Source organism: Streptomyces sp. NPDC001985 (genome assembly GCF_040296845.1).
GTDB lineage: Bacteria > Actinomycetota > Actinomycetes > Streptomycetales > Streptomycetaceae > Streptomyces.
This window is the reverse complement of the sequence record NZ_JBEOYB010000002.1, coordinates 1-57,671: the sequence shown is the minus strand read 5'-3', so window position 1 is coordinate 57,671 and position 57,671 is coordinate 1. Positions and strand designations below refer to the sequence as shown.

The window sequence follows — 57,671 nt, the reverse complement described above, 5'->3', positions numbered from 1 at the left end:
CCGCCCGCTCCATCAGCGACTGGAGCCGGTCGATCGAGACCCGTTCGTCGTCGGTCGCCAGACACAGCCGTGCCCCGGTCAGCAGCGCGGAGAAGGTCTCGAACACCGAGACGTCGAAGGTCACCGACGCGAACCCGAGCACCCGGTCCGCCGGGGTCAGATCGAACAGCTCCCGCGTGGAGTCGATGAAGTTGACCACGCCCCGGTGTTCGAGCAGCACCCCCTTCGGCCTGCCGGTGCTGCCGGAGGTGTAGATGATGTACGCGACATCGCCGGGTGCCGCCGCGAGCGGGGGATCGCGGTCCGGCATCGCCGCCAGCTCCGCGCCGGCCTCGTCCAGCATCACGACGGGCGCGGCGACCGCGCTCACGGCCCCGGCGGCCCCGGTGTGCGCGAGCACCATGAGCAGACCCGCGTCGGCGGCGATCTCCGCGACCCGCGCGGAGGGGTGCGCCGGATCGAGCGGCACATAGGCGGCGCCGGTCTTGAGCACCGCCATCATCGCCGTCGTCAGCTCCGCGCTCCTGCGCAGACAGAGACCGATCCGCGTGCCCGGCCCGGCGCCGCGCCCGCGCAGCAGGGCGGCGAGCCGGTTGGCCCGGGCGTTGAGTTCGGCGTAGCTCGTCGCGGTGCCCGCGACGACGACCGCCACCCGGTCCGGAGCCTCCGCGACGCGGGCCTCGAACTCCGCCACCACGGTGGTCTCGCGCACCGGCCGCGCCGGTCCGCCGGCGGCCTCCGCGAGGAACTCCCGGTCCGCCGCGCTCAGTACGTCCGCTGCCGACAGCGGGGCGTCCGGGCCGGCGGTGAGGGTGTGCAGCAGCGCGTCGTAGTGGCGGGCGAACCTGGCGACGCTCGCGTCGTCGAAGAGACCGGTGTCGAACTCGACGGTCAGCCGTGCGCCGGAGCCGTCGCCCGGCCGCTCCACCAGGTCCCAGCTCATGTCGAACCGGGAGGTGGCGGACGGTACGGGCTCCTCCGTCGCCACGAGTCCCGGCAGGCCGGCCGTGGTCCCCGCGTCCCGCCGCGCGGCGAAGACGACCGGGAAGACGGGGGGCCGCGCCGGGTCGCGGGGCGGGTCCACCGCGTCGAGCAGCTTGTCGAAGGGCAGGCTGCCGTGGGCGTGCGCCTCCCGGGTGGCGCGCGAGACCCGCCGGACCAGCTCCCGGAAGGTCGGGTCGCCGGAGACGTCCCCGCGCACCACCGTCATCTGGGCGAAGCACCCGATCACCGAGGACACGGAGTCGTGCCGGCGGCCCGCGTCCGGCGTGCCGATCACCAGGTCGTCCAGGCCGGAGTAGCGGTGCAGCAGGGTGAGGAAGGCGGCGAGGAGGACGTCGGACGGGTCCGCGCCCTCCTCGCGGGCCAGCTCCCCGGCCCGCTCCAGGCCCTCCCGCCCGACCGGGAACACGCCCGAGCCGCCGGCGAAGGCCGGGGTGTCGCCGCGCGGCCGGTCGGCCGGGAACTCCAGCACCTCGGCGCCCGCGAGCCTCTCCCGCCAGTACGCGGCCGGCCCGTCGAGCCCGCCGCCGTCGAGCCGGCCGCGCTGCCACAGGGCGTAATCCGGGTAGTGCGCGGTGAGTTCGGACAGCCGGGGCTCGTCGCCGTCGCGCAGGGACCGGTGGACCTCGGCCAGTTCGCGGGTCAGCACACCGAGCGACGGCCCGTCGAGGACGAGGTGGTGCCCCTCGAAGAGGAACAGGTGGTCGTCCGGCGCCACCCTGATCAGCGCCGCGCGCCACAGCGGCCTTCTGCTCACGTCGAACGGTGCTCCGAGCCATTCCGCCGCGTGTGCCCGCGCGGCGGCGAGCCGCTGCCCGTGGTCGCCCTCCGCCGTTTCGATCAGCGGCAGCTCGACCGGGACCTCCGGGACGACCTCCTGCACCGGGCCGCCCTCGCGCTCCACGATCGCGGTCCGCAGCGCCTCGTGCCGGGCGACCACCACCGCCAGCGCCGAGCGCAGCGCGCCCACCTCCAGATCACCCCGGAGCCGGACACACAGCGGCACATTCCACACGGGGCTCTCCGGTCCCGGCCGGCCGAGGGTCCACAGGGCCTCCTGGGTGGGCGACAGGGGAGTCGGACCCGTGTCGCCGCGCGGCGTCGGGCCCCGCCCGGCCGCGCCCTCCAGCTGCGCCCGCAGCCGCGCCAGGAACCGCGCGCGGCGCTCCGCCGGCAGCGCGGCGAGACGCTGGGTCATATCGGTCATCGGGGGCTCCTTCCGGCCGGCGGTGCCCCGGTCACCCGGTCGTCCGGACGGACGGGCAGCCGCGCCAGCTCCGCGAGGGCGATGGACAGCACATCGATGCCGCGCAGATAGTCCGACAGCACGATGTGCTCCGTGTCGGCGTGATCGAGTCTGCTGTCGCCCGGGCCGTAGGTCGCCATCGGGATGTCCCAGACCTCGGCGAGGGTGTTCATGTCCGAGGTGGCCGTCTTCACCACGAGACGGGGCTGGGCGTGCAGCCGCCGGATACCGGAGACCAGCGCGCGGACCACCGGCGTGGCGCGGCCCGCCCGGCAGGCCGCCACCGAGTTCAGCACGTCGAGGTCACCGGCCGGCAGACGGTCGCGCAGCTCCCGCACCAGCGCCTCGCTGTCGAACCCCGGGGGGGTGCGGACGCTGAACTCGGCTGTCGCCGTGGTCAGATCGGCGTTCAGCCCGCAGAGCGTCGCGCCCGGCCGGGCGAACACATCGTGGCCCGCGTCGGGTCCGAGCAGATCGACCAGGGCGGCCCAGCAGGCGACCGCCAACTCGGACGCCTTCGGCGCCGGGTTGCTCGGATGGGTGGCGGGACACCTGACGGTGTAGCGGAGGTCGAGCTTGCCCTTGTAGCCGAGGACCACACTCGACCAGCCGCTCGGCTCACCCACGATCAGGGCGTCCGGCCGGTCGTGGGTGGCCCGGACCGCCATCGCCCCGCGCGAGCCCGGGGTCTCCTCCTCGACGACACCGATCACCACGATCCGGCCGGGGACGTCCACCGCGCCGGCCGCGGCGCAGATCATCGCCGCCAGCGGCCCCTTCGCGTCCACCGCGCCCCGGCCGTGCAGCCTGCCCCCCTCGGAGCGGACCGGCAGCCGGCCCGGGACGGTGTCCAGATGCCCCAGCAGCATCAGGGTCGGGCCGTCGCCGCGTTCGATCACGCCGATGACATTGCCCACTCCGTCGATATGCGCCGCGAAACCCAGGTCCGCCATCGCCTCGGCCAGGAAGTCGGCGAGCGCGCGCTCCTGGTAGGACGTGGAGGGGATCTCCAGCATTCCGCGCAGCAGTCCCACGGCGTAGGTCTCGGTGACGCCGCCCGACCGGGTGAAGGCCGAGTTCATCGCGGGGCTCGTTCCCGCAGATGTCCGACGATGCGGTCCGCGACATCGACCCGGCCGCCGAGCGCGGAGTGGAAACCGCTGAACTCGACCCGGTGGTTGACCTCCAGCACCAGCAGCCGGCCGTCCCGGTCCTCGATCAGATCGACACCGGCGATATCCGCGCCGACGGCGGCGGCGGCGGCGACCGCCAGCCGGGTGATCCCGGGAGTCGCCTCGCACGGGCGGGCCTGCGCGCCGAGCGCCACATTGGCACGCCATGTCCCCCCGGTCCGGTGGACGGCGCCCAGCAGCTCACCGCCGACCACGATCGCTCTGATGTCCCTGCCGGGCCTGTCGATCAACTCCTGCACATATCCGAGGTGCGACTGCGGGCCGGGCAGCGCGGCGACGTACTCCAGCACCCCCTCGGCACCGGCGCGGTCGGGCAGCCTGACCACCAGCCGCCCCCACGAGCCGACCAGCGGTTTGATCAGCGCCGGATAGCCGATGGAGTCCAGCGCGGCCAGCGCGGCCTTCGGGGTGAGGCCGAGCGCGGTGCGCGGTGTCGGCACCCCGGCCGCCCACAGCGCCATCGTGGTGCGCCACTTGTCACCGCACACCTCGGTGGCGTCGGCGCTGTTGACCACCAGGGCCCCGGCGGACGCGAGGGCACGGGCCGCGTACGCCGCGCGCACCTGCCCGATCTCCCGGTTCAGCACGAGATTCCAGGGCGGCTCACGCCGTCCGGCCGGGAACCACTGCTCCCGTGTGTCGACGTGGTCGAAGGGCACACCGTGCCGGTCGAACGCCTCGAAGAGGCGCTTCTCGTCCGCGCCGACCCTGCTGGCGAGTACGGCGATCCTGCCGTCACCCGGGTGCTCTGGTGTCGCTGACACGTGACCTCCGTAGTAGGACCACTGGTGGACCGGACCGGACGGCACAACCGGTCTGCCGCGCCGAAGGGACGTTATCGGCGGCCGGGGCGGAGCGCGTCCGCTCCAGGTTCAACCGGGGGCAAGCGACGCGCTGACTTTTCTTCCGCGCGGGTGCTCCTATCGCTTACCCGGCCCGGGCATCGGCCGTGCCACTCTGGCAGTGGAATCCGAATAGCCGTCGGAATGGTTCACCGCGGGATTTCTCTCCGATGGCCCGTCAGCAGCGCCAGTGGGAAGGGGAAACCGTGGAGCACATTCCGGAGCGGATACCGGTGCTCGCCCTGTGGAGTGCGCCGCGCTGTCGCTCCACCGCGTTCGCGCGGATGATGGCGGAACGCGGCGACCGCACCGTTGTGCACGAGCCGTTCTCCCATGTGGCCGACTTCGGCGAGACGAAGGTCGGCGAACGCGTCGCGCACACCGAGCAGGATGTCATCGCGGCGCTGCGTGCCGCCGCCGCGCGGAAGCCGGTCTTCTTCAAGGACACCACGGACTTCCACTACCCGGCACTCCTCGCGGACGAGGCATTCCTCGCGGCCGCGACCCACACCTTCATCATCCGCCACCCCGCCGAGGCCATCGCCTCGCACCACGCGCTCAATCCGGACCTCGGCCGCGACGAGATCGGCTTCGCCTGGCTGTACGAGATCTTCACGGCCGTGCGGGACGCCACCGGCACCACCCCGGTCGTGGTCGACTCGGACGATCTGCTCGACCGGCCGGCCGACACCGTGCGGGCGTACTGCTCGGCCGTGGGCATCCCCTTCCTGCCCGAGGCGCTGAGCTGGCAGCCGGGCATGAGATCGGAGTGGCGGGCGACCAGCCGGTGGCACGAGTCGACGAGCAGGACCGCCGGCTTCACCCGGGGGCCGGGCGAGGGGGCCGGGACGGTCGCCGCGAACCCGGTGCTCCGGGCCCACCGCGACCACCACCTGCCGTACTACGAACGGCTGCGCGCCGTCGCGCTCCGGCCATGACCGCCGCCCGGGCCGGAACAGCCGGCCGGACGGCCCTGTGAGTACACCGGAACATCGATGCGGATATTCGAGGTGATCACGGTGAGTACGGAGATCGCGGCGAGTGCGGAGCATACGAATCAACAGTCCGGACGGGGAATTCCCCCGTGCGTTCCGGTGAGGGGGACGGCATGACGGACATCGCTCTGTCCTCCGTTGTGAGCCGGCTGTGCGATCCGGTCGACCTGTCCGGCCATCGCAACAATACGGCCGTCTCCGCGGCGACGGCGACGAAAGCCGGGAAGTTCAATGTGTGGGGGAACTCCTATGCCGCCGAGTATCTGCCCGAAGGCGGCAGCCTCGTCCGGGTGGGCGGTGTTCCCTTCCTCTTTCCCCCGGTCTGCGACGGTCCGGACAACATCCGCTGCGCCGGTCAGTTCCTCGGGGTGCCCGAGGGCCGCTACGACTGGGTCCATGTGCTGGCGGCGGCGGAACGGCGCTGCGAGTCCGCCGTCGAGCTGAACTTCGCTGACGGCTCGGTCGACGCCGAGGCGCTGCGGGTCTCCGACTTCTGGTCGGCGCCCGCGTGGTTCGGCGAGATCAAGGCGTTCGAGAGCCTCGTCATGCACTACCCCCACCATGTGCAGCGAGGCGTGTCCGCGGTCATCTGGGCACAGCGCGTGCCGGTCACCCGGCGGGCCGCGCTGGCCGGCGTCCGGCTGCCCCGCAATGTCGCGGTCCATGTCTTCGCGGTCACCCTCCAGCGGGCGGAGACCGGTCATGACCGGTGAGGCGACAGCACGGACGTACATGATCACCGGGCCGGAGCCCGAGCTGTGGTACCGCGACCTGATCAGCTGTCTCCAGGCCACGTTCGGATCGCTGGTGGCACGGGAGGGCGCCGACCCGCTGGCCGTGCTCGGCGCGGGCTGGCGGTTTCTGCACCTGCCGGGCGATGTCAGATCCGAGGAGTTCTACTACCCCTGCCCGCCCGGCGAAGCCGCCGGCTCCGATTCCGGCTCCGGCTCCGGCTCCGGCTCCGGCTCCGATTCCGGCTCCGGATCGGGATCGGGCTCCGGCTCCGGCGGCGATCTCGGAGCCGCGCTGGCCCCCCACCACGGACTGCGCTCGCGCTGGTGGCACCCCGCCGACGAGGACGACCTCTGGCGGGAGGTGCGCGAGACACTCGCCGACGACCGGCTGGTCATCGCCGCCGTGGACAACTTCCATCTGCCGTTCCGGCCCGCGTACGGGGATGTGCACGCCGCGCACCTCGTGATCGTCCACGGCCTGGACGAGGTCCGCGGACTGGTGTACGTCTCCGACGCGATGCCGCCCGCGTTCCGCGGCACCGTCCCGATCGAGGCGTTTCTGCGCAGTTGGGGCTCGGCCAACCCGACCGACGTCCAGGACGCCTTCTTCAGCGACTCGCGGATCGGCAGACGCTGTCTCGACGTCCGCCTCGACACCCCGCCCCCGCCCCTCACCCCCGCACTGCTCGGCGGATTCCTGCGCACCGACAACGAGATCTTCACCACCGCGGGCCCGGACCGCACCGGACTGGCCGGATTCGACGCGTTCACCGGGGAACTCCTCGACCGGTGCCGGGCCGGTGACGCCACCGCGCTGCGCGAGCTGTACCCGTTCGGGTGGGGCATGCAGGCGCAGGCCTCGCTCCACGGTGAGCTGCTGCGCCGCTGCGGCCGGGAGTGGGGCGATCCGGCGCTCGCCGGGGCCGGCCGGGCGGTCGAGTCCGTCGCGCACGCGTGGACCGGACTCCGGATCACCGCCGCGCACGGTCTCGGCGACCCCCGCGCCGTCTCGGCCGACATCGCGCACCACGCCACCGTGCTGCGCGGCATGTACGCGAGCGCGGTCGACGCCGTCGGCGCGGCGGCGGCGGAGCTGTGACGCCGCGCGGCTCGACCCCCCGTGACCAGAGAGGACAGTGATGAGCAAGCTGGCAGCGTTCGGCGGTTCCGCGGTCGTGCCGAGGGACCGGCGCCGGGTGGACTGGCCGCTGGTCGAGGACGAGGACCGCAAGGCCGTCATCGACGCGCTCGGCGGCTCCAGAATGGTCTCCGACACGGACGGCGCGAATCCGGTCTCCGCGCTTGAGGAGCACTGGGCGCGGCGGTTCGGCTTCGGCCACTGCGTCGCCGTCTCCACCGGCACCTCCGCGCTCTCCCTCGCCCTGGCCGCACTCGGTGTCGGGCCGGGCGACGAGGTGATCGTGCCCGCGCTCAGCTTCGTCGCCACCGGGCTCGCGCCGGTGCACCAGATGGCCGTCCCCGTCTTCGCCGACATCGACCCGGTCACCTTCAACATCGACCCGGACGATGTGGAGCGCCGGATCACCGACCGGACCGCCGCGATCATCCCGGTGCATCTCCACGGCGCGCCCGCCGACATGGACCGGATCACCGCCATCGCGCGCAGACACGGCCTCGCCGTGGTGGAGGACGCGGCCCAGGCCCCCGGGGCGACCCACCGGGGGCGGCCCGTCGGCGGGATCGGCGAGGCGGGCGCGTTCAGCCTCCAGGTCACCAAGAACATCCCCACCTGCGGCGAGGGCGGTCTGCTCGTGACCGGCAGCGCCGACATCGCCGAGGCGGTCCGCAAGGGCCGGCAGTTCGGCGAGGTGATCGAGGCCGGGCAGGAGCGCGACTACATCTCGTACACCCTCGGCTGGAACCACAAGATGAACGCCATCCAGGCCGCGTTCACCGATGCCCAGCTCACCCGGTTCGACGACTACGAACGCGCGCGCCAGCGCAATGTCGCGGCCTTCCTCGCGCGGCTCGCCGAACTGCCCGGCCTGCGGGTGCCGACCGCGCTCCCGGAGACCACCCACGCCTGGCACATCCTGAGGTTCCGGTTCGACCGGGCCGCGTTCGGTCTGGAGGGGGTCCCGCCCGAGGCCCTGCGCTCCGCCCTGCGGCGGCTGCTGCGCGCCGAGGGCGTGCCCATGTCGCGATACCAGCTCATGCCGCTCCCCGACCAGAAGGTGTTCGTCGACCGGGTCGGCTTCGGCGGGGGCTACCCCTGGTCCGTGACCGGCGCACCCGCGCCGGTGGCGGGGGAGGGCTACCCGGTGGCCCGCGAGGTCGTCGCCGGCACGCTGACGCTTCAGAAGCGCCACCTCCATCCGGGGTCCGGGGATCTGCTCGGTCTCTACGCGGAGGCCTTCGAGAAGGTGTGGGCCCACCCCGACATGGTGGCCACGCTCGCGGCGGCGGCGTCATGACCACCACCCGGACGGCCACCCGGGACACCCTGGAATCCACCGCCGCGCGCATCCGCTCCCATATCGTCGACATGTGCGCGGGCCCGGAGGGCGGCCACCTCGGCGGCGCGTTCTCCTGCACCGAGGTGCTCACCGCGCTGTACTTCTCGGTGCTGAACGTCGACCCCCGGCGGCCGGACGACCCCGACCGCGACCGCTTCCTGCTCAGCAAGGGCCACGCCGCCGTCGCCCTCTACGCGACCCTGGCCGAACGGGGCTTTCTCCCCGTCGAGGAGCTCGCCGGATACGGACGCCCCGGCAGCAGGCTGATGGGCCATCCCGTGCGCGCGGTCCCCGGAGTGGAGCTGCCGACCGGGTCACTCGGCCACGGTCTCGCGCTGGCCTGCGGATTCGCGCTGGCGGGCCGGTACGCCCGCCGTGACGCGCGCAGCTTCGTCCTGCTCGGCGACGGCGAACTCCAGGAGGGCTCGGTGTGGGAGGCGGCCATCGCCGCCGCGTCGCTGGGGCTGGACCGGCTGGTCGCCGTGGTGGACCGCAACGGGCTCCAGCTCACCGGTCACACCGAGCGGATCGCGCCGATGGAACCACTGGCCGACCGCTGGCGCAGTTTCGGCTGGGCGGTGCGCGACGTGGACGGCCATGACGCGACCGGGCTGGCGGACCATCTCGCCGCCGCCCCGTGGGAGCCGGGCCGGCCGAGCGTACTGATCGCCCGCACGGTCAAGGGCCAGGGGTTCCCCGTCCTCGCCGGCCGGGCGGCCAGCCACTATGTGACGCTGTCGAAGCGCAACCATGCACGGGCGAGGGCCGCGCTGCGGACCGGGGACACCGCCGGATGAGCCGCGCGACCCGAGAGGCCTACCGGGACCGTCTGCTCCCGCTGCTGAGCGCGCACCCCGAGGTGATCTGTCTGGACAGCGACACCGGCCTGTTCAGCGCGGAGCACGCCGAGACCGCCGGTGAGCAGTACCTCAACCTCGGTATCGCCGAGCACAATCTGATGGGCGTGGCCGCCGGTCTCGCCGCGTGCGGCCGGATGCCGTTCGTCAACACGATGGCCGCCTTCGCCGCCTCCCGCGCACTGGAGGCGATCAAGATCGATATCGCCTACAACCGGTTGCCGGTCCGCATCATGGCCACGCACGGCGGGCTCGCCGCCGGCCATCTCGGCCCGACCCACCAGGCCCTGGAGGACCTCGCCGTCCTGCGGGTGCTGCCGGAGATGACCGTGGTGGTGCCGGCCGACGCCGCCGCCACGGAGGCGTTCGTCGAACAGAGCCTGAGCCTGCCAGGACCGCTCTACGTCCGGCTCGGCCGCAAACCGTCGCCGGCGCTGCCCGTGTCGCCGCCACCGGTCATCGGACGGGCGCAGACGCTGCGGCGGGGCGGCGACGTGGTGCTCGCGTGCTGCGGCCCCTACCCGGTGCTCGCCTGCCTCGCCGCGGCGGACGTCCTCGCCGGGCAGGGCGTCGAGGCCACCGTCCTCAACCTGCACACCCTGCGGCCGTTCGACACGGCGGCCCTGGTCGCCGCGGCGCGGCAGGCCGCGCTCGTCGTCACGGTCGAGGAGCACTGGCGCAGCGGCGGCCTCGGCGGCGCGGTCGCCGAAGCGCTGGCGGAGGCGGCGCCCACCAGGGTGCTGAGGCTGGGGGTGCCGGACCGGTTCGTCGACGCCGTCGGCAGTCAGGAACACCTCGTCACGCACTACGACCTCACCGCGGAGCGGGTCGTGAGGACGGTCCGTACCGCCCTCGGCACGGCTGCCCCCTCCGGGACCACCGATCGGAAGGACACCCTCACATGACCACAGCGGCGCAGACCTGTCCCGAGTGCGAGGACGAGGTGAACATCAGCGATTCGGCGCGGCTCAACGAGATCGTCGAGTGCGCGGGCTGCCGGAGCGAACTGGAGATCGTGGCGCTGGGCCCACCGGTGCTCGCCCTCGCGCCCGAGGTCGAAGAGGACTGGGGGGAGTAGACCGTGCGCGGACCCATGACACGCGGTGGACCCGTGCCGCGCGGTGGACCCGTGCCGCGCGGCGGGCGGACGGCACACGGCGGACGGACGGCACCCACCGGGGCGCGGCCGTGATCCGCGCCGCGGTGGTCGGCGCGGCCGGCTACATCGGCGGGGAACTGCTGCGCCTGCTCATCGGCCACCCCGAGGTCGAGGTGGTGGGCGCGGTGTCCTCCCGGTTCCCCGGCCGGCGGGTCGACGGTGTGCACCCCAATCTGCGCTCCGCCACCGACCTGTTGTTCTGCTCGGCCGATGAGGTGGACGAGTGCGACACCGTCTTCCTCGCCACACCGCACCGCGCCGCCATGACACAGATCGACCGCTGGATCGGACAGGCCAAGCAGGTCATCGACCTCACCGGGGACTTCCGGCTGGACGACACCGAGGTCTACCGGCGCCACTACGGCACCGAGCACGCGGCGCCGCGGCTGCTCGGCGACTTCGTCCCCGGGATACCCGAGCTGCACCGGGAGCGGCTGGGCACCGCCGACCTGGTCAGTGTGCCCGGCTGCATGGCGGTGGCGGGGGTGCTCGCCCTCCACCCGCTGGTGACCCGGGGCCTGATCGAGCCGACAGCGGTCCGCTTCGACGCGCGCACCGGGTCCAGTGGTTCCGGCGCGACCGCGGGCACGGCGAATCTGCACGCCGAGCGCAGCGGGGCGATGCGGGTGTTCGCCCCGACCGGGCACCGGCACGAGGCCGAGATCTCCCGGCACCTCGGCATCCCGGTCACCATGACCGCGACCGGAGTCGAGGCGGTGCGCGGTGTGCAGACGATCGGCCACGCCACCCTGCGCCCCGGTGTGGACAAGGCGGCGGTGCGCCGGGCCTTCCGCGAGCAGTACCGGAACGAGCCGTTCGTCCGTCTGGTGGCCCACCAGCGCGGCACCTTCCGCTACCCGGAGCCGAAGATCCTGCTGGGCTCGAACTTCTGCGACGTCGGCTACGCCGTCGACGAGGAGGCCGGGCGGCTGGTGACCATCGCGGCTCTGGACAACCTCATGAAAGGGGGCGCGGGCAACGCGGTGCAGTGTCTGAACATCCGCATGGGCCGGCCGGAGACGCTCGGCCTGTCCTTCCCCGGCCTGCACCCCCTCTGATCCCCCGGTGACTGGAGACACTGTGATCACCAGACCGCTGACCGTCGTCAAGTGCGGCGGCAACCCCGCCGTCGACGCCGCGGGCATCTGCGCCGACGTCGCCGGACTCGTCCGCGCCGGGGAGTCCGTACTCCTGGTGCACGGAGGGTCCGGGGAGATCGCCCGGCTGGCCGGGAGACTCGGCGTACCGCAGCGCACCCTGGTCGCCCCGGACAGGGTGTCCACCCGGTACACCGACCCCGCGACCCTGGAGGTGGTCGTCCTCGCGCTGGCCGGCGGGGTCAAACCGAGGATCGTCGCGGAGCTGTCCCGGCACGGGGTGCCCTCGGTCGGCCTGACCGGCCTGGACGGCGGCATGCTGCGCGCGCGCCGCAAGTCCGCCGTACGGTCCGTGGTGGACGGCCGGACGACCCTGGTCCGGGACAACCTCAGCGGCCGGCTCAGCGAGGTGCGGCCCGAACTGCCGGAGACACTGCTCCGCTCCGGCTTCGTGCCCGTGGTCTCACCGCCCGCGCTCGACGAGCACGGCCATCCGGTGAATGTCGACGCCGACCGGGTCGCGGCGGCCCTCGCCGTGGCGCTCGGGGCCGGCCGGCTGGTGCTGCTGACCGGCGCACCGGGCGTACTGGCCGATCCCGGCGACGACACCAGCACACTGAGCCGCTGCGAGGTGCCGGCGACCGGCGCGCCCGGCCGGTACGCCGGTGGCGGCATGGCACTCAAACTCGTCGCGGCACGGGAGGCCCTGACCGGGGGAGTGGAGTCGGTGCGCATAGCGGACGGGCGGGTCGCCGACCCGGTCAGCCGGGCGCTGGCCGGCTCCGGGACCGAGGTCACCGTGCGGGGACCGGAACCGGCGGCCACCCGCCCGCGCGAAAGGGAGATCCGGACATGAGCGAACCGAACGGCGGACCGGCCGCGCGGCGGGGCGGCACGCCCCGGCCGCCCGGACCGCCGCGCACGGACAGGACCACCACCATCGAGCGGGGGCTGTCGTGACCGCCGTCGCCCGGGCGGCGGTCGGCGCCGCATCCGGGCACACCGACCCGCGGCCCCCGCCGGGGGTGATCCCGCTGACCCATCTGGAGATGCTGGAGTCCGAGGCCGCGCACATCTTCCGCGAGGTGGCGGGCGAGTTCGACCGGTCGACGCTGCTCTTCTCGGGCGGCAAGGACTCGATCGTGATGCTGCATGTGGCCCTCAAGGCCTTCGCGCCCGCGCCGCTGCCGTTCCCGCTGCTCCATGTCGACACCGGCCACAACTTCTCCGAGGTGATCGCCTACCGGGACCGGACGGTCGAGCGGCACGGCCTGCGGCTCGATGTGGCCTCCGTGCAGTCCTACATCGACAGCGGAACCCTCCGCGAGCGCCCGGACGGCACCCGCAATCCGCTGCAGACCGTGCCGCTGCTGGACGCGATCCGCGACCACCGCTTCGGCGCGGTGTTCGGCGGCGGCAGGCGCGACGAGGAGAAGGCCCGCGCCAAGGAGCGCGTGTTCAGCCTGCGGGACGAGTTCGGGGCCTGGGACCCCCGCCGGCAGCGGCCCGAGCTGTGGCAGCTGTACAACGGCCGCCACGAGCCCGGTGAGCACGTCCGGGTGTTCCCCCTGTCCAACTGGACCGAACTCGACGTCTGGCAGTACATCGAGCACGAGGGCATCGAACTGCCCGGGATCTACTTCGCGCACCGGCGGAAGGTGTTCCGGCGCGGTGGCATGTGGCTGGCACCCGGCGACTGGGGCGGCCCCCGGGACGGTGAACCCGTCTCCGAGCGGCTGGTCCGGTACCGCACGGTCGGTGACATGTCCTGCACCGGGGCGATCGACTCCCCGGCCTCGACGGTGGGGGAGGTGATCGGGGAGATCGCGGCGAGCCGGGTGACCGAGCGCGGCGCGAGCAGGGCCGACGACCGGATGTCCGAGGCCGCCATGGAGGACCGCAAGCGAGAGGGGTACTTCTAGCCATGCCGGCGGAGGTCGCGGAAACACCAGCGCACACCGGAACACCGGCGGACACGCGGACCGGAACACCGGCGGACACGCGGACCGGAACACCGGCGGACACGCAACCCCGGACAGCGGCGCGCACCGGAGCGGAAGCGGAAGCGGATGCGGAGGGCCGGGCGGGCGCGGAAGGCGAGGGCCGGGCCGGGCCGCCCCGGCGGCTCCCGGGCGGCCTGCTCCGCCTGGCCACCTGCGGCTCGGTCGACGACGGCAAGTCCACCCTGGTCGGACGGCTGCTGTACGACACCAAGTCGGTCCTCGCCGACCAGGCGGCGGCCATCGAGGAAGTCTCCCGCCGCCGGGGCCGGGACGGCCCCGACCTGGCGCTCCTCACCGACGGCCTCCGGGCCGAGCGGGAGCAGGGCATCACCATCGATGTGGCGTACCGCTACTTCGCGACACCCCGGCGCCGGTTCATCCTCGCGGACACACCGGGGCATGAGCAGTACACACGGAACATGGTGACCGGCGCCTCCACCGCGGATCTGGCGGTGATCCTGGTCGACGCCCGCCAGGGAGTGGTGGCCCAGACCCTGAGGCACTGCGCGATCACCGCCCTGCTGCGGACCCCCCATGTCGTACTGGCGGTCAACAAGATGGACACCGTCGGACACCGGGAGTCCGTCTTCACCGCGATCGCCGCCGAATTCGCCGAGCGGGCCCATGAGCTGGGACTCGCCGACGCGGTCGCCATCCCCATGTCGGCCCTGGCCGGCGACAACGTGGTCGAACCGTCCACCAGGATGGACTGGTACGGCGGGGACACGCTCCTGGCCCATCTGGAGAAGGTGCCGCTCGGCGCGGACACCGCCGGTGGACCGCTGCGCCTGCCGGTGCAGTACGTGATCCGGCGCCCGGACGGCGGCGCGCGGCCGGCGGAACGCTGGCCGGCCGGGCAGCTCGCCTCCGGCCGGCTCTCGGTCGGCGATCCCGTCGTCGTGCAACCGGGGGGCGCGACCAGTACGGTCGTGGGCCTCACGGTGCTCGGCAGGGAGACCGGCACCGCGTGGGCGCCGCAGTCGGTCGCCGTCCGTCTCGCCGACGAACTGGACGTCTCCCGGGGCGATGTCCTCACCGCGCACCCCGCCCCCCGGCCGCTGCGGCGCCTCACCGCCACCGTGTGCCATCTCGACGACCGCCCCCTGCGCGCCCGGCAGCGCGTGCTGCTCAAGCACACCACCCGGACGGTCCCCGCCGTGGTGGAGCACATCGACTACCGGATGGATGTCACCATCGCCCGCCGTCTGCCCTCCCGGGACGGCCTCGGCGCCAACGACATCGGCGGTGTGCGCATCCGCACCGCCGAGCCGCTCGCCGTGGACGACTACGCGGAGATCAGACGTACCGGATCGTTCCTGCTCATCGACCCGCGGGACGGAGCGACGCTCAGCGCCGGAATGGTCGGGGCCGCGGCCCCGCCGCCCCCGCGCCCGGCGCGCGGACGACCCGCCGCGAAACCTCGGCGGAAGCAACGTACGACTGACGAAATCGCCTCGGACGGGACCTAGCCTGACGCCATGAGTGACTCACCCTCCCCCCAGGACCACATCGCCCTCGCCGAGCAGTGGAGCGCGCGCAACTACCATCCGTTACCCGTGGTGCTCAGCCATGGGGAAGGCGCCTGGATGACCGGTCAGGACGGCCGGCGGTATCTCGACTTCCTCGCCGGGTACTCCGCACTCAACTTCGGCCACCGGCACCCCGATATCGTCGCCGCCGCCACCGCGCAGCTCAACCGGCTCACCCTGACCGGCCGTTCCTTCCACCACGACCAGTTCGGACCGTTCTGCCGTGAGCTGGCCGAGCTGACCGGCACCGAGATGGTGCTGCCCGCCAACACCGGCGCCGAGGCCGTCGAGGCGGCCGTGAAGATCGCCAGGAAGTGGGCCTACCAGGTCAAGGGCGTACCGGACGGCGCCGCCGAGATCGTGGTCGCCGGAGCCAACTTCCACGGCCGCACCACGACCATCATCTCCTTCTCCACCGACGAGGCCGCCCGCAAGGAGTTCGGCCCGTTCACGCCGGGCTTCACGGTGGTGCCCTTCGGCGACGCCGACGCGCTGCGCGCCGCGATCACCGGGAACACGGCGGCGGTGCTGCTGGAGCCGATCCAGGGCGAGGCGGGTGTGATCGTCCCGCCGAAGGGATACCTCGCCGAGGTCCGCCAGGTGTGCGACGACAGCGACACGCTGTTCATCGCCGACGAGGTCCAGTGCGGCCTGGCCCGCACCGGAGCGACGCTGGCGCTGGACGACGAGGACGTCCGCGCGGATCTGTACACCCTGGGCAAGGCCCTGGGCGGCGGGATCATGCCGGTGTCCGCGGTGATCGGCCGGGCCGATGTCCTCGGTGTGCTCAAGCCCGGCGAGCACGGCTCGACCTTCGGCGGCAACCCCATGGCGTGTGCCATCGGCCGCGCGGTGGTGCGGCTGCTGGCGACCGGGGAGTTCCAGCAGCGCTCCCGCGAACTCGGCGCGTATCTGCACACCCGGCTCGGGGAAGTGGAGGGTGTCGCCGAGGTCCAGGGCCGCGGTCTGTGGGCCGGTGTGCGCATCGCCGGCGGCCGCCGGACCGGACGCCAGGTGTCCGAGGCGCTCGCCGGGCGCGGGGTGCTCTGCAAGGAGTCCGGGGCGACCCTCCGGGTGGCGCCGCCGCTGGTGATCACCCGTGAGGAGATCGACTTCGGGGTCGAGGCGATCGCCGGAGCACTGGCGTGACCGGCCCGTCCGGCGCCGTCCGGAGGGCGGGGGGGACCGGCCCCTGAGCCCTTGTGTGCCGCGCCCCGCGGGGAACCCCAACTGATAGTCTCCGCAGCCGTGTTGCCGTTTCCGACCCCCGGCGTGCCGCCGCCGGGGGGTGAGAGAAGGAGCCACATTGTCCATCGATGCCGTACCCACCGGCCAACAGCCCTCCGCGGCCGCCACCGGACGGCCTCGCATCCTGATCATCGGCGGCAAGCTCAAGCTTGTCCGCAAGGCCCGGGAACTGGGGCTGGACGTGGTGCACGTCCAGTACCCGGACGCGTACGACCGCGGCCACTGGCCCTACGTCGACCAGGCGCTGCTGCTCGACTACGGCGACATCGACCGGCTGCTGCCGCTGGCCCGGGCGCTGCACGAGACCAGTCCCTTCCGGGCGGCCGTGTCGGTGTTCGAGCTGGGGCTGCTGCCCGCGGCGCGGATCAACGAGGCGCTCGGGCTCGGCGGCGAGTCCGTCGAGACCGTGGAACTGCTCCTGGACAAGTGGCGGATGCGGCGGCGGCTGGCCGCCAAGGGCATCAGCCCGATGGCCTCCGCCGTCGGCCGCTCCACCCGGGACGTGCGGGAGTTCGTCGAGCGCCACGGCCTCCCGGTCATCGTCAAGCCGATCCGTGAGTCGGGCAGCGTCGGGGTGTTCTGCATCCGCGAGCCGGCCGATGTGGACGCCGTCGCCGACCGGTTCCGCGCCCTCGACGACGGGCACTGGGTCGCAGGGGACCTGTTCGGCGCCGACGCCTTCGAGGAGTTCCTCCTGGAGGAGTATCTGGACGGCCCGGAGATCAGCGTGGAGACCCTGAGCTTCGACGGCCGGCACGTGGTCGTCGCGGTGACCGACAAGGAGGAGTTCGGCGGCCCCGGGTTCGTCGAGATCGGACTCTCGCAGCCCAGCCGCTGCCCGGCGGACACCCTGGACGAGGTCACCCGGCTGGTGACGGACTTCCTCGACGCGATGGGGCTGCGCGACGGCCCCGGGCACACCGAGATCCGGCTGACCGCGAACGGCCCGAGGATCATCGAGTCCCACAACCGCATCGGCGGCTACGGGGTCAACGAACTGGTCGAGACCGCCTACGGCGTCGACATGGAGCGCTACACCCTGGGCGCCCCGTTCGGCCTGGTGGAGCCGCTGACCGCGTCGCCGAGGGCCCGGGGCGGAGCGGCCCTCCAGGCCCTCACACCGGAGCCCGGACGGGTCGTGGCGGTGAACGGCGTGGACGCCGTGCGCGCGGACCCCGCCTTCGTCGACCTCCATCTGAAGGTGAAGCCGGGCGATGTGGTGTCACCGCTGACCTGGAACGAGGACATCGGCGGCTATGTCGTCGCCCGGGGGGACACCGCCACCGAGGCCATCGCCCACAGCAGGCGGCTGGCCGAGGCGATCGACGTGCGCACCGAGCCCGTCGAGTGAGCAGCGCGCCGCCGGACGGGCCGGGCGTCGAGGAGCCGAGGTTCCGCGACGCGCTGCGCGGCCTGCCCGCCCGGGTCTGGATCATCAGCCTCGGCATCCTGGTCAACCAGATCGGCAACTTCCTTCCCGTCTTCATCGTGCTCTATCTGACCGGGCGCGGTTACTCCGCCGGGGCGGCGGGGCTGGTGCTGGGTGTGTCGGGTGTGGGCAAGGTGCTCGGCAACGCCATCGGCGGCCATCTCGCCGACCGGATCGGCCGGCGGTGGACCATCGTGCTGTCCGCGGTGACCACCTCCGGACTGACGGCGGCCGTCCCGTTCCTGGGACCGCTGGCGCTCATCGTGACAGTGGTCGGGCTCATCGGCGTCACCTCGCAGATCTACCGGCCGGCCGCCGCCGCCGTGCTGGTCGACTCCGTGGAGCCGACCAACCAGAAACGGCTCGCCGCCTTCGGGGTGTTCCGGTTCGCGGTGAACGTGGGCTCGGCCGTGGGCGGCGTCATCGGCGGTGTGCTGGCGAGCAGCTCCTACACGGGGCTCTTCCTGGTCAACGCCGCCGCCTGTCTGCTGTTCGGGGTGGTCGTGGCGGTGCTGCTGCGGGACGCGCGCCCGCCGCACCCCGCCCCGGACGGCGCGGACCCGCGACAGGACGGGGGGGTGGGGTACCGGCAGGTGCTCGCGGACCGCACCCTGACCCGCTTCCTGGTGATGACCGTGTTCGCCGAGTTCGTCTACATCCAGTCCACCGTCGGCCTGCCCCTGCACGTCGACGACGCGGGGCTGAGCGAGCGCGACTTCGGCCTCCTCATCGGGCTCAACGGTCTGCTGGTGCTGCTCTTCGAACTGCCCATCACCGGCGCGGTGGTCCGCTACCGGCCCGAGCACGTCCTGGCCGTCGGCAATCTGATCGTCGGTGTCGGTCTCGCACTGACCTGGTTCATGACCGACATGACCATGCTGGCGGTCACCGTGCTGGTGTGGACGTTCGGCGAGATGATCTCCAGCTCCATCTCCCAGGCGTATGTGGGCAGTCTGGCCCCGCCGCACATGGTCGGGCGGTACCAGGGGCTCCACGGTGTCGCGTACACGATCGGCACCGGCCTCGGACCGCTCATCGGCGGCGCCGTGTACGCGGTCGGCCCCTGGGCGCTGTGGGCGCTGGTCGCCGTGATCGGGGTGTGGTCCGCCCAGCTCAGCCTGCCGGCCCGCCGCACGAGATCCGCCGTGGCGGAACCGGGGTCCTGACCCGGCGGCGGAGCGGTGCGACCACACCGCGCCGCGCCGGCGCCTTCCCTGAACATCCGGAGTGGACAGGAGAGAGTTCGTGAGTGATTTCGCAGGACTGGTCGCGATCGTCACCGGCGGCGCCTCGGGAATCGGCCTGGCCACGGCGAGACTGCTGAGGAGCAGGGGAGCGAGCGTCGCCGCGTTCGACCTCCGGCCGGAGGGGCTTCCGGACGGCATCGTGGGCATCGAGGCCGATGTCACCGACGACGCGCGTGTCGAGGCCGCCGTGGCCGCCGTGGTCGAGCGGTTCGGCCGGCTGGACGTGGTGGTGAACAACGCCGGGATCAGCGCGGTCGGGGATGTCGCGGGGAACAGCGACGACGAGTGGTCGCGCGTGCTCGACGTCAATGTGGTCGGCATGGTCCGGGTCGCCCGGCACGCCCTGCCCCATCTGCGCCGCTCACCGGCGGCGGCGATCGTCAACACCTGCTCGATCGTGGCGTGGGCCGGTCTTGAGCAGCGGGTGCTGTACTCGGCCAGCAAGGGCGCGGTGTACGCGATGACCCTGGCCATGGCGGCGGACCATGTCCGCGAGGGCATCCGGGTCAACTGTGTCGCCCCCGGCACGGCGGACACGCCCTGGGTGGACCGGCAGATGGACCGGGCGCCCGATCCGGCCGCCGCGCGGGCCGCGCTCAACGCGTTCCAGCCGACGGGCCGTCTGGTGTCGGCCGACGAGGTGGCCGGGGCGATCGCCTATCTGGCGAGCCCGCTGTCGGGCACAACGGTGGGCACGGTGCTCTCCGTGGACGGCGGCATGCACGGCCTGCGCCTGCGCCCGCCGGCCCCGCGGTAGACCGGCGCTCGGTGGGCCGGCCCGCGGAGGGCAGGGACGGCGGGGGGCCGCGCTCGCCGCGCCGCGCGGGCCGGCCCCGCCGCGCCCGCCGGGGCCGGACATCGGGCCGTGCGGGGCAGCTCCCCGGGAGGGAGCGGGGGGGCGATTTTCGGCCATCAGTGAGAGGGAGGGCAACGGGAGTCCGATCTTCCTTCTCTTCCCGGCCGGGAGCGGAGGAGCGGGGCCGTTCCCGGTCTCTCACCCCCCGACCCCGTGCGGCAGGGAGTCAACTTGTTCTCCAGCAGACAGCCAGGGCGCGGTGCGACCACCGTCACCACAGCCCTGGTGGCGGCGGCACTCGTCGCCGGAATGACCAGTACGAACGCCTTCGCGGACACCGGCACCGCGACCGGTGGCGGCACAGCCGCCGGCGGTGCCGGGACCAGCCTCCGGTGGGTCACCCTGATCACCGGCGACCGGATCGGTGTGGACACCCGGGACCGGGTCGTCTCCATCGAACAGGGCGAGGGGCGCACGAGGATACCCGTGCGGAGCTGGACCGAGCGGGGGCGCACCTATGCCGTTCCGGCCGACGCCGAGCGGCTGATCGCGGCCGGAAAGCTCGACCGGCGGCTCTTCGACGTCACCGGGCTGGCCGGCCCCGAGAGCCGGCGGGCCTACCGCGACGGTCTGAAGGTCGTCGTCGAGTACGAGGGCGCGTCGGCGGCCGGGGCCCGGCGGGAGGTCCGGGGCGACGCGAAGGTGGCGCGCACGCTGCCGTCGATCAACGCGGACGCCGTGACCGTGCCGAAGCGGGACGCGAGCGGACTGTGGGCCACCCTCACCGGAACCGGAACCGGAACCGGAACCGGTGGCGGGGGTGCCCGGACGGCCGCCACCGCCCCGGGGATCGAGCGGGTCTGGCTGGACGCGGTCTACACCCCGAACCTGGACACGAGCGTGGGCCGGATCGGCGCCCCGAAGGTGTGGCAGTCCGGATACGACGGCACGGGCGTCACCATCGCGGTCCTGGACAGCGGTGTCGACGACACCCACCCGGATCTGGCGACCCAGGTGGTCGGGGCGGCCAACTTCACCTCGTCCCCGGACACCAAGGACCGGCACGGGCACGGCACGCACATCGCCTCCATCGCGGCCGGGACCGGTGCCAGGTCCGGCGGCCTGCACAAGGGCGTCGCTCCCGGAGCCAAGATCCTCAACGCGAAGATCATGGACGACAACGGGACCATGGAGTCCGGCGCCATCGCCGCCGTCGACTGGGCCGTCGGCCGGGGCGCCGACATCGTCAGCATGAGCTTCGGCACCGGTGACACCCCGGACATCAATCCGCTCGAAGCCCATATCAACCGGGTGACGAAGGAGAAGGGCGTCCTCTTCACCGTCTCCGCCGGCAACGAGGGACCGAAGGCCGGCACCGTCGGCTCCCCCGGCAGCGCGGAAGCCGCCCTCACCGTCGGCGCCGTGGACGACGCCGACCGGATCGCCCCCTTCTCCAGCGTCGGCCCCCTGCACGCCGGGGTGATCAAGCCGGATGTCACCGCTCCCGGCGTGGGCATCACCGCCGCGTCGGCCCCCGGCAGCGTCATCGCCGGAGAGGTCGGCGAGAACCCGGCCGGCTACTTCTCCATCGGCGGTACGTCCATGTCCACCCCGCACGTCGCGGGCGCCGCCGCCCTGCTCAAGCAGCGCCACCCCGGCTGGACGGGGGAGCGGCTCAAGGCCGCGCTGACCGCGTCCGCCCAGGACGGCGGGTACTCCGCCCTCCAGCAGGGCACCGGCCGGATCGCCGTCGACCGCGCCGTCGAGCAGACCGTGGTCGCCGACGAGACCACCGTCCCCTTCGGCCGCCAGCAGTGGCCGCACACCGACGACCGGCCCGTGGCCAAGCAGATCACCTACCGCAACCTCGGCACCCACGAGATCACCCTGGATCTGGCGGTCAAGGGGCTCGACGCCCGGGGCGTGGCCGCCCCCGCCGGTTTCTTCGCGCTCGGCGCGGACCGGGTCACCGTCCCCGCGGGCGCCACCGCCACCGTGCCCTTCACCGTGGACACCCGGATCGGCGGCGACAACAACGGCGTCTACACCGCCGTCGTCACCGCGACCGGCGGCGGCCAGACCGTGCGCTCCACGGCCTCCGTGGACCGCGAGGTGGAGTCGTACGACCTGAGCCTCGACTTCCTCGGCCGGGACGGCCTGCCCGGCAAGGAGTTCTACACCCATCTGCGGCAGATCTCCGGCGCGGACGACGTCTCCGTCACCCTCAACGGCAGCGCCACCGGCACCGAGAAGCTCCGGCTGCCGAAGGGCGACTACGCGATCTTCTCCAGCCTGTGGAACGAGTCCGGCGGCTCGGACCGGCTGGTCCACCCCAGGCTGGCGCTGACGGGGAACACCTCCCTCACCGTCGACGCCCGCACCACCAAGCCCGTCGAGATGACCGTCACGGACCCCCGGGCCCGGATGACCGGCGCCGCGGCGGCCGTCACCGTCGGCATCGGTGAACGGTCCATGGAGTTCAAGGACCACGCCTCCGCCGGCTTCGAGGGCTTCCGCACCGCGCAACTGGGCCCGGAGCAGCCCACCGGTGTCGAGCTGCGGGACACCCTGTACGGCCAGTGGGAGCGCGACGCCACGACCCAGTACAGCCTCGCCGCCGGAGGCGAGGTGAAGCGGCTCTTCACCGGCTACACCCGGAAGTTCGGGCCCGCCGACTTCGCCCGCGCCACCGCGACGCTCGGCGCCTCCGTCCCGGGCAGGACGGGACGCACGACAGCGCTGGGCGGGAAGGAGCGCTTCGACCTCGGCTCCGAACACCCCTTCGCCCTGCCGGGCTCCCGGACCCACTACCTGGCCACCGACGGGAAGGCCAACCTCTGGTCCCTGACCGGGGCGCAGCTCGACACCCAGGGGTGGTCCGGGGAGATCGAGTACACCGCTCCGGAGCAGGACTACCGCCCGGGTACGAGTCACCGGGTGACGCTCGGCACCGCCGTGCACTCCCCGTCGATGCGGGGCCGCAACGGCGTCTTCCGCAAGGGGAACAAGCTGGAGTTCGTCGTGCCGCTCTTCTCCGACGGCCGCGGCAACACCGGCCGGTCCGCGTACTCCTCGGCGAAGTCCACGCTCCACCGGGGCGCGACCAGGATCGAGGAGAAGGAGGACGCGCTGACGGGCTGGCAGTTCTACGGCGTCGGCCCGGAGGACGCCGAGTACACCCTGACCACCTCGGTGACCCGGAGCCCGGCCGTCTCCGCCGTCGGCACCCGGATCGACGGCTCCTGGACCTTTCGCAGCGCCATGCCGACGACGGACGGCGAGACGCGCACCCCGCTGTCGACGGTGCGCTTCGGTGCCCAGGTCGACCTGGACGGCACCGTTCCGGCGGACCGCACGGTGACCTTCCCGGTGACGGTGCAGGGGCCCGCTGCGGGCACCGGACTGAAGTCCCTGGAGGTCTCGGTCTCCCACGACGGCGGCACGACCTGGCAGCGGACACCCGTCACCAAGGGGAAGATCACCGTCAGGAACCCCGCCAAGGGGAAGACGGTCGCCCTGCGGGGCGAGGCCGCCGACACCCGGGGCGGCAGGGCGAGCGTGACCGTGCACGACGCGTACATCGGCAAGTAGCCCCGCCGGCCCCCGCGCACGGCACGGGAGGACAGGGCCCCACCGCACGGATCGATGTGCGGTGGGGCCCTGCCGCGCTCCGGGGCACGCGCACCGCCGGCCGGTCCGGGCCCGTGCGTCCCGGTCCGGGCCCGTGCGTCCCGGTCCGGCCCGGGACGCGCGGGACGAGACCGCCTGGTACCGGGGCCACTCGCACGGGCGCATCCACGGCGTGGGCGGCGGACGGCCCGACCCGTGGGGCCTCCACGACATCCCCGGCGACGTCGGGAACGGGTGCCGGGATCTCAGCGGCGCCGGAGGCCCACGGCAGCCACCGGGTGCCGCGCCGCGGCGGCTGGTGCGACGAGCACAGGAGCTGCCGTGCCCCGGCCCGCCGCCGAGGCCACCCGGGCTTCCGGGCCGACGGCGCCGGACTCCGCGTGGCGCGCTCCGGGTGACCCCGCGCCCACCGGGCCGTCCCCCGGGCCGGGGAACGGCCCGCACCGCCTCCCGCCTCCCCGCACCGGGCGTTCACCGCGAGCGCGGAGGCCGCGCACGCGGGTGGTGTCACCGGCCGGTGCCGGCGAGGCCGCGGAGTTCGGCCGTGGCCTCCGCCGCGCGGGGGTGGTGGTGCTCGCTGAGTGTGCGCACCGCGGCGGCCAGCGCCGCGCGGGCCTCCGCCGGCCGGCCGAGGTGACGCAGCACGCGTCCGAGTTCGAGCTGTACGGGCCCGCTCCACGCGGGCATGTCCAGACCCTCGAAGGCGGTCAGGGCCTGCCGGAGGTCTGTCTCGGCCTCGGGGAACCGGCCGAGGGCCGCGTAGTCCCGGCCGAGGTGGTGCAGGGTGACGGCCTGGTAGACGGCGAGAACATGGGAGGACTGACCCGGAATCCTCTTCCGGCAGATCTCCAGACTGCGGCGGTGGATCGTCAGGGCCTGATCCGGGTGACCGCGCTCGCACAGGATCATGCCGAGGCTGTTGAGGGTGGTCAGTTCGGCGAGCCTGCTCGGGGGCGAGCTGTTGCGGCGGTGGCAGTCGGCCGCGTCGCGGAGCCACTGGACGGCCTCGTCCACGCGGCCGAGTCGTTTCAGCGCGCCCGCGCCGTAGGCCAGCGCCCACCCGGTCTGGAGCGGATCGCCGCACGCGCGAGCCACGGAGAGGGCGGAGCGGGCGGTCTCCAGGGCGGCGTGGTGGTCGTAGGCGCACAGATTGTGGGCCCACGTCAGGTAGTTCAGATGAGTGGCCTCCTCGTGCGGGCTCCCCAGGGCGCGGGCGGCTTCGGCGGCGCACCGGAAGACGTCGACCCACGGGTGCCAGTGCTGGGTGAGGTCGGAGAACCAGTGCATGGCCTCGGCGGTGTCGATGACCTGCCGGTACCAGCCGGCGGCGTGGGCGTGCCGCAGGGCGGCGAGCCACTGGTGGCGTTCGGCCTCCAGCCAGGCGCGGGCCCGGTCACGTCCGGCCGGGGCGGTGACGGGATCGGGGTCGCCCGCCGGTGCGCCGTGGTGCTCGGCGTCGAAGTGGAGGGCCGCGGCGGTCGCACGGGCCAGCATCCAGCGGGCGGCCCGGTCCAGAGCGGCGTCCCGGACCGCCGGGCCGTCCTCGGCCGCCACCTGTTCGGCGGCGAACAGCCGGAGGAGGTCGTGGAACCGATAGCGCTCGGCCGAGGGATCGGACTGGAGCAGCCCCCGGTCGCAGAGCTCCTCCAGGCGGCGTTCCGCCTCGGGGAGCGGAACCCCGGCGAGGAGGGCGGCGGTCTCGGGGCCGACATCGGGTTCCGCCGCGAGGGCGCAGCGCCGCAGAAGCCGCCGGGCCACGGGGTCGAGCTGCTGGTACGAGAGGGCGAAGGCGGCCCGCACCTGGAGGTCCCCGGCCCGCAGAAGGTCGAGTCGGCGTTCCTTGCGGTCCAGTAACGCGGCGAGTTTGCCCAGGTCCTCCCGTGGCCGGGCGGCGAGCCGCTGGCCGGTGATACGGAGGGCCAGGGGAAGGCGTCCGCACAGATCGGCGAGGTCACGGGCGGCCTGGGCCTCGCGGGCGACACGCTCCGGGCCGAGGATGCGGCCGAGGAGTTCCACCGCCTCCTCACGGCGGAACAGGGGCAGTTCGACGCGGTGGACGCCTTCGAGGCCGGCAAGACCGCCGCGGCTGGTGACCAGGGTGAGGGAGGGGCCCGCGCTGGGGAGCAGGGGACGTATCTGGTTCTCGTCGGCCGCGTTGTCGAGCACCAGGAGCAGGCGCCGGGTCGCGGCGAGCGAGTGGAACAGCCCCGTCCGGTCCGCCAGGCCCTGGGGCAGCGACCGTTCGCCGACTCCGATGGCGCGCAGCAGCCGGGCCAGGGCGTCGCCCGGCCGGACGGGTTCGTCGTCCATGGCGCGCAGATCGAGGTGGAAGTGCCCATCGGGGAACCGGGGGGCCAGCCGGTGGGCCGCGTGGACGGCGAACGCGGTCTTCCCGAGGCCGGGCGCGCCCGTGACGACGGCAACCGCCGGGTGAGCGGGCGCCCCCGAGCCGGCCAGGTTCTCCAGATCCCTGAGGGCATCGCCGCGTGCGGTGAAGCCGTGGACGTCGCGCGGCAGGGGGAGGTGCCCCGAAGGGCCCGGACCGGCGGTGGGCCGGGCGCGCTGTCTGCCGGGGGCGGCCGAGGCTTCCAGGCGGTGGGCGTCGTCCGCGTCCAGTCCCAGCGCCCGGGCCAGGGCCTCGACCGTCCGGCGCTGCGGCCCCCGGGTACGGCCGCGTTCCAGATTCGCCAGGGCCCGCACACTCAGCCCCGCGGCGAGGGCCAGCTCCTCCTGGCTGCGTCCGGCGGCGCTGCGCAGGGTACGCAGGAGCTGCCCGAAATCGTCGTGCGCGGGGCTCATGGCGCTGCTCCTCCTCCGGGTGCGCCACGGCAGGCGCGATCTACCGGCAGAAGTATCGCGCACCGTAATTGTGCCGGTCGTTGTGCCTGGTCATGCCGCAGGCCGGATGATGAACTCGGTGCCGCAGGACGTGTCTGCACGTCTGCGGACGGGCGCCCCGATGAGGGCTTCGCCCGTCGGTGCCGGTTCCCTGACGCCCGCGGACACCGAAGTTTCCACGAGAGGTAATGACATGAGCAGGACATTTCATGGTGTCGTTCGCTAGGCGAAGAACGGACCGAGGACGCCGCTGGCTCCCCGTGGTCCTGGCCGTCGTCTGTTCGGCCGCCGTGGCTCTGGGGGCGCAGGGCCTGGTGTCCCGGGTCACGCAGGAGCCGGCGCCGCAGCGGACGGAAGCCGCCCTGCCCGCCGGGATGGGGACACAGGAGGGGGAGTACACCCTGTTCGAACCCACCTGGACCACCGCGCACATCAGCCAGAAGGGGCTCAACGCCGTGCAGCACGACACCGGTCTCGTCGTGCAGTACGCCGGTCCGCTGGGCCGGAATCCCGGGCAGCGGAGCGACTGGATCGGGATCTACGAGCAGGGCCGGCTCGAAAAGGCCCACCGCAAGGACTGGGACTGGGTCTGCCCCAACGAGCACAGCCGCTGCAAGTGGTTCGGCTCGGCGATCATCCCCGCCGGTGACGACGGTCTGGTGTCGGGCCGGACGTACACCGTCGCCTACTGGACCGACGACGCGAGCGAATCGAGCGGCAAACCGGCCGTGACCGTTGACTTCGTGGTGCCCTGGTGACCGTGCGGCCTTCGCGCCCCCGATCCGGCAGACCGAACACCCATCCCCTGAAGAGGCTTGGCTAGCATGCTTTTCCGCACACGCGCAGACGGCAGACGGGGCAGAATCCTGCCGCTCGTCGCCGGCCTGTGCTCGGCCGCCGTCGTTTTCGGCGCCCAGCATCTGTTCTCCCCCTCGGCGGAGCCCTCCGGCACCGCGGACCCCCAGCGCGTCGCGCTCGCGGCGGCCCGCGCCGACGGCACGGACTTCACCATCGTGGACGCGACGTGGACCACCGCCGACATCCACCAGAAGGGTCTCCATCTCACGCCCTACGACACCGGGCTCGTGGTGACCTACATGGCGCCGAGCGGCAGGAACCCCAGCGCCCACAAGGACTGGGTCGGGATCTACGAGAAGGGCCGGATCGACCGGGCCCACCGCGTGGACTGGGACTGGGTCTGTCCCAACGAGCCCAACCGCTGCACGGACTACGGCTCCGCGGTCATCCCGGCCGGAGACGACGGCCTGCGGTCCGGTGCGACCTACACCATCGCCTACTGGCCCAACGACGCGTCGGAGGCCGGCGGTCCCCCCGCCGCGACCATCGACTTCGTGGTGCCGTGGTGACCCGGCCCCCCGCCGGGACCCGAACCCCGCGCACTCCGCTCCCGTACGGCATCGCCGTGCGCTGCCTGCTCGCGTTCGCTCTGGCCATCGTGTCCACGATCACCGTGCAGGCGAAGCCCGCCTCGGCGGCGCCCGAGACGCCCAGGGAGGTCGTGAGGGAGTACTCGCGGGTCGTCACCGCGATCCGCCGGGCGGCCCAGCGCAGCGAGGAGACCGTCGACGGCCAGGCCGGTGGATCGGTGGCCACCAGCAGCACCGCGGCGGCCCGTGGCCAGGTCCCGAATCCGCAGATGCGCCGTACCGGCATCCGCCTCTTCAGCCTCGACCGTCTGCGCTCCGACCAGTCCCCGGCCACGTCCTCGGTCAGCCTCGTCGTCCAGATGTCCGACCTCTATGTCCAGGGCTTCTACCAGCTGAGCCCCTCGGGCGCCGGAACGTTCTTCCGTTTCCAGGACGACTTCCCTCCGACGCAGGAACTCGTGGACCACCAGAGGGTCTTCGGACGGCAGGTGACCGAACACCGGCTGCCTTTCCGGTCCGCCTATGCCGCCATGGCCGGTGAGAACGTCTGGAACCAGTCCATCGCACCCGAGGGGCTGGTGCGGTCCGTCCAGGCGCTCACCGAAACCCATGTGAGCGTGGACAGCCAGAGGATCGCCGGCCAGTCCCTCGCCAGAGTGATCGCGACCGTCGTGGAAGGCGCCAGGAACGAGTGGGTCGCCGCCCGGGTCCGCGCCGCCTTCCTGCGCACCGACATGCCCGCCGGATTGAGTCTCACCAGTGTCAGAGAGGTCATTCAGGACTGGCGCGTCATCACGGAGCACGCGACCGCCGGCCAGGACTACCACCGGTTCGTCACGGGCGGCGTCGCCCTGGCGTTCACCGCCTACCGGCTCAGGAACATGCTCCAGATCCCCTGGTACCCCAAGCCGAACCGCGACCACTGGATCGGCAAGGTGCCGAGGCTGGCCGTGATGCCGCTGGGTGACTCGATCACCCTGGGAGTGGGCAGCGGTACCCGTACCGGCTACCGCCCCGAGATCGCCCAGCACCTGGCGGGCGCCGCGGACCGTCTGGAGTTCGTGGGCTCCATGACCGACCCCGACGGCACCCGCCACGAGGGCCACTCGGGGTGGCGGATCGACCAGATCCAGGCCAACATCGAAACCTGGCTCGCGGCGGCGAAACCCAATGTCGTCCTGCTGCACATCGGCACCAACGACATGAACCGCGACCACCAGACCAGTTCCGCACCGCAGCGGCTGAGCCGGCTCCTCGCCCAGATCCACGCCGCCTCCCCGGACACGGCGGTCGTACTCGCCTCGCTGGTCCCGGCGACCGACCCCGCGGTCCAGGCCCGGGTCGATGCCTACAACCGGCAGATCCCGGGAATCGTCGCGGCACGCGCGGACCAGGGGCAGCGGGTGGTCCAGGTCAGCATGGACGCGCTCACCCACGCGGACCTCAACGACAACCTCCACCCCAACAACGCCGGCTACACGAAGATGGCGGCGGCGTTCACCGGAGGCGTCCGGTCCCTGATCGAGAGGAACTGGGTCAAGGAGACCGTCGTCGTCAATCCCGCACCGCCGAAGGCGGCGGGCGCCCTCGGCGACTACGACGTGGACATCAACGGTGACGGCCGCGCCGACTACCTCGTCGTCGAGGACAACGGCGCCACCCGGGCCTGGCTCAGCTCCGGCGACGCCACGGGCAAGGTCCTGTGGACCGACCAGGGTGTCATCGCCACCGGCTCCACGCAGTGGACGGCGGACCAGGTCCGTTTCGCGGACATCAACGGGGACCAGCGCGCGGACTACCTCGTCATGGAGCCCAATGGCGCCACCCGCGCGCTCCTCAACACGGCGGATGCCTCGGGCAAGGTCAAGTGGTCCGACCAGGGTGTCATCGCCACCGGCTCCTCCTACTGGACGGCCGATCAGATCCGTTTCGCGGACATCAATGGCGACCAGCGCGCGGACTACCTCGTCATGGAACGCAATGGCGCCACCCGCGCCTATGTCAACACGGCGGACGCCACGGGCAAGGTCACATGGACCAACAGCGGCCATATCGCCACCGGCTCCTCCCAGTGGACGGCGGACCAGGTCCGTTTCGCGGACATCAACGGGGACCAGCGCGCGGACTACCTCGTCATGGAGCCCAATGGCGCCACCCGCGCGCTCCTCAACACGGCGGATGCCTCGGGCAAGGTCAAGTGGTCCGACCAGGGTGTCATCGCCACCGGCTCCACCCGGTGGACGGCGGACCAGGTCCGGTTCTCCGACATCAACGCCGACGGACGCGCCGACTACCTCATTGTCGACGCTCAAGGAGCGATCCACGCGTACCTCAACACGGCGGACGCGACGGGCAAGGTCAAGCTGACCGACCAGGGAGTCATCGCCACCGGGACGGGCAGCCCCGGGTCCCGGGTCCGCATCTGACCCCGGCGGGACACGGCACGGCTCGACGGCGCACACCGCCCCGAGCCGGCGCCCGCCCCGCCGCGCGGATCGCTCCGGTCGGCGTGCCGTGAACAGACGCCACCCGACCGCCCGTCGGAGCGAAACGTGCCGGCCCGGCCCCCCGCGCGGGGAGCCGGGCCGGCACACTGCCGCCGGCACCGGCGGCACGGGGACCCGCGAGGAGCGGCTCCCCGCACACCGTCTCCATGAACCGTTCGCGCGATCCCGAGTCGGCCCAGGAACCGGACAATTGGCTGATTTACCTCTGTACGCTCCTGGGCGGGCGCAGCACAATCCGCGGTACCGATTCCCCGCCGTCGCCGCGACGTCCATCCATCCACGCACCGGCGCGACCCGGCTCCCGGGAGCGAGGCCGCGCACCGCCGTGGCCGCTCCCGCCGACGGGCCGCCCCCGTGTGACCGGAGGTGTCTCATGACCACCAGCCACGAGGTTTCCCTCCCGGTCCTCGACAGCGACGGAGGTGACCGGCTGTACGAGCAGATCGAGGAACTCCGCGCCACCGGGCCCGCCGCGCGGGTCCGGCTGCCCCAGAACGTCATCGCCTGGTCCATCACGCGCGGCGATGTCGTCAGACGGCTGGTCACCCATCCCGATGTCACCAGGGACGCCCGTGACACCTGGACCGGCTACCGGCCGGGTGCCGTCCCCTGGCTCTCCCCCTGGATCGACGTCCGCTCCATGGCCACCTCCGAGGGGGCCGAGCACTCCCGGTTACGGAGGCTGATCGGCCCGGCTTTCACCCCGCGGCGCATGGAGTCGCTGCGGCCCTCGATCGAGTCCACCGTCACCGACCTCCTGGACGGCCTGGAGGCCCTGGAGTCCCTGGAGAACGGCGCGGCAGTCGATCTGCGGGCCCACTTCGCGCACGGTGTGCCGACCCGTGTGATCTGCGATCTCTTCGGCGTTCCCGAGGACCAGCGCCCCGCCATGCTCTCCGTCGTCGACGCGATCCTGGCCACCGACGTCCCCCAGGAGGAGTCGGCGGGAGTCGCGAGCGGGCTGATCAGCGTCATGCACCGCCTCGTCGAGGCGAAACGCCGGGAGCCCGGCGACGACATGACCAGTCTGCTGCTCACCGCCCATGAGGGGGACCGGCTCACCGAGACGGAGCTGATCTCCACCCTGGTCCTGATGATCGGCGCCGGGAGCCAGACCACGATCGCGCTGATCGGAAACGCCGTCCGGGCGCTTCTCACCCACCGTGAGCAGTTGAGCGCGACCCTGGCCGAGCCCGCCCGCTGGGCCGATGCCATCGAGGAGACCCTGCGGCTCCATCCACCGGTGGTCCATCTTCCGCTGCGGTTCGCGATCCGCGACATCGATCTCGGCGAGGGCGTCACCATAGCGGCCGGGGAGGCCATCCTCATCGGGTTCGGTGCGCACGGCCGGGACCCGTCGTTCCACGACACCGCGCACGGCTTCGAGATCGACCGCGCGGACCGGGACCATCTGGCCTTCGGCTACGGCATCCACTACTGCCTCGGCGCCCCGCTCGCCCGACTGGAGGCCGCCATCGCACTGCCGGCCCTCTTCGACCGGTTCCCGGACATCGCCCTCGCCGACGAGGAGACCGCACCGGACCCGCAGCCGTCGTTCATCGGCAATGACGTCCTCGCCCTCCCCGTCCTGCTGCGCCCACCGGTCCGCGCGGCCCGGTGAACCGTCCGTTCCGCTGACGGCGGACGCGGGCCGCCCGCCCACCGCGCACGTCGGTGAGACCCCGGCTCAGGCGTCCTTCTTCACCGGCTCCAGAATCGCCACGCACTCCACGTGGTGCGTCATCGGGAAGAGATCGAACGCCCGCAGTGTCCGCGACCGGTACCCCGCCTCGCGGAAGTACGCCAGGTCACGGGCGAGGGCCGCCGGGTCGCAGGCGACGTACGCGATGCGGCGGGCGCCCAGGGCGGCCAGTTGGCGGACGGTCTGCTTGCCCGCGCCCGCGCGGGGCGGGTCCAGGACGATCAGGTCGGTCTCGGTGATGCCCGTGCGGGGGAGGATCTGGTCGACCTTGCCGTGTTCGACGCGGACCCGGTCGAGGTCGCGGAGGTTGTGGCGGGCGTCCTCCACCGCGCGCTTGGAGGACTCGATGCCGAGGACCGCGCCCTGGTCGCCGAGGCGTTCGGCGATGGCGCCCGCGAACAGGCCGACGCCGCAGTAGAGGTCGAGGGCGCTCTCGCCCTTGCGCGGCATCAGGCCCTGCATCACGGCCTTCACCAGGGTGTCCGCCGCCTGCGGGTGGACCTGCCAGAAGCCGCCCGCGCCGACCCGGTAGGTGCGGCCGTCGGCGCGCTCGCGCACGAAGGCGCGGCCGTGGACGCGGTGCACCCCTCCGTCGCGCTCGTCCACGCGCAGGACCGAGACCGGCTTGTCCAGCTCCACCAGGGGGAGCCGGCCGCCGGGGGCCGGGGTGAGGATGACCTGGCGGTCGCTGGAGCCGGACGCCGAGATCGCCTCCACGCTCGCCATCTGCGGCCACGCGCGCTTCTCGATGCCCAGCTCGCTGACGCCGGGCGCCGCGATCATGCAATGGTCGACCGGCTCGACCTCGTGCGAGCGGTGCTTGCGCAGCCCCGCGTTGCCCTCCGCGTCGATGGCGTACTGCACCCGGGTGCGCCAGGCGGGCACCTCGCCCGCGGGGAGCTTGTCCCCGGGGGCGGGCATGACCGTGCCGTCCCAGCCGGCCTCCTCGGGAGTGAGGCCCGCGAGGCGCTGGAGCTGTTCGGCGATCACTTCGCCCTTGAAGCGGCGCTGCACGCCGGGCTTCACATGCTGCCAGTCGCAGCCGCCGCACCGGCCGGGTCCCGAGAACGGGCACGGGGCCTCGATCCGGTCCTTCGACGCCTCGACGATCCGCACGGCGTCGGCGCGGAGGAAGCGGGAGTCCTCGTCACCGTCGGTGACCCGGGCCACGACCTTCTCGCCGGGGAGGGTGTGGCGCACGAAGAGCACCCGCCCCTCGTCGGTGCGGGCGATGCAGTGCCCGCCGTGGGCGACGGGGCCCACCGTGACCTCGTACTCCTCACCGACCAGCGAAGAAAGCGAAGAATCGGACGCGTTCTGCATGGCGGGGTGACTCCAGGGTTTCGGGGTGCGGGGCGGTCGCCTACCCCCGGGGGCGCGACCTGCGGGCCCGGATGCACGGGCAGCTCATCAGTCTACGTCGGTGAGAGCCGGCCGGCCGCCCACCGAGCCGCCCCCCGGCCCACCGAGCCGGCACCCGGCCCCCCCCCGCAGTCGCCCGCCGCCCTCACTCCCGGCCGCTCGGCTCCCTGGGCCGCTCGTCCACCGGCCCCCGCCGCACCGCCCCCGGCGCGCTCCAGTTCTGCCGTCTGCGGGCCCGCTTGCGCGCCGCCTCCGACGAGACCAGCTGGTACGGCACCGAGGTCACCATCACCCCGGGGGTGAAGAGCAGCCGCCCCTTGAGCCGCAGCGCGCTCTGGTTGTGCAGCAACTGCTCGTACCAGTGCCCCACCACGTACTCGGGGATCACCACGCTGACCACATCGCGCGGGCTCTCCCGCCGCAGCCCCCGCACATACTCGACCACCGGCCGGGTGATCTCCCGGTAGGGCGAGTCCAGGATCTTCAGCGGCACATTGATCCCGCGCCGCTCCCACTCGTCCCGCAGGGCCTTGGTCTCGGTGGGGTCCACATTGATGCTGACGGCCTCCAGCTTGTCGACCCGCATCAGCTTGGCGTACGCCAGGGCCCGCAGCGTCGGGCGGTGGATGCGGGAGATCAGCACGATGGCGTGCACCCGGGACGGGCGCACGCTGTCCGGGCCGGGCTCGTCGGGCGCCGCGATCTCCTCCGCCACCCGGTCGTAGTGCCGGCGGATCGCGCTCATCACCCCGTAGAAGATCAGCATGCCCAGCAGCGCCACCCAGGCGCCATGGGTGAACTTGGTCGCCAGCACCACCACGAGCACCAGCCCGGTGAAGGAGGCGCCGAAGGCGTTGATCGCCCGGGAGCGGATCATATGGCGCCGCTTGGCCGGATTCCGCTCGGTCCGCAGATGGCGGTTCCAGTGCCGCACCATGCCGGTCTGGCTGAGCGTGAAGGAGACGAAGACCCCGACGATGTAGAGCTGGATCAGCTTGGTGGAGTCCGCGCCGTACACCCACACCAGCAGCGCCGCGGCCCCGGCGAGGAGCACGATGCCGTTGGAGAAGGCGAGCCGGTCGCCCCGGGTGTGGAGCTGGCGCGGCAGATAGCGGTCCTGCGCCAGTATCGAGCCGAGCAGCGGGAACCCGTTGTACGCGGTGTTGGCGGCCAGGAAGAGGACCAGCGCGGTGGCCGCCGCTAGCAGCACGAAGAAGAAGGTCCCGTCACCGAAGACCGCCGCCGCGACCTGGGAGATCACCGGGTCCTGCACATACGCGTCCCCGACCGGACGGCCGTCGCTCAGCAGATCCCGCGCCGGGTGCTCGGCCATCTTCACATCGGTGGCCATGGCGAGACCGATGATGCCGCAGAACATGGTGGTCGCCAGCAGCCCCATCAGCAGCAGGGTGGTGGCCGCGTTCCGCGACTTCGGCTTGCGGAAGGCGGGCACCCCGTTGCTGATCGCCTCCACCCCGGTGAGCGCGGCACAGCCGGAGGAGAAGGCCCGCAGCAGCAGAAAGACCAGCGCGAAACCCGCCAGCCCCTGATGCTCCGGCTTGATCTCGAAATCGGCCGTCGGGGCCTTCATGGTCTCGCCGAGAACCAGACCCCGGTACGCCCCCCAGGCGACCATGAGGAAGACACCGGCGACAAAGACATATGTCGGAATCGCGAAGAGCTTGCCCGACTCCCGCACCCCGCGCAGATTCATCACCGTCAGCAGCGCGATGATGCCGACCGCGCAGAGCACCTTGTTCTCGACCACGAACGGGATCGCCGAGCCGAGATTCTCCACTCCGGAGGAGATGGAGACGGCCACGGTCAGCACATAGTCGACCAGCAGAGCGCTCGCGACCGTGAGACCGGCCTTCGGGCCGAGATTGGTGGTGGCGACCTCGTAGTCACCGCCGCCGCTCGGATAGGCGTGCACGTTCTGCCGGTAGGAGGCCACCACCGTGAACATCAGGACCACGACGGCCAGGGCGATCCAGGGGCTGAAGTGGTAGGCCGACACGCCCGCGATCGACAGCACCAGCAGGACCTCGCCGGGCGCGTACGCCACGGAGGACAGCGGGTCGGAGGCGAAGACAGGCAGCGCGATGCGCTTCGGAAGGAGTGTCTCCCCCAGCCTGTCACTGCGCAGCGCCCTGCCGATCAGAATGCGTTTGGGCAGATCGGTCAGTTTGGACACGGAGAGGATCGTAAGCGTTCGAATGGGCCACGCCCCACCCACCACCCCCGGCCTCCGGCGGAATCTCCCGTTCCCGCAGATACCCGGTGTCCGTGCCCTCCCGCGTATGTGTAGCTTGGGCCAAGGTCTGAGACTCTTTAAGCCAGAGCACCGTCAAATACTGAGTAAATACTGAGCAAAGAAATGCCACGCGACACGGCAGTGGCAGCCGGAAGGACGGTCGTGCACATCGTCATCATGGGATGCGGGCGAGTGGGAGCCGCTCTCGCGCAGACCCTGGAGCAGCAGGGGCACACGGTCGCGGTGATCGACCGGGACCCCACGGCCTTCCGCCGGCTGGGCTCCTCGTTCGGCGGCCGTCGCGTCACCGGCGTCGGGTTCGACCAGGACACCCTGCGCGAGGCGGGGATCGAGGACGCCGGCGCCTTCGCGGCCGTCAGCAGCGGGGACAACTCCAACATCATCGCCGCGCGTGTCGCCCGCGAGATGTTCAACATCGCGAATGTCGCGGCCCGGATCTACGACCCGCGCCGCGCCGAGGTGTACCAGCGCCTGGGCATCCCGACCGTCGCCACCGTCCGCTGGACGGCGGACCAGATGCTGCGCCGACTGCTGCCGTCCGGCGCGGAGCCGCTGTGGCGCGATCCGAGCGGTGGGGTGCAGCTCGCCGAGGTGTACACCTCGCCCGCCTGGATAGGGCACAAGGTCAGTGAGCTCCAGGACGAGACCGGGGTGCGGGTCGCCTTTCTGACCCGGCTCGGCGAGGCCGTGCTGCCCACCTCGCAGACCGTGTTCCAGGAGGGCGACCTGGTGCACGTGATGATGCGCACGGACGAGATCGAGAAGGTCGAGGCGGCCTTCGCCGAAGGCCCCGAGGAGGAGGGGCACTGATGCGGGTCGCTATCGCGGGCGCCGGCGCGGTGGGCCGCTCCATCGCCGGGGAACTGCTGGAGAACGGGCACGAGGTCCTGCTCGTCGACAAGGCGCCGACCGCCATCTCGGTGGAGCGGGTGCCGCTGGCCGAGTGGCTGCTCGCCGACGCCTGCGAGATCACCTCGCTGGACGAGGCGGCGCTCCAGCGCTGCCATGTGGTCATCGCCGCCACCGGGGACGACAAGGTCAATCTCGTGGTCTCGCTGCTGGCGAAGACGGAGTACGGGGTGCCCAGGGTCGTCGCCCGGGTCAACAACCCCAAGAACGAGTGGCTCTTCAACGAGTCCTGGGGTGTGGATGTCGCCGTCTCCACCCCTCGGCTGATGTCCGCGCTGGTCGAGGAGGCGGTGAGCGTCGGCGATCTCGTACGGCTGTTCCGCTTCAGCCACGGCGACGCCAACCTGGTGGAGCTGACGCTGCCGCCGGAGTCGGGGCTCGCGGGCACCCAGGTGGGCGATGTGGCCTGGCCCGAGGACACCTCACTGGTGACGATCATCCGGGGGTCGAGGGTGCTGACCCCGACCCCGGAGGAGACGCTGGAGGCCGGGGACGAGCTCCTCTTCGTGGCGGCACAGGCCCGGGAGGAGCAGCTGGAGGAGCTGCTGTCGGTGCGCCGGGAGATGTAGCGCGAGGGCGGGGCGGGGCGGGGGCCGGGGGTGCCCGGGGGACACCCCGGCCCCGGCCCCGCTTCCGTACCGCCCATGCGGCCTGCGCCGACCCGAACAGACGTACGGCACACACGGCCCGTACCACCCCCGTACAGCACGCACGGCCCGTACGGCACACACGACCCGTACGACCTGTACGGCACACGCGCCCCCTCCCGGAGGGCTACCGCTCCGCCGGATCGTCCGGGCGGATCTCGATGTGGTCCGGCTCCAGCTCCAGCAGCACCCGGTCCCGCATCCCCAGCGCCTCGGTGTACTCCGCCGGAAGCTGGAGCCGGCCCGCCCGGTCCAGCATCGCGTACTCCCGCGCCACCACCGACTCCTGGCCCGTCGCCGTGTCGACCTCCCGGCGGCGCAGGATCTCCGTGGAGGTCCTGCCGTCCCGGATGGCCACCGTGCGCCGCACCTCGGAGGCGACCGCCTGGTCATGGGTGACGATCACGATCGTCGTCCCCAGCTCCTCGTTGGCCCGGCGGAACGCCGCGAAGATCTGCTCCGCCGTGTGCGAGTCCAGCTCGCCCGTCGGCTCGTCCGCCAGCAGCACCGAAGGCTCGTTCGCCAGCGCCACCGCGATCGCCACCCGCTGCTGCTGACCGCCCGACATCTGATGCGGGCGCCGGTCCCGGCAGTCCGCGACCTCCAGCAGCGCGAGCAGCGACTCGGCCCGCTCCGCCCGCTTCGCCGCCCGCCCGGTCACCCGGCCCCGCAACTGCATCGGCAGCGCCACATTCTGCACGGCCGTCAGATACGGCAGCAGATTGCGCGCCGTCTGCTGCCAGACGAAGCCCACCACCTCGCGCCGGTAGCGCAGCCGCTCCTTCGACCCCATCGCCAGCAGATCGCGCCCCGCGACCTTCGCCGCGCCCGCCGTCGGCTCGTCCAGCCCCGCGAGGATGTTCATCAGCGTCGACTTCCCACTGCCGGACGCGCCCACCAGCGCCATCAGCTCGCCCTCCCGGACCAGCAGATCCAGGCCCTGGAGCGCCTGCACCTCGACCCCGTCGGCGGAGAAGATCCGTACCAGCCGGTCACAGGTGATCAGCGCGTCATGGCCGTACCCGGGGGACTCGCGCCCGGCCGTCGCCCGCTTCTCCAGCTCCCGCAGATCCAGGGAATCGGTCATCGTGTGTCTCCCACCCTCAGCTCGGTCGTCGTCCCGCTCCGGGTGGTCAGATACGCCTGCGCCGCGGCCACCCCCGCCGCGATCACCACCACCGCCAGCGCGGGCAGCAGCAGACTCCACTCGTCGGGCCGCAGCCGCACCGCGCCCAGCGAGTCGAACCGGCCCTGTCCGGTCAGCGCCAGCCGGGCCAGATCGATGCCCGGTGTCAGCAGGGCGATCGTCGCCCACCCCACCAGCGCCCCGCCCACCCCGGCCAGCAGGGTCTGGGGCAGGCTCTCCAGGATCAGCAGCCGCCGGCTCTGGCTCCGGGTCAGCCCCATGGTCCGCAGCCGGGCCAGCAGGGCGACCCGCTCCGGAGCGGCCTGCGTCAGCGACAGCAGCAGCGCGAGGATCGCGTACCCCGCGCCCGCCACGGCCGCCGCGGTGTAGATCTCCCCGGCGCCGCGCTGCACCGGGGAGTCGTCGAAGGCCGCCCGTTCGACGGAGCGCACCAGCACATCGGCCGAGCCGGGAGCCGCGGCCCGCAGCGCGTCGGCGGTGAGCGAGCCGCCGCTGACCAGAAGGGTGGTGGGTTTCCTGGGCACCGGCAGCCCCGCCGCGTCGACCACCAGGAAATCGCCCTCGGACATGGCGGGCGTCGCCGGGCGCACCCCCGCCACCCGGACCGAGAGCACTCCGTCGGTGGTGGCGACCGTGGCCGTCCCCTCACCCAGCCGGGCGGCCACCGACGGGCTCGCGAGGACGGGCATCGTCCCCGAGGCCTCCTTCAGCTCACCGGCCCCGAACGCCCCGAGACCGGTGGCGCGGGCCAGCCGCGCGTAGCTCTCCGGTTCGACGGCGATCAGCGTCACGATGCCGTGGTCGCCGTCCATCAGATCGACGTCGAACTCCCGGCGCACGGAGACCACCTCCCGCACCCCGGCCACCGCGCGCACCCGTTCGGCCGCGCCCCCGGGCAGCTCGTCCGCCGCCTCGATCCGGGCGTCCGCGCCCACCGCGGCGAGCGTCGCCCGGTCCCGGGCGTCGGCGACGCCGGCCAGCACCGAACCGCCGAACGCGGCCGTCGTCAGCGCCAGCAGCAGCGCCAGCACGGGCAGCGCGGTGGTGGCGGGCGAGCGGCCCGCCCGCGCCAGCGCCAGAAAACCGAGCACACCCCGGCGCCGCGCCATGGGCAGCGCGAGCAGCCGCAGCGGCAGCGGATACAGCCGTACGAGAAGGAGGGCGGCGGCCAGCCCCACCAGCACCGGCGCGGCGCTGATCAGCGCGTCCGCGTCGCCGTCGGAGGTACCGCGCCGGCGCAGGGCGCCCGCCGCGGCCACCGCCAGGACCAGCACGGTCAGCTCGGCGACCGTGCGGCGGCGCGAGGGCCTCGCGCGGGCGACATCGTCCCGTTCGCCGTGCAGCCGGACCCGGCGGTGCAGGAAGGCGGCCCGCAGCGGCAGCGCGGCACAGGCGACGAGCGCGACGGCACCCGCCGAGAGCAGGGACGGCGCCAGGTGCCCGTCCGGCACCACGACCAGCGCGAGCGCACACCCGGCGGCAGCCGCCGGCAGCACCGGAACGGCGACCTCCGCCAGCAGCCGCCCGGTGATCCCGAGCACCGAACCGCCGCGTGACCTCAGCAGGGCCAGCTCGCTGTGGCGCCGGGCCGCCGCCAGCCCGCCCGCCATCAGCAGCACGACCGCGGCGACCGCCCCGACCCCGGCCGCGCCCACCGACACCACCGGGCGGATCGCGGACAGCGTGCCGTCGAAGCCGCCGAGGAGGTCGTCCAGGCCCGATTCGGCGTTCAGTTCGGGTGAGACGGTGGTGCGCAACCGGGCCTGCACCGGACCCCGCTCCACCGAGGCCACCGCGCTCCTCAGCGCGGGCAGATCGCCGACGGCCAGCCCGTCCGGCGCGATGGCGATCCGCCAGTACGCCTCGCTCTCGCCCAGCGCGAGCAGCGCCGGTCCGGCCTCCGGCGGGAGCAGCAGCGCCGCGTGCCAGTAGGGCAGCACGGGGCTCGGCGTCCAGAGCTTCCCGGGCTCGCGCAGCACCGGCTCCACGCCCCAGTACGCCTGCTCCGGGCGCAGCGGCTCGACGATGCCGGTCACCGTGACGGCGAGCGGCTCCCCGGTCACCCGGGGCAGATGGATGGTCGAACCGGCCTTGATACGGAGGGCGGTGGCCGTCTTCCGGGTGACCGCGGCCTCCACCCGGCCGGTGGTCGGCTCGGTGGCACCGGCCCTGGGCAGCCGCCCCGAGCGGACCGTGGCGTGCGCGGACAGCTCGGAGCGGGTGGCCACCGTGAAGACCGGGGAGCCGCCGTCCAGGGCGGGCAGCCAGGCGTCGGTCGCCGCGACCGGTTCGAGAATCCGCGCACCGTACACGGACTGTCCGGCCGCGACCCGCAGCGGCTCCGGCAGCCGGCCGGTGATCTCGCGGTACGCCTCCCCGAGCCGCTCCCCGCGCAGCGCGGCGACCCGGTCCTCGGGTTCGCCCTCCTGGTCGGGCGGGGCCGCGAACGAGAGCCCGCTCTCGGCCGGTACGGCGGTCCTCAGCTCATGGCGCAGCCCCGCTCCCTCGTACGCGTCCACCGCACGCGGGAACACCGAGGCGAGGAACGCGGTGACGGCGACGAGCACCGCCAGCGCGAGTGCCGCGCCGGGGGCGCTGCGCAGCCGGGTCCGTACCCAGGGGGCGACCGCCCTCATACCGTTCGCCTCTCTGAGAACACTGTCCGCGCGGACGCGCGGCCGGGCCGTCCCCGGCCCGGTGCCGCTCCGGTCCCGCCCGCGCCGGGGGGACGGCCCGCCGGGGCGGGGGTGGTGCGCCGGGGTACGCGGGCGCCGGGCGGGTCCGGGTACGGAAGTGGTGCGGGCCCGCCCGCCGCGGCGGAAGCGGCCGGACGCGGCGGAGGCGCGGCGGTGCCCGCCGGGGCGGCGGGCGGGGTGATCACGGCGCCCGCCCGCCCGGTGTGCCGGCGGTACCGCATCCGGCCGCCGGGCGGCCGGGCCCGGTGGCGCGCCGGTGTGCCGGGATGGTTCGCGCCTGGTGTCGTTGTCCCGGCGGGGGAGTGCGGGGTCGTCGGTGTGGCGGGCTGGTCCGTGCCTGGTGTCGTTGTCCCGGCGGGGGAGCGCGGGGCCGCCGGTGGTGTGCCGATGGCGGGGAAATGCGGCGTTGCCGGTGTGGCGGGCTGGTTCCCGCCTGGTGCCGGGGTCCCGGTGGGGAAATGCGGGGCCGCGGGTGTGGCGGGCTGGTCCGTGCCCGGTGCCGTTGCCCCGGCGGGGGAGCGCCGGGCCGCCGGTGGTGTGTCCATGGCGGGGGAGCGCGGGTCCGCCGGTGTGCCGAGGGGCCCGGTGGCCCGGACGGGTCCGGCGGCCGGCTTCCGGGGGGACGCGTACGCGCGGGCGGTCATCTCACTCGCCTCCCCGGACGCGCAGCGCCGCCGGGTCGTCGCGGCGCAGGGCCAGCGCGGCCACGATGAGCACGGGGGCGGCGGCTGTCGCCGCGAGGAGCAGGGCCACCCGGGCGAGCGGCAGCTCCACCAGGACAGCGGGCACCGGCTGGGTGGCCCGGCCGGTCAGCACGATCAGCGGGACGACCGCCCGGGTGAGCACCACCCCGATCCCCGCCCCGATCGCCAGCGCCAGCGCGATCAGCGGGAACCCCTCGGCGGCCAGCAGCGACGCGAGCTGCCGCCGGGGCGCGCCGAGCGCCCGCAGCACGGCGAACTCCGCCGACCGCTCGCGCAGCGCCCCCACGGTGGACACCGCGAACCCGACCGCCGCCAGCGCGCCGGCCGCGATCGCCACCGCGAGCAGCGCGGACTGCGGTCCCGCGCCCAGCGGGTCGTCCTGGAGCGCCGCGGCGATCTCGTCCCGCACCAGGATCTGCCCGGAGTCCAGCTCGGCCCGGTCCCGCAGCGCGGACGCCACCCCGGCGGCGGCGCCCGGCTCGGTGAACAGCCACCACTCGGTGGGCGGGAGAGCGGCGTCGGGGCGGCCGGCGAGCACCTGGTTGACCGAGCGCAGATCGAGCAGCAGCGCCCCGCCGTCGGCGGGCGCGGGACCGGAGCCCGCACCCGCACCCGCGCCCCCGGCATCGGCGACCGCCGACGCGGCCGTCGGCCCGGTGGTCGGCAGCTCCCGCACCGCCCCCGCGATCCGCACCTTCACCCCGCCGCCCGGCATCGGCACCTCGATCACCGAACCGACCTTCGCGGCACCGGCCCGCAGGAACGCGTCGGTGGCCAGCGCCGAGGGCATCGGCGGCGCGGGCCGCTCCGGCGTCACCCGCACGGTCGCCGACCGGTCGTTGCTCCAGCCGCCCCACTCCGCCTTGCCCATGTGGTACGTGATGTCCAGCGGCGTCCCGGGGGAGGAGCGCAGGCTCTTCACCTCGGGGCCGGCCTCGGAACCGTCCGGGGCGGGCTCGGTGTTGGTGGTCGCCTTCGCCCGCCAGGCCGTACCCCCGCCGACGGCGACCTCACGGGCCCCACCGTCCCCGGTGACCGCCCGCAGCGAGTCGAGCGTGAACCGCTTCACCGCGATCCGGCTCGGATACCCCGTCTCGTCGAACTCGACGGCGGTGAGCGCGAGCGGCCCGGCCGGCCGGCCCGAGGGGGCGTCGGCCGCCGCCGCGAGATCGAGGGTCAGGGTCCGCCGCTTCCCGTCCGGCGGCAGCGAGCCGACGGGAATCCGGTACGGCACCCCGAACCGGTCCTCGACGGTCACCACGACCTCCGTACCGCTGGGCTCCTCGGTCCCGTCCCCACCGGGGGCCGGGCGGACCGTGACCCCGAACTCCAGCCGCTCCGTCTCCTCGGGCAGCACGATCCCGGCCCGCGCGTCCGTCCGCCCCGGCGGGCGCAGCGCCGCGAGGACATCCCCGGAGCCGCCGTCCACCAGATCGTCCCGGAGCCGGAACCCCTCATCGGCGCGCGCCGTGTCCAGCGCCAGCACCGACGCCTCCCGGCCCGCCGACAGCGGCATCCCGGCGCGGGCGGCCGGCACCGCCGCCCGTACGCCCGGCAGCGCGCCGTACACCCCGCCCTGCCCGAACTGCCGCACCGTCCCGCCGCCCAGGACCCGTACCGGAGCCCCGGCGAGGAAGTCCGCCTGGTCGTCCTGGGACCGGTCCCAGGACGCGCCCTGGCCGATCGCGAGCATGCCCATGGCCACCGCGAGCACCAGCAGCAGCACCGGGCCCGCGCCGCGCATGGGCCGGCGGCTGAACTGCCAGCCCGCCAGCGGCGCGGTCAGCCCCCGGCCACGGGCCGCGCGGCGCTCCGCGAAGCGGGCCGCCGGCGGCAGCAGCCGCAGGGTCAGCACGGTTCCGGCGAGCAGCGCGAGCGCCGGGGCGACGACCAGCAGCGGATCGATCCCCAGCTCCCCCTCGCCGTCGCCGCTCAGCGCGCCACTGCCCGAGGTGCGCCGCTCCAGCTGCCAGTACGCCACCCCGGCGACGGCGAGCAGCGCCACATCCGCGCCGGCCCGCAGCGGCGCGGGCAGCGCCCGCGCCCGGCCGCGCGGGGCCCGCGCGGCGGCGAGCGCCGGGACGGTGACGGCCGCCGCGCACGCCAGCGCCACCAGGCCGCCCGCCAGCCAGACCCGCGCGGTCGCCCCGGTGTCGATCCGCAGACCGATCCTGGCCAGCAGGCCCTGCCCGGCGAGCAGCCGGGTGAGCGGTCCGGCGAGCAGCGGGGCGCAGACGGCGGCGGGCAGCGCCAGCAGCAGCGCCTCCAGCGCCGCGAGGGAGGCGATCCGGCCCCGGGACGCGCCCCGTGCCCGCAGCACCCGGGTCTCGCTCTCCCGCTCGCTGGTCAGCAGCCGGGCCACCAGCAGCAGCGCGTACCCCGCGAGCAGCACCAGCTGGAGCGCGACGATCAGGAGCGTCGCCCGCGAGACCAGCAGCGCCCGCTCCAGCCGGTCGAGGGTCTCGGGCAGCGCCGTGCGCGCGACGACACCGCTCTTCAGGGAGGGTTCGGCGGAGAGCAGCCGCTGGCTCTTCGCGGCGGCCTCGCGCAGGGCGCCGATCCGGTCGGAGGTGAGACCGCTGAAGTCGGCGGAGGCCGTCCAGGCCAGTTCGCCCTTGCTGATCCGGCCGGACGCGAAGACGGCGGGGTCGGTCAGCAGGGGGCCGTAGGCGGTGTGGCCGCTCTCCTTGCGGACCCCGCGCCCGGCGAGGTCGTCGAGGCGCCAGTAGGGGTCGGTGCGGTCGTGCGGCCGGTAGACCCCGCTGACCCGGATGTGGACGGGTGCGCCGCCGAGGCGGTCACCGAGCTTCAGCACCCGGGGGCCCGGCGCCATCCCGAGCCGGTCGGCGGCGGCCTCGGGCAGGGCGACCTCGGTGACGCGCCCGTCCGCGGCCCCGGGCCAGCCGCCCGAGACCAGCCGCACCCGGGAGCGGTCCACGACGGCGAAGGTGGCCAGATCGGGTTCCCCCGCGCGCTCGGCGCGGGGCCGCGGACTCTCCGGGAGGGCGTACGGCCCCGAGAGGTCGAACTGGCGCAGGGTGACCGGCAGCCCGTCGAACGCCCGCTGCGCGCCGCGCCGGGCGTCCCGTGCGGCGGCGGCCCGGTCGCCGCCGGGCGTCTCCGAGGTGATCATCAGCGCGGCGGCCGACGCGTCCCTGGTCCGCAGCGCGTGCCGGAGCCCGGCGTCCCCGACGGATGCGGCGAAGGCGGTCAGAGTCGCCAGCACGGCGGTGGTGAGCAGTACGGCGAGGAGTGCGGCGGCGAGGAGCAGCCGGTGTCCGCGCGCACGGAGAAACAGAAACCGCCCCACCGTGAGTCCCCCTGATGCCGTGCGTCCCCCGAAAGCCCTTTCGACAGGATGCTTTCAGAGGACACCGAACCAGGAGAACGGCAAATCGCGGGACTTGATGAGATCGTGACCGGCGGTCGCCGGCCACGGACCCGCCCGCTTGCCGCTCAGGCGTCCGTCAGACGCCGTCGCGCTCGGCCGCCCTGGCCGCCTCGCGCTCCTTCTCCGCGCGCTCCTCGGCCTCCATCTCGGCGAACACATCGATCGGCGGCGGCGCCTTCGCGAGGAAGAGCCAGGTCAGATAGACCGCGAGCAGGAACGGCGGAATCTTCAGCGACACCAGCACCCAGCCGAGCTGGGTGGTGTCCGCCCACCAGTACAGGGGGAAGAGGATCGCGCACTTGCCGAGCAGGATCAGCCCCCACGCCCAGCTCGCCTTGGCGTACGCCGCTTTGCGGCCGGGGTTCCGGGTCCGCCAGGAGAGGTTCTCCTTGAAGACCGGACCGAGGATCAGACCGATCAGCGGCACCCCGGCGATGGTGGTGATGATGTAGGCCAGCGCCAGGCCCAGGGTGTAGAGCATCCCCGGGAGATAGAAGTCCTTGGCGTTGCCGGTCATCATCGCGAAGACGACACCGAACGCCACCCCGAAGACCCCGCTGAAGGCGTGCTTCACGGTGTCCTTGCGGAGCAGCCGGACCGCGACGAGCACCAGCGAGACCGCCAGCGCGGCGATCGCGGAGATGTGCAGATCCTTGTTGATCGTGTAGATCGTGACGAACAGCAGTCCTGGCACGACCGTCTCGACCATGCCGCGGACCCCGCCGAAGGCCTCGAACAGCGCCGCCTCCGTGACGGCCCTGGAGTCGTCCCCGTCCGGGGAAGCGCCGTCCGGGGAGGCGCCGTCCGGGGAGTCCGGCTCCCCGGGGGCGTTGGGTGTGGTCGTGGTCGGCTTGTCGAAAGACGTCACCGGCTACTCCTGTCCGAGCGGTCGGAGTTCGTATTTGGGGTTGAACAGCACACGGCGGCCGTGGCTCATGGAGATCCTGCCGGAGGCGATGAGCCTGCGGCCCGGCTCTATGCCCACGATGGAGCGGCGGCCCAGCCAGACGACATCCAGCGGGGCGGTGCCGTCGAACAGCTCCGCCTCCAGCGCGGGCACCCCGGCCCGCGGACGCAGAGTGACCGTGCGCAAGGTACCAGTCACCCTCACGATCTGGCGGTCACCGCACTCGGCGATGCGGGTGCACCCCGACGCCTGGGCGTCCTCGCGCAGCTCCTCGGACTCCAGGTCCTGCTGGGAGGAGGAGAGCCGGTCGAGCATGCGGCGGAAGCGGCCGGCGGGCCTGGCGGCCCCGGCGGCCTTCCCGGAAGATCCCCCGGGAGGGGGTAGCGCACTCATGGGACCAGCGTACCGGCCGCCACCGTCACTCCACCCGGGCCGAACACCTGATCACATGGGCCGGACACCGGATCAGGACCGTTCGAAGCGGTATCCCATGCCCGGCTCGGTGACGAAGTGGCGGGGGTGCGAGGGGTCGGCCTCCAGCTTCCGCCGGAGCTGCGCCATGTAGACCCGCAGATAGTTGGTCTCCGTGCCGTAGGAGGGCCCCCACACCTCCTGGAGCAGCTGCTTCTGGCTGACCAGCCGGCCGGTGTTGCGCACCAGCACCTCCAGGAGGTGCCACTCGGTGGGGGTGAGCCGCACATCGCGCCCGTCCCGGTGGACCTTCTTCGCGGCCAGGTCGACGGTGAAGCCGTCGGTCTCCACGACCACCACGTCGTCGTCCCCGCCGCCCACCGGCTCCGCCCGGCGGACCGCCGCGCGCAGCCGGGCCAGCAGCTCGTCCATCCCGAAGGGCTTGGTGACATAGTCGTCCGCGCCCGCGTCCAGCGCCTCCACCTTCTCGTCGGAGGTGTGCCGGGCGGAGAGCACCAGGATCGGGACCCTGGTCCAGCCGCGCAGGCCCTTGATGACCTCCACCCCGTCCATGTCGGGCAGCCCGAGGTCGAGCACGACCACATCGGGGTGCCGGGCGGCGGCGAGCTGGAGCGCGGTGGCGCCGTCGGGCGCCGCGTCCACCTCGTACTTGCGGGCCTTGAGATTGATCACCAGGGCGCGAACGATCTGCGGCTCGTCGTCGACCACCAGCACCCTCGTCATCGCGGGCCCGCCTCTCTGTCGTGTCTGTTGTCTCTGTCGTGCGTCGGGTGCGTCGGGTGCGTCGGGTGTGTCGGGGTCATGGAGGTCATCGGGGCCTTCATCCGGGCTGCCAGGGCCGGCCGGGGCGGCCCGGCCGGTGTCGCGGCTGCCCCGGCCGGGACCGCCGCGCGCCGGGGAGGGCTCACGAGGTCACCTGGGCGGGCAGATCGGCGCTGACCGGCTCCACCCCGGGCGCCGCCCGCAGGGTGAGGACCATGGTCATTCCGCCACCGGGGGTGTCCTCGGCGCTCAGTGTGCCGCCCATGGCCTCCACGAAGCCCCGGGCCACCGCGAGGCCGAGCCCCACCCCGGCGCCGCGCGGGGCGTCGCCGTACCGCTGGAACGGCTCGAAGATGCGGTCCTTGCCGTCGTCGGGGACCCCGGGCCCCCGGTCGGCCACCCGGACCTCCACCCGGTCGCCCAGCGCGCTCGCGGCCACGGTCACCGGAACGCCCCCGGGGCTGTACTTCACCGCGTTCTCGACGATGTTGGCGACCGCCCGCTCCAGCAGCCCCCGGTCGACGGCGACCATCGGCAGCGACTCGGGGATGTCCAGCTCCACACTCTCCACGGGGACGGAGACCAGCGCGATCGGCACCACCTCGTCCAGATCGGTCACCCGGATCAACGGGGTGACCGTCCCGGTCTGGAGCCGGGACATGTCCAGCAGATTGCCCACCAGATGGTCCAGCCGGTCCGCGCCGTCCTCGATCCCCTCCAGCAGCTCCGCCTCGTCCTCGTCCGACCAGGCCACGTCGTCGGAGCGGAGCGAGGAGACAGCCGCCTTGATCGCCGCCAGCGGAGTGCGCAGATCATGGCTGACGGCCGCGAGCAGCGCCGTGCGGATACGGTTCCCCTCCGCCATCCGGCGGGCCTCCTCCGCCTCGCCCACCAGCCGCTGCCGGTCCAGGACCACGGCGGCCTGCGCGGCGAACGCCGCCAGCACCCGCCGGTCCTCGGCGGGCAGCACCCGGCCGGAGAGCGCGAGGGCCATGTCGTCGCCGACCGGCATGTCCACATCGGCGTCCTCGGGGCGCACCACCGACTCGGGGCCCACACTGCCCGCCGTGGTCCACGGCTCCACATCGCTCCGGCGCTCCAGCAGCGCCACCGACTCCATGCCGAAGGTCTCCCGGACCCGCTCCAGCAGCGCGTCGAGCGTGGTCTCGCCGCGCAGCACGCTCCCGGCGAGGAAGGAGAGGATCTCCGACTCCGCCCGCAGCCGGGCCGCCTGATGGGTGCGGCGGGCCGCCAGGTCGACCACCGAGGCCACCGCGACGGCCACCGCGAAGAAGATCACTATCGCGACGATGTTCTTCGGGTCGTAGACGGTGAGGGTCCGTACCGGGGGAGTGAAGTAGAAGTTCAGCAGCAAGGAACCCACCGCGGCCGAGGCGAGCGCCGGCAGCAGGCCGCCCAGCAGCGCCGCCAGCACGGTCAGGAAGAGGAAGAGCAGCACGTCGTTGGCGAGGCCGAGGGTGTCGTCCACCGCGGTGAGCAGCAGCGAGAGCAGGACCGGGGCGACGACTCCGGTGAGCCAGCCCGCGATGATCCGCGACCGGCCCAGCCGGGCGCCGCGCGCCACCGGGAGGCCGCGCCCCTTGCCCGCCTCGTCGTGGGTGACGATGTGGACATCGAGGTCGGGCCCGGAGTCCCGGGCGACGGTCGCGCCGACACCGGGGCCGAAGATGTACTGCCAGGCCTTGCGACGGCTGGAGCCCAGCACGATCTGGGTGCCGTTGACCCCGCGCGCGAAGTCCAGCAGCGAGGCCGGGATGTCATCGCCTATGACGTGGTGGAAGGTGCCGCCGAGATCCTCCACCAGGGTCCGCTGGACGGCCAGTTCCTTCGGCGACGCCGAGGTCAGCCCGTCGCTGCGGGCGATGTAGACGGCGAGGATCTCGCTGCCGGAGCCCTTCGCCGCCATGCGCGCCGCGCGCCGGATCAGGGTGCGGCCCTCGGGCCCGCCGGTGAGCCCGACGACGATCCGCTCACGCGCCTGCCAGGTGGAGCGGATGTTGTGCTCGCCCCGGTACTGCTGGAGGTACTCGTCGACCCGGTCGGCGACCCAGAGCAGCGCCAGCTCCCGCAGCGCGGTCAGATTCCCCGGGCGGAAGTAGTTCGACAGGGCCGCGTCGACCTTGTCCGGCTGGTAGATGTTGCCGTGGGCCATCCGTCTCCGCAGTGCCTGCGGCGACATGTCGACCAGCTCGATCTGGTCGGCCCGGCGGACCACCTCGTCGGGGACTGTCTCCCGCTGCCGCACCCCGGTGATCGACTCCACCACATCGCCGAGCGACTCGAAGTGCTGGATGTTGACGGTCGATATGACATCGATGCCGGCGGCGAGCAGCTCCTCGACGTCCTGCCAGCGCTTCCCGTTGCGCGAGCCCGGCACATTGGTGTGCGCCAGCTCGTCCACCAGGACCACCGCGGGACGGCGCTCCAGCACCGCGTCGATGTCCATCTCGGTGAAGACGGAGCCCCGGTACTCCAGCTCGCGGCGGTGGATCTGCTCCAGGCCGTGCAGCATCACCTCGGTGCGCGGCCGGCCGTGGTGCTCCACGAAGGCCACCACGCAGTCCGTGCCGCGCTCCACCCGGCGGTGCGCCTCGGAGAGCATGGCGTAGGTCTTGCCCACGCCCGGCGCCGCGCCGAGATAGATCCGTAGCTTGCCGCGTCCCATGGCCCCATTGTCTTCCAGAAACAGCCGGGTCCACCGGAACCGGCCGATTGCGCTCCGATGACCTTACGGCGAGCGATCCGGGCAAATCGGGTGGGGTGGCTGCCGTGGGCCTCTCCTTGACGGGATTCTGATACGGCTGTTCTGTCACGGGCCGGGACGGGGGCCGGCCCCCGGCGGACGGGCTCCCACCGGTCTCGTCCCCACCGGTCTCGTCCCCACCGGTCTCGGCGCCCGGACCCGGCCCGGTCAGCCCGCGGCTATCTCCCCGTCGTTCAGCTCCAGCACCCGGTCGGCGAGCCCCAGCAGCGTGGCGTCGTGCGTGGCCACCAGCGCCGTCACCCCCTCCGCGCGCACCACCGCGCGCAGCAGCTCCATCACCGCGAGACCCGTCTCCGCGTCGAGCTGCCCGGTGGGCTCGTCGGCGATGAGCAGCGCCGGACGGTTGGCCAGGGCCCGGGCGATGGCGACCCGCTGCTGCTGGCCGCCGGACAGCTCCCCCGGGCGCTGGGCGGCGTGGTCCGCGAGGCCGACCAGCCCCAGCAGCAGCTCCACCCGCTCCTCGCGCTCCTTCGACGCGGCCCTGCGCAGCCGCATCGGCACCCCGACGTTCTCGGCGGCGGTCAGGATGGGGATCAGCCCGAAGGACTGGAAGACGAAGCCGATCCGGTCCCGGCGCAGCTCCAGCAGGCCGTTCTCGCCCAGGGCGGAGAGATCCGCGCCGTCGACGGTGACCCGGCCCTCATCGGGGGAGTCCAGCCCGCCGACCAGGTTGAGCAGGGTGGTCTTGCCCGAGCCGGAGCGGCCCTTGAGCGCCACCAGCTCACCGCGCGGGACCTCGAAGGAGACGCCCCGCAGGGCATGGACGGCCGCCGCGCCGGTCCCGTACGAACGGCGCAGATTCTCCACCCGCACCATGGGGCCGGGCGGGCGCTCCTCCGTGAGGGCCGCACCGCCCCGGGCAGCGCTGTTCTCGGCCATCGAATCCCCCTCGTACAACTGTCCGACACATCGGTCCGGGCACAGTACGGCGGAATGCCGGTGGGCCGCACCCCCCGCAGGGAATACGGCCCACCGGCCCGGAACGTTCCCGGAGAGGGGTCAGCGCACCTCGGTGATCTCGGGGCCGCGCTGGAGCTGGCCCATGCCCCCGGAGAAGCGGGAGTTCTCCTGGTCCTCCTGCTGGACGCCCTCGGGCACCATCTGGGCGTCCTCCGGCAGCTTGAGGACGATCGGGTCGCGCGGCGCCATGGGGCCGTCGCCCCGCACCACGACCGTGTCCTGGAAGACCTGCTCCAGGAGGCCCGCCGCCTCGGGCTGGACCGCGCCCTGGCCGGAGATCACTCCGCGCAGGAACCAGCGGGGCCCGTCGACGCCGACGAAGCGCACCAGCTGCACACCGCCGGTGCCGTCCGGCAGCTGTACGGGCACCTGGGCGCGCAGCTCCCAGCCGAGCGGGCCCTCGACCTCGTCGATGATGCCGCCCTGCTGGGTGATGCCGGAGGCGATCTCGTCGCGCACCTCGCCCCAGATGCCCTCCTTCTTGGGCGCGGCGAACGCCTGGAGCTGTACGGCGCTGTCCCGCAGCACCACGGTGGCCGCGACGATCGCGTCGCCCGCGACCTCCACCCGCAGCTCCATGCCCTCGACCCCGGGCACGAAAAGACCGCCCAGATCGACCCGGCCCTCGCCGGGCGCGGACACCTCGGAGATGTCCCAGGGGCCATCGGGGCGCGGAGCCGGCGGAAGGTTCATCCGGCGGGAGCCGCTCTCGGCGGCCGTGCCGGTGTCCTCCTGGGTGCCGCGCTCGTCGACGACCTGCTCGGCCTCGCCCGTTGCGTCCGCGTCCCCCGCGGAACCACTCTTCTTGCGACGTCCGAACACGTCACTGTCCTTCCCGGTCGGATACGACGGAAGCGTATCGATTCCCACCCGTTGAGCCGTCCACGGCAGTGTGACCGCCGGTGGACCCGAAGCCCCCCTCGGCCCGCGCCGAGCCGGGAAGCTCCGCCACCTCGTGGAAGCGCACCTTCTCGACCTGCTGGACGACCAGTTGCGCAATGCGGTCGAACCTCTCGAACCGCACCGTCTCGCGCGGGTCGAGATTGACCACGATCACCTTGATCTCCCCACGGTACCCGGCATCAATCGTCCCCGGGGCATTCACCAGGGCCACACCGAGGCGGGCGGCCAGCCCGGAGCGCGGATGGACGAAGGCGGCGTACCCGTCGGGGAGGGCGATGGAGACCCCGGTGGGCAGCACCGCGCGCTCGCCGGGAGCCAGCTCGGCCGCCTCGCTGGTGACCAGGTCGGCACCGGCGTCACCGGGGTGCGCGTACACCGGCAGCGGCACCTCGGGGTCGACCCGGCGGATCAGTACGTCGACGGGGCTGGGGGACGCGTTCATCAGGGGTTCACCTCGAAGGCGCGGGTGCGCCGGATCTGGTCGGGATCGGCCATCGCCGCCTCGATCTCCGCCGGGCGGCCGTTGTCGATGAAGTGGTCGAGCTTGACCTCGACGAAGAGGGCCCGGGCGCGGACGGCGACCTCGCCGCCGGGTCCGCCGATCCGGCCCACGGCCGTCGAGTAGATCTTGCGGCCGGACACCGCCGTGACCTCGGCCTGGAGATGGAGCAGGGTGTCCACGGGCACGGGCCGCACATAGTCGGTCTCCAGCCGCCCGGTCACCGCGATCGTCCGCAGCAGCCAGTTCAGCGCGCCCAGCGTCTCGTCCAGGGCGGAGGCCAGCACACCGCCGTGCGCCAGCCCCGGAGCGCCCTGGTGGGCGGGTTTCACGGTGAACTCGGCGGAGATGCTCACGCCCTCGCCGGCCCGGGCCTGGAGGTGCAGACCGTGGGGCTGGCCCCCGCCACAGCCGAAACAGTGCTCGTAGTGGGCGCCGAGCAGTTCGCCCGGGGCCGGGGCGTCGGGGTGGCGTACCGGCGGTATGGCGTCCGGCGGGGGGATCAGGGCTCCGGGCGCGGAGGCCGCGCCGGAGGGGTTCGCTGTGCTCACAGGGGCAGACCTTACCCGCGGTCCGGACGCACCGGCTCGGGCCGAGCCGCCGCCCGGGAACAGCCGCGTGGAGCCCACCCGCGCGGCGGGCGGGTCACCGCACCGTGCCAAGCTTGCCCTCATGCAGCCTTCCGCCCCGCGCTACGACGAACGACTGACCGCTCCACGAGCCTGGTGGGCCATCACCGCGCTGGTGGCCGTCTCCGGCGGTCTCGTCACCTTCCCCCTCGGCACCCTGCCGATGCTCGGCGGCCTGGTCGGGGCCGCCGCCCTGGCGGCGGTCGTGGTCAGCTCCTACGGCTCGGCCCGCATCCGGGTGGTGGCGGACTCCCTGGTCGCGGGAGACGCCAGGATTCCGCTGACGGCCCTCGGGGAGCCCGAGGTGCTGAACGCGGAGGAGGCGCGCGCCTGGCGCTCGTACAAGGCCGACCCGCGGGCCTTCATGCTGCTGCGCAGCTATGTCCCGACGGCGGTGCGGATCGAGGTCACCGACCCGGCCGACCCCACCCCGTACATCTATCTGTCGACCCGGGACCCGAAGGGGCTGGCCGCCGCGCTGGCGGCCTGAGGGGCGGGAGCGGCTCCCGCGGGCGGGCCGGACGGCCCGGGGCCGGTGGGCCGGCCCTGAGGGGCCCCGAAGAGGTCAGCCCTCCAGCTCGTTCGGCTTCCGCAGCGGCTCCAGCGGCTCGGCGTGCTGTTCCAGCGGCGGGAGCGAGGGCAGGGCGTCCCACGGGACCTGCTTGGTCCGCAGGTCCTTGCGGACCCGGTCCGCGAGGTGGCGGGTGTCCCGCCGGTTCATCACGGCACCGACGGCCGCGCCGACCATGAACGGAATCAGGTTCGGCAGATTGCGGATCATGCGCTTCATGATCTGCTGGCGCAGTTCGCGCTTGAGGCCGCTGCTCAGCACGGCGGCGTTCTTGTAGGTGGACGGCTTGGTCACCTCGATGCCGCGCTCCTCCGACCAGGCGGTCAGATAGGCGGTGCTGCGGTCCTTGAGACCGCCCTCGGGACGCAGGCCGTAGACCTCGTGCAGCTCCGCTATGAGCTTCAGCTCGATCGCGGCCACACCGGTGATCTCCGCCGCCAGCTCGGCCGGCATCGCCGGCGGCACGGGCAGCATCGCCGCGGCGCCCACGCTCGCGCCCACGGTGGCGGTGGCGGTGGACGCGCCCGCGACCAGCTTGTCGGCAAGCTGCTCGGGGCTCAGGCCGGGGAACTGCGCGCGCAGGGTCGCCAGATCGCGCACCGGCACGCGCGGCGCGTTCTCGATGATCCGGTCGGCGATCCAGCCGACCGCGGCCCGGGTGCCCTCACCGCTTCTGCGGACGCCCTCGCGCACCGCGCTCAGCCGCCGGAACCTGGTCGGGGTTCCCGGCCGCTCCTCGCCGGGGAGCGCTTCGACGGCCCCCTCCGGGAGGGTGGCGAGAGCCGCCTCGTGCGGGAGCGTTCCGGACGGGGCCCCGGGGCCCCGTCCCTCGTCTCCCGCACGGGCTTCTCCCACGCGGTCGGGCAGATGGGCGGCCCAGTCCCCGGCAGCGGGCTCGGTGCCCTCCGCAGGTCCTGTGCCGCCCCGGTGCGCCTCCGACGGCTTCTCGCGCCGGAAGAGCCGCTTCCTGGACGGTGTCTCGTCTGCTGCCACGGCCGTCCCGACCTCAGTCGCAGTCGCGGCAGATCGGCTGGCCGTTCTTCTCGCGGGCCAGCTGGCTGCGGTGGTGGACCAGGAAGCAGCTCATGCAGGTGAACTCATCCGCCTGCTTGGGCAGCACCCGGACGGCCAGCTCCTCATTGGACAGGTCCGCTCCGGGCAGCTCCATGCCCTCGGCTGCCTCGAACTCGTCGACATCGACGGTCGAGGTGGACTTGTCGTTCCGCCGGGCCTTGAGTTCTTCAAGACTGTCGGAATCGACGTCGTCATCGGTCTTGCGTGGGGTGTCGTAGTCCGTTGCCATGTCGCTCTCCCCCTCTGGGTGATTTAGGTGTCTCCAGCGCACGTAACGCGTGAGAGGCCGGACTTGTGCCCGACCTGAGGCGGAGATTTTGCCTCACATCAAGGTCTGTTACTCAATCGACACCCAACCGGATCGCCCGAGAGTGATCGGGTTGGATGGCGATGGGGACCGTACACGATCCCAATGCCGCAGCTCACGGGCGCCACCCCGTGTACTTCCCGTCATCTTGACCCCCGGAAACCCGGACTTTTACCGGCTTTCCGGAAAGCGCCTTGATCACGGAGAGTAGATGGCCTGAAAGTCGCCTCTGTGATCGATCGCACAGACACAACCCCGGAACATGTCCGAAAAATTCCGCCTAAAGCGAACGGGGTGTCTGACGTCGAACACCCTCTCAGAGGGGAAGAGTGACGCGCATCACGAGCCCTCCCCCCTCACGGGGCTCCGCGATGATACGTCCCCCGTGGGCCCGCGCCACCGACCGGGCGATCGAAAGACCGAGCCCGACGCCCTTGTCACTGCCCGTGCGGTCCTCCCGCAGCCGCCGGAACGGCTCCCAGAGGTTGTCGATCTCGTAGGCGGGCACCACCGGGCCGGTATTGGACACCACCAGGACGCCCTGGCCGTTCGCCACCTCCGTGGTCACCCTCACCCAGCCCTCCTCGGCGATGTTGTACCGCACGGCGTTCTGGACGAGATTCAGCGCGATGCGCTCCAGGAGGACGCCATTGCCCTGCACGACCGCGGGGGCGCACTCGGCGTGGATCTCCACCCCCTTGGCGTCCGCCTCCGCGCGGGTCTGGTCGACCGCGTGGCTCGCGACCTCCGCGAGGTCCACCGGTTTGCGCTCGAAGGTCTGGTTGTCGCTGCGGGCCAGCAGCAGCAGACCCTCCACGAGCTGCTCACTGCGCTCATTGGTGGCCAGCAGGGTCTTGCCCAGCTGCTGGAGCTCCACCGGGGCGCCCGGGTCCGAGAGGTGCACCTCCAGCAGCGTCCGGTTGATCGCCAGCGGGGTGCGCAGCTCGTGCGAGGCGTTGGCCACGAACCGCTGCTGGGCCGTGAAGGCCCGGCTGAGCCGGTCCAGCATCTCGTCGAAGGTGTCGGCCAGCTCCTTCAGCTCGTCGTCCGGGCCGTCCATCTCGATCCGCCGCGAGAGGTCCGAACCGGCGACCTGGCGGGCGGTGCGGGTGATCCGGCCCAGCGGTGAGAGCACCCGGCCCGCCATCGCGTAGCCGAAGGCGAAGGCGATGATGCTCAGCCCCAGCAGGGCGAAGAGCGAGCGCCGCAGCAGATCGTCGAGAGCGACCTCGCGCTCATGGGCGAAGCACGCCGACAGCACGGCGTTGGCCTGCTCCGCCGAGAGCCGGGGGACCAGGGCGCTGCAGGAGTCGTTGGTGCGCTGGATCTTGCTGTCCGGGAGCAGCTTGAAGGGCAGCGAGGTGCCCGAGTTCAGCGCCTGCGCGGCCAGCAGATAGATGATCGACAGCAGCAGCACACCGGCGATCAGGAACATTCCGCCGTACAGCAGGGTCAGCCGTATCCGGATGGTCGGGCGCAGCAGGGGGCGGACGGGGTCGCGCGGGTCCCAGGTGGGCTTCGGGGGCGCCGAGGGGGGCGCCGGAGCGGAGGCCACCGGCTCAGATCCGGTAGCCGGAGCCGGGCACGGTGACGATCACCGGGGGCTCCCCGAGCTTGCGGCGCAGCGTCATCACGGTCACCCGCACCACATTGGTGAAGGGGTCCGTGTTCTCGTCCCACGCCTTCTCCAGCAACTGCTCGGCCGAGACCACCGCGCCCTCGCTCCGCATCAGGACCTCCAGGACGGCGAACTCCTTGGGTGCGAGCTGGATCTCCCGGCCGTCGCGGAACACCTCGCGCCGGTTGGGGTCCAGCTTGATCCCCGCGCGCTCCAGGACCGGCGGCAGCGGGACGGTCGTGCGCCGGCCCAGCGCCCGCACCCGGGCGATCAGCTCGGTGAAGGCGAAGGGCTTGGGCAGATAGTCGTCCGCGCCCAGCTCCAGGCCCTCGACCCGGTCGCTGACATCGCCGGACGCGGTCAGCATCAGCACCCGGGTGGGCATGCCCAGCTCGACGACCCGCCGGCACACATCGTCACCGTGGACCAGCGGAAGGTCGCGGTCCAGGACGACGACGTCGTAGTCGTTGACCCCGATCCGCTCCAGGGCCGCCGCTCCGTCGTACACGACGTCGACGGCCATGGCCTCCCGGCGCAGTCCGGTGGCCACCGCATCGGCGAGCAGCTGCTCGTCCTCGACGACGAGTACGCGCACGTCTCGATTCCTTCCTCCGGGCCCCGTCACCCATGATCAGGGCAGGTTTGCGCACTGGCTGTGCGTATCCATCCTGCCCGTTACGCGCGTAAACCGGCTGTAAGGCGGTCCCCGCCCGGGAGCACCGGGGTGGTGTTCCGGGAATCAACCGGATTCCCGGGCCAGTTGAGGTTTCTCCGGGGGAAGCCCGGGGGAGGACGAGAAGACACCCGCGATCACGCCCAGTAATGGCACCCACCCCGAAGCGTGCCGGAAGTGATCGATCGTCCTCTGCTGCGGCAGGGGAATCCCCAGGCACACCCCCGTGCCACCGACCCACGACGAGGGGGCGCACATGGACGCATTCACCGCAGGGCTGCTGCAGCGCATAAAGGCTGCGGAGACGGACCTCACGCTGGCTCGTGAGACGGGCGACGACTTCCTGGCCGACGTGGAGCAGGCCGAGCTGGACGATCTGCACCGGCTGGCGGCCGAGCACGGCGTCGAGGTCAGGGCGGCCTAGAGAGTTTCTCCCGGATCAGGCCGGAGCCGCCGGACGGGAAGGGCCCCGGCGCGGTGGTGTGCGCCGGGGCCCTTCCC

At 73.0% G+C, this 57,671-nt stretch carries 45 protein-coding genes (1 of these 45 running past the window's edge); 24 read left to right on the top strand and 21 right to left on the bottom strand.

Annotation, left to right across the window (positions count from 1 at the left end; translation table 11 throughout):
• The 3 genes in view from ABT122_RS01090 to ABT122_RS01080 are tightly spaced (each overlapping or abutting the next) and all read right to left on the bottom strand, a layout consistent with a single transcriptional unit that may run on beyond the window.
• Positions 1 to 2,209: the 5' portion of a non-ribosomal peptide synthetase gene (locus ABT122_RS01090; RefSeq protein ID WP_351543337.1), read on the bottom strand. The gene continues 1,916 nt to the left of window position 1, outside the view; 2,209 of the gene's 4,125 nt are visible here — the first part of the coding sequence; its start codon is at positions 2,207 to 2,209; its stop codon lies off the left edge, out of view.
• Positions 2,206 to 3,330 carry a M20/M25/M40 family metallo-hydrolase gene (locus tag ABT122_RS01085; protein ID WP_351543334.1) on the bottom strand — a complete coding sequence of 375 codons (1,125 nt, stop codon included), beginning with the start codon at positions 3,328 to 3,330 and terminating at the stop codon, positions 2,206 to 2,208. Before ABT122_RS01085 ends, ABT122_RS01090 begins: the two co-directional genes overlap by 4 nt.
• Entirely contained in the window at positions 3,327 to 4,205 is an 879-nt protein-coding gene (locus ABT122_RS01080; protein ID WP_351543331.1) for a RimK family alpha-L-glutamate ligase, read from the bottom strand. The genes ABT122_RS01085 and ABT122_RS01080 overlap by 4 nt, the downstream gene beginning before the upstream one ends.
• 284 nt (positions 4,206 to 4,489) lie before the next feature.
• Between ABT122_RS01080 and ABT122_RS01075 the strand changes: the two genes are divergently transcribed.
• From ABT122_RS01075 to ABT122_RS01000, 16 genes are all read left to right on the top strand, one after another.
• Positions 4,490 to 5,221 (top strand): sulfotransferase-like domain-containing protein, encoded by a 732-nt coding sequence (locus tag ABT122_RS01075; protein WP_351543328.1) that lies wholly within the window; start codon positions 4,490 to 4,492, stop codon positions 5,219 to 5,221.
• Between the two features lie 170 nt (positions 5,222 to 5,391).
• On the top strand, positions 5,392 to 5,991 hold the full coding sequence (locus ABT122_RS01070; RefSeq protein ID WP_351543325.1) for a beta-sandwich domain-containing protein: 600 nt from the start codon (positions 5,392 to 5,394) through the stop codon (positions 5,989 to 5,991).
• A complete protein-coding gene (locus tag ABT122_RS01065; protein WP_351543322.1) occupies positions 5,981 to 7,111 on the top strand; it encodes a BtrH N-terminal domain-containing protein in 1,131 nt (376 codons plus the stop codon). The genes ABT122_RS01070 and ABT122_RS01065 overlap by 11 nt, the downstream gene beginning before the upstream one ends.
• A gap of 40 nt (positions 7,112 to 7,151) precedes the next feature.
• Positions 7,152 to 8,447 (top strand): DegT/DnrJ/EryC1/StrS family aminotransferase, encoded by a 1,296-nt coding sequence (locus ABT122_RS01060; RefSeq protein ID WP_351543319.1) that lies wholly within the window; start codon positions 7,152 to 7,154, stop codon positions 8,445 to 8,447.
• Positions 8,444 to 9,286, top strand: coding sequence for a transketolase (locus ABT122_RS01055; RefSeq protein WP_351543316.1), 843 nt, complete (start codon positions 8,444 to 8,446; stop codon positions 9,284 to 9,286). Before ABT122_RS01060 ends, ABT122_RS01055 begins: the two co-directional genes overlap by 4 nt.
• The gene (locus ABT122_RS01050) at positions 9,283 to 10,251 is read left to right on the top strand and encodes a transketolase family protein (protein ID WP_351543313.1); all 969 of its coding nucleotides are present in this window, start codon (positions 9,283 to 9,285) and stop codon (positions 10,249 to 10,251) included. The genes ABT122_RS01055 and ABT122_RS01050 overlap by 4 nt, the downstream gene beginning before the upstream one ends.
• On the top strand, positions 10,248 to 10,424 hold the full coding sequence (locus ABT122_RS01045; protein WP_351543310.1) for a lysine biosynthesis protein LysW: 177 nt from the start codon (positions 10,248 to 10,250) through the stop codon (positions 10,422 to 10,424). The genes ABT122_RS01050 and ABT122_RS01045 overlap by 4 nt, the downstream gene beginning before the upstream one ends.
• Before the next feature lie 110 nt (positions 10,425 to 10,534).
• Complete coding sequence (gene argC / locus ABT122_RS01040) at positions 10,535 to 11,563, top strand: N-acetyl-gamma-glutamyl-phosphate reductase (RefSeq protein WP_351543307.1); 1,029 nt, start codon at positions 10,535 to 10,537, stop codon at positions 11,561 to 11,563.
• A 7-nt stretch (positions 11,564 to 11,570) separates the two neighbouring features.
• On the top strand, positions 11,571 to 12,458 hold the full coding sequence (locus tag ABT122_RS01035) for a [LysW]-aminoadipate kinase (RefSeq protein ID WP_351543304.1): 888 nt from the start codon (positions 11,571 to 11,573) through the stop codon (positions 12,456 to 12,458).
• A 169-nt stretch (positions 12,459 to 12,627) separates the two neighbouring features.
• Entirely contained in the window at positions 12,628 to 13,524 is an 897-nt protein-coding gene (gene cysD / locus ABT122_RS01030) for a sulfate adenylyltransferase subunit CysD (RefSeq protein ID WP_351543627.1), read from the top strand.
• Positions 13,525 to 13,526: 2 nt separating this feature from the next.
• The gene (locus ABT122_RS01025) at positions 13,527 to 15,074 is read left to right on the top strand and encodes a sulfate adenylyltransferase subunit 1 (protein ID WP_351543302.1); all 1,548 of its coding nucleotides are present in this window, start codon (positions 13,527 to 13,529) and stop codon (positions 15,072 to 15,074) included.
• 9 nt (positions 15,075 to 15,083) lie between these two features.
• Positions 15,084 to 16,283 (top strand): ornithine--oxo-acid transaminase, encoded by a 1,200-nt coding sequence (gene rocD, locus ABT122_RS01020; RefSeq protein ID WP_351543299.1) that lies wholly within the window; start codon positions 15,084 to 15,086, stop codon positions 16,281 to 16,283.
• Positions 16,284 to 16,440: 157 nt separating this feature from the next.
• Positions 16,441 to 17,733 carry an ATP-grasp domain-containing protein gene (locus tag ABT122_RS01015; protein ID WP_351543296.1) on the top strand — a complete coding sequence of 431 codons (1,293 nt, stop codon included), beginning with the start codon at positions 16,441 to 16,443 and terminating at the stop codon, positions 17,731 to 17,733.
• A complete protein-coding gene (locus tag ABT122_RS01010; RefSeq protein ID WP_351543293.1) occupies positions 17,730 to 18,977 on the top strand; it encodes an MDR family MFS transporter in 1,248 nt (415 codons plus the stop codon). Before ABT122_RS01015 ends, ABT122_RS01010 begins: the two co-directional genes overlap by 4 nt.
• A 79-nt stretch (positions 18,978 to 19,056) precedes the next feature.
• Positions 19,057 to 19,815, top strand: a complete 759-nt coding sequence (locus ABT122_RS01005; protein WP_351543290.1) for an SDR family NAD(P)-dependent oxidoreductase — start codon at positions 19,057 to 19,059, stop codon at positions 19,813 to 19,815.
• Between the two features lie 270 nt (positions 19,816 to 20,085).
• Positions 20,086 to 23,445: a S8 family peptidase gene (locus tag ABT122_RS01000; RefSeq protein WP_351543287.1), complete on the top strand. Its 3,360-nt coding sequence runs from the start codon at positions 20,086 to 20,088 to the stop codon at positions 23,443 to 23,445.
• A 546-nt stretch (positions 23,446 to 23,991) separates the two neighbouring features.
• Here ABT122_RS01000 and ABT122_RS00995 read toward each other — a convergent pair.
• Entirely contained in the window at positions 23,992 to 26,283 is a 2,292-nt protein-coding gene (locus ABT122_RS00995) for an ATP-binding protein (protein ID WP_351543284.1), read from the bottom strand.
• A gap of 248 nt (positions 26,284 to 26,531) precedes the next feature.
• Here ABT122_RS00995 and ABT122_RS00990 point away from each other — a divergent pair, with 248 nt between their 5' ends.
• From ABT122_RS00990 to ABT122_RS00975, 4 genes are all read left to right on the top strand, one after another.
• Positions 26,532 to 27,080, top strand: a complete 549-nt coding sequence (locus ABT122_RS00990) for a hypothetical protein (protein ID WP_351543282.1) — start codon at positions 26,532 to 26,534, stop codon at positions 27,078 to 27,080.
• Positions 27,081 to 27,146: 66 nt separating this feature from the next.
• Positions 27,147 to 27,689, top strand: coding sequence for a hypothetical protein (locus ABT122_RS00985; RefSeq protein WP_351543280.1), 543 nt, complete (start codon positions 27,147 to 27,149; stop codon positions 27,687 to 27,689).
• Complete coding sequence (locus ABT122_RS00980; RefSeq protein WP_351543277.1) at positions 27,686 to 30,136, top strand: FG-GAP-like repeat-containing protein; 2,451 nt, start codon at positions 27,686 to 27,688, stop codon at positions 30,134 to 30,136. Before ABT122_RS00985 ends, ABT122_RS00980 begins: the two co-directional genes overlap by 4 nt.
• 454 nt (positions 30,137 to 30,590) lie before the next feature.
• Positions 30,591 to 31,838, top strand: coding sequence for a cytochrome P450 family protein (locus ABT122_RS00975; protein ID WP_351543274.1), 1,248 nt, complete (start codon positions 30,591 to 30,593; stop codon positions 31,836 to 31,838).
• 66 nt (positions 31,839 to 31,904) lie between these two features.
• Here the strand turns inward: ABT122_RS00975 and ABT122_RS00970 are convergent, their stop codons facing one another.
• Positions 31,905 to 33,242, bottom strand: a complete 1,338-nt coding sequence (locus tag ABT122_RS00970; RefSeq protein ID WP_351543271.1) for a class I SAM-dependent RNA methyltransferase — start codon at positions 33,240 to 33,242, stop codon at positions 31,905 to 31,907.
• A 184-nt stretch (positions 33,243 to 33,426) separates the two neighbouring features.
• Positions 33,427 to 35,475, bottom strand: a complete 2,049-nt coding sequence (locus tag ABT122_RS00965; RefSeq protein ID WP_351543268.1) for an APC family permease — start codon at positions 35,473 to 35,475, stop codon at positions 33,427 to 33,429.
• A gap of 222 nt (positions 35,476 to 35,697) precedes the next feature.
• On the opposite strand from ABT122_RS00965, the gene ABT122_RS00960 reads away from it, so the two are divergent.
• Both ABT122_RS00960 and ABT122_RS00955 read left to right on the top strand, forming a co-directional pair.
• On the top strand, positions 35,698 to 36,366 hold the full coding sequence (locus ABT122_RS00960; RefSeq protein WP_351543265.1) for a potassium channel family protein: 669 nt from the start codon (positions 35,698 to 35,700) through the stop codon (positions 36,364 to 36,366).
• Entirely contained in the window at positions 36,366 to 37,034 is a 669-nt protein-coding gene (locus ABT122_RS00955) for a potassium channel family protein (protein ID WP_351543262.1), read from the top strand. Before ABT122_RS00960 ends, ABT122_RS00955 begins: the two co-directional genes overlap by 1 nt.
• A 205-nt stretch (positions 37,035 to 37,239) precedes the next feature.
• Here the strand turns inward: ABT122_RS00955 and ABT122_RS00950 are convergent, their stop codons facing one another.
• From ABT122_RS00950 to ABT122_RS00900, 11 genes are all read right to left on the bottom strand, one after another.
• Positions 37,240 to 38,199, bottom strand: coding sequence for an ATP-binding cassette domain-containing protein (locus ABT122_RS00950; RefSeq protein ID WP_351543260.1), 960 nt, complete (start codon positions 38,197 to 38,199; stop codon positions 37,240 to 37,242).
• Positions 38,196 to 40,895 carry an FtsX-like permease family protein gene (locus ABT122_RS00945; protein ID WP_351543258.1) on the bottom strand — a complete coding sequence of 900 codons (2,700 nt, stop codon included), beginning with the start codon at positions 40,893 to 40,895 and terminating at the stop codon, positions 38,196 to 38,198. The genes ABT122_RS00950 and ABT122_RS00945 overlap by 4 nt, the downstream gene beginning before the upstream one ends.
• Positions 40,896 to 41,600: 705 nt before the next feature.
• Positions 41,601 to 44,969 (bottom strand): FtsX-like permease family protein, encoded by a 3,369-nt coding sequence (locus tag ABT122_RS00940; protein ID WP_351543255.1) that lies wholly within the window; start codon positions 44,967 to 44,969, stop codon positions 41,601 to 41,603.
• 157 nt (positions 44,970 to 45,126) lie between these two features.
• On the bottom strand, positions 45,127 to 45,918 hold the full coding sequence (locus tag ABT122_RS00935; protein ID WP_351543252.1) for a DUF3159 domain-containing protein: 792 nt from the start codon (positions 45,916 to 45,918) through the stop codon (positions 45,127 to 45,129).
• Between the two features lie 3 nt (positions 45,919 to 45,921).
• The gene (locus tag ABT122_RS00930; protein ID WP_194291972.1) at positions 45,922 to 46,272 is read right to left on the bottom strand and encodes an OB-fold nucleic acid binding domain-containing protein; all 351 of its coding nucleotides are present in this window, start codon (positions 46,270 to 46,272) and stop codon (positions 45,922 to 45,924) included.
• A gap of 150 nt (positions 46,273 to 46,422) precedes the next feature.
• Positions 46,423 to 47,112 (bottom strand): response regulator, encoded by a 690-nt coding sequence (locus tag ABT122_RS00925; RefSeq protein WP_351543249.1) that lies wholly within the window; start codon positions 47,110 to 47,112, stop codon positions 46,423 to 46,425.
• Between the two features lie 181 nt (positions 47,113 to 47,293).
• On the bottom strand, positions 47,294 to 49,837 hold the full coding sequence (locus ABT122_RS00920; RefSeq protein WP_351543246.1) for an ATP-binding protein: 2,544 nt from the start codon (positions 49,835 to 49,837) through the stop codon (positions 47,294 to 47,296).
• Positions 49,838 to 50,083: 246 nt separating this feature from the next.
• Positions 50,084 to 50,815, bottom strand: a complete 732-nt coding sequence (locus ABT122_RS00915) for an ABC transporter ATP-binding protein (RefSeq protein ID WP_351543243.1) — start codon at positions 50,813 to 50,815, stop codon at positions 50,084 to 50,086.
• A 120-nt stretch (positions 50,816 to 50,935) separates the two neighbouring features.
• On the bottom strand, positions 50,936 to 51,718 hold the full coding sequence (locus ABT122_RS00910; RefSeq protein WP_351543241.1) for a DUF3710 domain-containing protein: 783 nt from the start codon (positions 51,716 to 51,718) through the stop codon (positions 50,936 to 50,938).
• 1 nt (position 51,719) lies between these two features.
• The gene (gene dut, locus ABT122_RS00905) at positions 51,720 to 52,241 is read right to left on the bottom strand and encodes a dUTP diphosphatase (protein WP_351543238.1); all 522 of its coding nucleotides are present in this window, start codon (positions 52,239 to 52,241) and stop codon (positions 51,720 to 51,722) included.
• A complete protein-coding gene (locus ABT122_RS00900) occupies positions 52,241 to 52,849 on the bottom strand; it encodes a PaaI family thioesterase (RefSeq protein WP_502976073.1) in 609 nt (202 codons plus the stop codon). Before ABT122_RS00900 ends, dut begins: the two co-directional genes overlap by 1 nt.
• Positions 52,850 to 52,970: 121 nt before the next feature.
• Here ABT122_RS00900 and ABT122_RS00895 point away from each other — a divergent pair, with 121 nt between their 5' ends.
• The gene (locus ABT122_RS00895) at positions 52,971 to 53,417 is read left to right on the top strand and encodes a DUF3093 domain-containing protein (protein WP_351543235.1); all 447 of its coding nucleotides are present in this window, start codon (positions 52,971 to 52,973) and stop codon (positions 53,415 to 53,417) included.
• A 75-nt stretch (positions 53,418 to 53,492) separates the two neighbouring features.
• On the opposite strand, the gene ABT122_RS00890 is transcribed toward ABT122_RS00895, so the two are convergent.
• From ABT122_RS00890 to ABT122_RS00875, 4 genes are all read right to left on the bottom strand, one after another.
• Positions 53,493 to 54,491 carry a hypothetical protein gene (locus tag ABT122_RS00890; protein WP_351543232.1) on the bottom strand — a complete coding sequence of 333 codons (999 nt, stop codon included), beginning with the start codon at positions 54,489 to 54,491 and terminating at the stop codon, positions 53,493 to 53,495.
• A gap of 13 nt (positions 54,492 to 54,504) precedes the next feature.
• The gene (locus tag ABT122_RS00885) at positions 54,505 to 54,801 is read right to left on the bottom strand and encodes a DUF4193 domain-containing protein (RefSeq protein ID WP_005310959.1); all 297 of its coding nucleotides are present in this window, start codon (positions 54,799 to 54,801) and stop codon (positions 54,505 to 54,507) included.
• Between the two features lie 394 nt (positions 54,802 to 55,195).
• Positions 55,196 to 56,434, bottom strand: coding sequence for a sensor histidine kinase (locus ABT122_RS00880; RefSeq protein WP_351543229.1), 1,239 nt, complete (start codon positions 56,432 to 56,434; stop codon positions 55,196 to 55,198).
• A 4-nt stretch (positions 56,435 to 56,438) separates the two neighbouring features.
• Positions 56,439 to 57,092, bottom strand: a complete 654-nt coding sequence (locus tag ABT122_RS00875) for a response regulator transcription factor (protein WP_351543226.1) — start codon at positions 57,090 to 57,092, stop codon at positions 56,439 to 56,441.
• A gap of 304 nt (positions 57,093 to 57,396) precedes the next feature.
• Here ABT122_RS00875 and ABT122_RS00870 point away from each other — a divergent pair, with 304 nt between their 5' ends.
• The gene (locus tag ABT122_RS00870; protein WP_351543659.1) at positions 57,397 to 57,594 is read left to right on the top strand and encodes a hypothetical protein; all 198 of its coding nucleotides are present in this window, start codon (positions 57,397 to 57,399) and stop codon (positions 57,592 to 57,594) included.
• Positions 57,595 to 57,671: the final 77 nt, after the last annotated feature.

Excerpts from the sequence above, each read along its gene's own strand:
- ABT122_RS01085 (WP_351543334.1), bottom strand. The coding sequence starts at position 3,330 with ATGAACTCGGCCTTCACCCGGTCGGGCGGCGTCACCGAGACCTACGCC.
- ABT122_RS01070 (WP_351543325.1), top strand. The coding sequence starts at position 5,392 with ATGACGGACATCGCTCTGTCCTCCGTTGTGAGCCGGCTGTGCGATCCG.
- ABT122_RS01065 (WP_351543322.1), top strand. The coding sequence starts at position 5,981 with ATGACCGGTGAGGCGACAGCACGGACGTACATGATCACCGGGCCGGAG.
- ABT122_RS01060 (WP_351543319.1), top strand. The coding sequence starts at position 7,152 with ATGAGCAAGCTGGCAGCGTTCGGCGGTTCCGCGGTCGTGCCGAGGGAC.
- ABT122_RS01055 (WP_351543316.1), top strand. The coding sequence starts at position 8,444 with ATGACCACCACCCGGACGGCCACCCGGGACACCCTGGAATCCACCGCC.
- ABT122_RS01050 (WP_351543313.1), top strand. The coding sequence starts at position 9,283 with ATGAGCCGCGCGACCCGAGAGGCCTACCGGGACCGTCTGCTCCCGCTG.
- ABT122_RS01045 (WP_351543310.1), top strand. The coding sequence starts at position 10,248 with ATGACCACAGCGGCGCAGACCTGTCCCGAGTGCGAGGACGAGGTGAAC.
- ABT122_RS01025 (WP_351543302.1), top strand. The coding sequence starts at position 13,527 with ATGCCGGCGGAGGTCGCGGAAACACCAGCGCACACCGGAACACCGGCG.
- rocD (WP_351543299.1), top strand. The coding sequence starts at position 15,084 with ATGAGTGACTCACCCTCCCCCCAGGACCACATCGCCCTCGCCGAGCAG.
- ABT122_RS00995 (WP_351543284.1), bottom strand. The coding sequence starts at position 26,283 with ATGAGCCCCGCGCACGACGATTTCGGGCAGCTCCTGCGTACCCTGCGC.
- ABT122_RS00990 (WP_351543282.1), top strand. The coding sequence starts at position 26,532 with ATGGTGTCGTTCGCTAGGCGAAGAACGGACCGAGGACGCCGCTGGCTC.
- ABT122_RS00985 (WP_351543280.1), top strand. The coding sequence starts at position 27,147 with ATGCTTTTCCGCACACGCGCAGACGGCAGACGGGGCAGAATCCTGCCG.
- ABT122_RS00975 (WP_351543274.1), top strand. The coding sequence starts at position 30,591 with ATGACCACCAGCCACGAGGTTTCCCTCCCGGTCCTCGACAGCGACGGA.
- ABT122_RS00970 (WP_351543271.1), bottom strand. The coding sequence starts at position 33,242 with ATGCAGAACGCGTCCGATTCTTCGCTTTCTTCGCTGGTCGGTGAGGAG.
- ABT122_RS00955 (WP_351543262.1), top strand. The coding sequence starts at position 36,366 with ATGCGGGTCGCTATCGCGGGCGCCGGCGCGGTGGGCCGCTCCATCGCC.
- ABT122_RS00950 (WP_351543260.1), bottom strand. The coding sequence starts at position 38,199 with ATGACCGATTCCCTGGATCTGCGGGAGCTGGAGAAGCGGGCGACGGCC.
- ABT122_RS00945 (WP_351543258.1), bottom strand. The coding sequence starts at position 40,895 with ATGAGGGCGGTCGCCCCCTGGGTACGGACCCGGCTGCGCAGCGCCCCC.
- ABT122_RS00930 (WP_194291972.1), bottom strand. The coding sequence starts at position 46,272 with ATGCTCGACCGGCTCTCCTCCTCCCAGCAGGACCTGGAGTCCGAGGAG.
- ABT122_RS00925 (WP_351543249.1), bottom strand. The coding sequence starts at position 47,112 with ATGACGAGGGTGCTGGTGGTCGACGACGAGCCGCAGATCGTTCGCGCC.
- ABT122_RS00920 (WP_351543246.1), bottom strand. The coding sequence starts at position 49,837 with ATGGGACGCGGCAAGCTACGGATCTATCTCGGCGCGGCGCCGGGCGTG.
- ABT122_RS00915 (WP_351543243.1), bottom strand. The coding sequence starts at position 50,815 with ATGGCCGAGAACAGCGCTGCCCGGGGCGGTGCGGCCCTCACGGAGGAG.
- dut (WP_351543238.1), bottom strand. The coding sequence starts at position 52,241 with ATGAACGCGTCCCCCAGCCCCGTCGACGTACTGATCCGCCGGGTCGAC.
- ABT122_RS00895 (WP_351543235.1), top strand. The coding sequence starts at position 52,971 with ATGCAGCCTTCCGCCCCGCGCTACGACGAACGACTGACCGCTCCACGA.
- ABT122_RS00885 (WP_005310959.1), bottom strand. The coding sequence starts at position 54,801 with ATGGCAACGGACTACGACACCCCACGCAAGACCGATGACGACGTCGAT.